57 protein-coding genes and 3 pseudogenes (1 of these 60 running past the window's edge) are annotated in these 57,671 nt (G+C 39.2%); 22 read left to right on the forward strand and 38 right to left on the reverse strand.

Features of this window, described 5'->3' with window-relative positions:
- Nucleotides 1–164, forward strand: a pseudogene (locus PSF31_RS16200) (isocitrate/isopropylmalate family dehydrogenase); the annotation flags it as partial.
- 123 nt (nt 165–287) lie between these two features.
- Here PSF31_RS16200 and PSF31_RS16205 read toward each other — a convergent pair.
- Nucleotides 288–440: pseudogene (locus PSF31_RS16205) on the reverse strand (integrase); the annotation flags it as partial.
- 194 nt (nt 441–634) lie between these two features.
- Between PSF31_RS16205 and PSF31_RS16210 the strand changes: the two are divergent.
- Entirely contained in the window at nt 635–985 is a 351-nt protein-coding gene (locus PSF31_RS16210; RefSeq protein ID WP_004253374.1) for a hypothetical protein, read from the forward strand.
- 18 nt (nt 986–1,003) lie between these two features.
- Nucleotides 1,004–1,735 carry a hypothetical protein gene (locus PSF31_RS16215; RefSeq protein ID WP_094960453.1) on the forward strand — a complete coding sequence of 244 codons (732 nt, stop codon included), beginning with the start codon at nt 1,004–1,006 and terminating at the stop codon, nt 1,733–1,735.
- 69 nt (nt 1,736–1,804) lie between these two features.
- Here PSF31_RS16215 and PSF31_RS16220 read toward each other — a convergent pair whose 3' ends face one another.
- Complete coding sequence (locus tag PSF31_RS16220) at nt 1,805–2,047, reverse strand: Rap1a/Tai family immunity protein (RefSeq protein ID WP_036957627.1); 243 nt, start codon at nt 2,045–2,047, stop codon at nt 1,805–1,807.
- Nucleotides 2,048–2,324: 277 nt separating this feature from the next.
- Here PSF31_RS16220 and PSF31_RS16225 point away from each other — a divergent pair, with 277 nt between their 5' ends.
- Entirely contained in the window at nt 2,325–2,684 is a 360-nt protein-coding gene (locus tag PSF31_RS16225; protein WP_096863874.1) for a hypothetical protein, read from the forward strand.
- A gap of 34 nt (nt 2,685–2,718) precedes the next feature.
- Here PSF31_RS16225 and PSF31_RS16230 read toward each other — a convergent pair whose 3' ends face one another.
- Nucleotides 2,719–3,045, reverse strand: a complete 327-nt coding sequence (locus PSF31_RS16230; RefSeq protein WP_096863875.1) for a hypothetical protein — start codon at nt 3,043–3,045, stop codon at nt 2,719–2,721.
- Nucleotides 3,046–3,171: 126 nt separating this feature from the next.
- Between PSF31_RS16230 and PSF31_RS16235 the strand changes: the two genes are divergently transcribed.
- Nucleotides 3,172–3,738 carry a hypothetical protein gene (locus PSF31_RS16235; protein ID WP_096863876.1) on the forward strand — a complete coding sequence of 189 codons (567 nt, stop codon included), beginning with the start codon at nt 3,172–3,174 and terminating at the stop codon, nt 3,736–3,738.
- Between the two features lie 48 nt (nt 3,739–3,786).
- Here PSF31_RS16235 and PSF31_RS16240 read toward each other — a convergent pair whose 3' ends face one another.
- Nucleotides 3,787–3,915 carry a hypothetical protein gene (locus PSF31_RS16240; RefSeq protein WP_257474425.1) on the reverse strand — a complete coding sequence of 43 codons (129 nt, stop codon included), beginning with the start codon at nt 3,913–3,915 and terminating at the stop codon, nt 3,787–3,789.
- Here PSF31_RS16240 and PSF31_RS16245 point away from each other — a divergent pair.
- Nucleotides 3,885–4,250 (forward strand): DUF4113 domain-containing protein, encoded by a 366-nt coding sequence (locus PSF31_RS16245; RefSeq protein ID WP_336298888.1) that lies wholly within the window; start codon nt 3,885–3,887, stop codon nt 4,248–4,250. The two genes, PSF31_RS16240 and PSF31_RS16245, sit on opposite strands and share 31 nt — an antisense overlap.
- Before the next feature lie 265 nt (nt 4,251–4,515).
- Here the strand turns inward: PSF31_RS16245 and PSF31_RS16250 are convergent, their stop codons facing one another.
- The 5 genes from PSF31_RS16250 to PSF31_RS16270 form a co-directional block, all read right to left on the reverse strand.
- The gene (locus PSF31_RS16250; protein WP_096863877.1) at nt 4,516–5,262 is read right to left on the reverse strand and encodes an SAM-dependent methyltransferase; all 747 of its coding nucleotides are present in this window, start codon (nt 5,260–5,262) and stop codon (nt 4,516–4,518) included.
- A 28-nt stretch (nt 5,263–5,290) separates the two neighbouring features.
- Nucleotides 5,291–5,458 carry a hypothetical protein gene (locus PSF31_RS16255; RefSeq protein WP_176489290.1) on the reverse strand — a complete coding sequence of 56 codons (168 nt, stop codon included), beginning with the start codon at nt 5,456–5,458 and terminating at the stop codon, nt 5,291–5,293.
- Between the two features lie 227 nt (nt 5,459–5,685).
- Nucleotides 5,686–5,943: a YjhX family toxin gene (locus tag PSF31_RS16260; protein WP_071585852.1), complete on the reverse strand. Its 258-nt coding sequence runs from the start codon at nt 5,941–5,943 to the stop codon at nt 5,686–5,688.
- Nucleotides 5,944–6,422: 479 nt separating this feature from the next.
- The gene (locus PSF31_RS16265; protein WP_096863878.1) at nt 6,423–6,653 is read right to left on the reverse strand and encodes a helix-turn-helix domain-containing protein; all 231 of its coding nucleotides are present in this window, start codon (nt 6,651–6,653) and stop codon (nt 6,423–6,425) included.
- 55 nt (nt 6,654–6,708) lie between these two features.
- Complete coding sequence (locus PSF31_RS16270; protein ID WP_004253408.1) at nt 6,709–7,032, reverse strand: helix-turn-helix domain-containing protein; 324 nt, start codon at nt 7,030–7,032, stop codon at nt 6,709–6,711.
- Between the two features lie 805 nt (nt 7,033–7,837).
- Here PSF31_RS16270 and PSF31_RS16275 point away from each other — a divergent pair.
- Nucleotides 7,838–8,212, forward strand: coding sequence for an MmcQ/YjbR family DNA-binding protein (locus PSF31_RS16275; protein WP_004253412.1), 375 nt, complete (start codon nt 7,838–7,840; stop codon nt 8,210–8,212).
- 47 nt (nt 8,213–8,259) lie between these two features.
- Here PSF31_RS16275 and tam read toward each other — a convergent pair whose 3' ends face one another.
- From tam to PSF31_RS16290, 3 genes are all read right to left on the reverse strand, one after another.
- Nucleotides 8,260–9,018 (reverse strand): trans-aconitate 2-methyltransferase, encoded by a 759-nt coding sequence (gene tam / locus PSF31_RS16280; RefSeq protein ID WP_004253415.1) that lies wholly within the window; start codon nt 9,016–9,018, stop codon nt 8,260–8,262.
- Between the two features lie 67 nt (nt 9,019–9,085).
- On the reverse strand, nt 9,086–9,973 hold the full coding sequence (locus PSF31_RS16285) for a PhzF family phenazine biosynthesis protein (RefSeq protein ID WP_096863879.1): 888 nt from the start codon (nt 9,971–9,973) through the stop codon (nt 9,086–9,088).
- A 330-nt stretch (nt 9,974–10,303) separates the two neighbouring features.
- Complete coding sequence (locus PSF31_RS16290; RefSeq protein WP_094960461.1) at nt 10,304–10,513, reverse strand: hypothetical protein; 210 nt, start codon at nt 10,511–10,513, stop codon at nt 10,304–10,306.
- Between the two features lie 830 nt (nt 10,514–11,343).
- Between PSF31_RS16290 and PSF31_RS16295 the strand changes: the two genes are divergently transcribed.
- Nucleotides 11,344–11,733: a nuclear transport factor 2 family protein gene (locus tag PSF31_RS16295; RefSeq protein ID WP_096863880.1), complete on the forward strand. Its 390-nt coding sequence runs from the start codon at nt 11,344–11,346 to the stop codon at nt 11,731–11,733.
- Nucleotides 11,734–11,824: 91 nt separating this feature from the next.
- Here the strand turns inward: PSF31_RS16295 and PSF31_RS16300 are convergent, their stop codons facing one another.
- Nucleotides 11,825–12,667 (reverse strand): MBL fold metallo-hydrolase, encoded by an 843-nt coding sequence (locus PSF31_RS16300; RefSeq protein ID WP_096863881.1) that lies wholly within the window; start codon nt 12,665–12,667, stop codon nt 11,825–11,827.
- A 207-nt stretch (nt 12,668–12,874) separates the two neighbouring features.
- Nucleotides 12,875–14,527: a methyl-accepting chemotaxis protein gene (locus tag PSF31_RS16305; RefSeq protein ID WP_164561041.1), complete on the reverse strand. Its 1,653-nt coding sequence runs from the start codon at nt 14,525–14,527 to the stop codon at nt 12,875–12,877.
- Between the two features lie 357 nt (nt 14,528–14,884).
- On the opposite strand from PSF31_RS16305, the gene PSF31_RS16310 reads away from it, so the two are divergent.
- Nucleotides 14,885–15,223, forward strand: a complete 339-nt coding sequence (locus PSF31_RS16310; RefSeq protein ID WP_004253427.1) for a GlpM family protein — start codon at nt 14,885–14,887, stop codon at nt 15,221–15,223.
- 211 nt (nt 15,224–15,434) lie between these two features.
- Nucleotides 15,435–15,773: a hypothetical protein gene (locus PSF31_RS16315; RefSeq protein ID WP_226616956.1), complete on the forward strand. Its 339-nt coding sequence runs from the start codon at nt 15,435–15,437 to the stop codon at nt 15,771–15,773.
- A gap of 46 nt (nt 15,774–15,819) precedes the next feature.
- Here PSF31_RS16315 and PSF31_RS16320 read toward each other — a convergent pair whose 3' ends face one another.
- Nucleotides 15,820–16,602 (reverse strand): class I SAM-dependent methyltransferase, encoded by a 783-nt coding sequence (locus PSF31_RS16320; protein ID WP_096863883.1) that lies wholly within the window; start codon nt 16,600–16,602, stop codon nt 15,820–15,822.
- An 85-nt stretch (nt 16,603–16,687) separates the two neighbouring features.
- Nucleotides 16,688–17,179, reverse strand: a complete 492-nt coding sequence (locus PSF31_RS16325; protein ID WP_096863884.1) for an N-acetyltransferase — start codon at nt 17,177–17,179, stop codon at nt 16,688–16,690.
- Between the two features lie 134 nt (nt 17,180–17,313).
- On the opposite strand from PSF31_RS16325, the gene PSF31_RS16330 reads away from it, so the two are divergent.
- On the forward strand, nt 17,314–17,658 hold the full coding sequence (locus tag PSF31_RS16330; RefSeq protein WP_004253438.1) for a DMT family protein: 345 nt from the start codon (nt 17,314–17,316) through the stop codon (nt 17,656–17,658).
- 43 nt (nt 17,659–17,701) lie between these two features.
- On the opposite strand, the gene PSF31_RS16335 is transcribed toward PSF31_RS16330, so the two are convergent.
- Nucleotides 17,702–18,853 (reverse strand): pyridoxal phosphate-dependent aminotransferase, encoded by a 1,152-nt coding sequence (locus tag PSF31_RS16335; protein WP_096863885.1) that lies wholly within the window; start codon nt 18,851–18,853, stop codon nt 17,702–17,704.
- A 279-nt stretch (nt 18,854–19,132) separates the two neighbouring features.
- On the opposite strand from PSF31_RS16335, the gene PSF31_RS16340 reads away from it, so the two are divergent.
- Entirely contained in the window at nt 19,133–19,636 is a 504-nt protein-coding gene (locus tag PSF31_RS16340) for a DUF1543 domain-containing protein (protein ID WP_004253444.1), read from the forward strand.
- A gap of 40 nt (nt 19,637–19,676) precedes the next feature.
- On the opposite strand, the gene PSF31_RS16345 is transcribed toward PSF31_RS16340, so the two are convergent.
- Both PSF31_RS16345 and PSF31_RS16350 read right to left on the reverse strand, forming a co-directional pair.
- Nucleotides 19,677–20,015: a hypothetical protein gene (locus PSF31_RS16345; protein WP_004253447.1), complete on the reverse strand. Its 339-nt coding sequence runs from the start codon at nt 20,013–20,015 to the stop codon at nt 19,677–19,679.
- 189 nt (nt 20,016–20,204) lie between these two features.
- Nucleotides 20,205–20,429: a hypothetical protein gene (locus PSF31_RS16350; RefSeq protein ID WP_094960468.1), complete on the reverse strand. Its 225-nt coding sequence runs from the start codon at nt 20,427–20,429 to the stop codon at nt 20,205–20,207.
- A 286-nt stretch (nt 20,430–20,715) separates the two neighbouring features.
- Between PSF31_RS16350 and PSF31_RS16355 the strand changes: the two genes are divergently transcribed.
- Complete coding sequence (locus tag PSF31_RS16355; protein WP_004253456.1) at nt 20,716–21,093, forward strand: hypothetical protein; 378 nt, start codon at nt 20,716–20,718, stop codon at nt 21,091–21,093.
- Between the two features lie 59 nt (nt 21,094–21,152).
- Here PSF31_RS16355 and PSF31_RS16360 read toward each other — a convergent pair whose 3' ends face one another.
- Complete coding sequence (locus PSF31_RS16360; protein WP_036957640.1) at nt 21,153–21,524, reverse strand: hypothetical protein; 372 nt, start codon at nt 21,522–21,524, stop codon at nt 21,153–21,155.
- Between the two features lie 373 nt (nt 21,525–21,897).
- Nucleotides 21,898–22,146 (reverse strand): DinI-like family protein, encoded by a 249-nt coding sequence (locus PSF31_RS16365; protein ID WP_004253462.1) that lies wholly within the window; start codon nt 22,144–22,146, stop codon nt 21,898–21,900.
- A 581-nt stretch (nt 22,147–22,727) separates the two neighbouring features.
- Here PSF31_RS16365 and PSF31_RS16370 point away from each other — a divergent pair.
- Nucleotides 22,728–24,188 carry an alanine/glycine:cation symporter family protein gene (locus tag PSF31_RS16370; RefSeq protein WP_096863886.1) on the forward strand — a complete coding sequence of 487 codons (1,461 nt, stop codon included), beginning with the start codon at nt 22,728–22,730 and terminating at the stop codon, nt 24,186–24,188.
- A gap of 188 nt (nt 24,189–24,376) precedes the next feature.
- On the forward strand, nt 24,377–25,276 hold the full coding sequence (yddG, locus tag PSF31_RS16375) for an aromatic amino acid DMT transporter YddG (protein WP_096863887.1): 900 nt from the start codon (nt 24,377–24,379) through the stop codon (nt 25,274–25,276).
- Between the two features lie 67 nt (nt 25,277–25,343).
- On the opposite strand, the gene yidA is transcribed toward yddG, so the two are convergent.
- Nucleotides 25,344–26,156 carry a sugar-phosphatase gene (gene yidA, locus PSF31_RS16380; protein ID WP_096863888.1) on the reverse strand — a complete coding sequence of 271 codons (813 nt, stop codon included), beginning with the start codon at nt 26,154–26,156 and terminating at the stop codon, nt 25,344–25,346.
- Between the two features lie 226 nt (nt 26,157–26,382).
- The gene (locus PSF31_RS16385; RefSeq protein ID WP_004253477.1) at nt 26,383–26,766 is read right to left on the reverse strand and encodes a helix-turn-helix domain-containing protein; all 384 of its coding nucleotides are present in this window, start codon (nt 26,764–26,766) and stop codon (nt 26,383–26,385) included.
- Nucleotides 26,767–27,099: 333 nt separating this feature from the next.
- Between PSF31_RS16385 and mgrB the strand changes: the two genes are divergently transcribed.
- Together mgrB and PSF31_RS16395 are read left to right on the forward strand one after the other, a co-directional pair.
- Nucleotides 27,100–27,246: a PhoP/PhoQ regulator MgrB gene (mgrB, locus tag PSF31_RS16390; protein WP_004253482.1), complete on the forward strand. Its 147-nt coding sequence runs from the start codon at nt 27,100–27,102 to the stop codon at nt 27,244–27,246.
- 230 nt (nt 27,247–27,476) lie between these two features.
- Entirely contained in the window at nt 27,477–28,853 is a 1,377-nt protein-coding gene (locus tag PSF31_RS16395) for an amino acid permease (RefSeq protein ID WP_036957645.1), read from the forward strand.
- A 75-nt stretch (nt 28,854–28,928) separates the two neighbouring features.
- Here the strand turns inward: PSF31_RS16395 and pagP are convergent, their stop codons facing one another.
- Nucleotides 28,929–29,504 carry a lipid IV(A) palmitoyltransferase PagP gene (gene pagP / locus PSF31_RS16400; RefSeq protein WP_004253487.1) on the reverse strand — a complete coding sequence of 192 codons (576 nt, stop codon included), beginning with the start codon at nt 29,502–29,504 and terminating at the stop codon, nt 28,929–28,931.
- A 671-nt stretch (nt 29,505–30,175) separates the two neighbouring features.
- Here pagP and PSF31_RS16405 point away from each other — a divergent pair.
- The 3 genes from PSF31_RS16405 (at nt 30,176) to thiD (ending at nt 33,559) form a co-directional block, all read left to right on the forward strand.
- Nucleotides 30,176–31,732 (forward strand): YjjI family glycine radical enzyme, encoded by a 1,557-nt coding sequence (locus PSF31_RS16405; protein ID WP_096863890.1) that lies wholly within the window; start codon nt 30,176–30,178, stop codon nt 31,730–31,732.
- The gene (locus PSF31_RS16410) at nt 31,704–32,570 is read left to right on the forward strand and encodes a YjjW family glycine radical enzyme activase (protein WP_036957647.1); all 867 of its coding nucleotides are present in this window, start codon (nt 31,704–31,706) and stop codon (nt 32,568–32,570) included. The genes PSF31_RS16405 and PSF31_RS16410 overlap by 29 nt, the downstream gene beginning before the upstream one ends.
- A 191-nt stretch (nt 32,571–32,761) precedes the next feature.
- Nucleotides 32,762–33,559, forward strand: coding sequence for a bifunctional hydroxymethylpyrimidine kinase/phosphomethylpyrimidine kinase (thiD, locus tag PSF31_RS16415; protein ID WP_272683211.1), 798 nt, complete (start codon nt 32,762–32,764; stop codon nt 33,557–33,559).
- A gap of 46 nt (nt 33,560–33,605) precedes the next feature.
- On the opposite strand, the gene yegS is transcribed toward thiD, so the two are convergent.
- The 14 genes and pseudogenes from yegS to purM form a co-directional block, all read right to left on the reverse strand.
- Complete coding sequence (yegS, locus tag PSF31_RS16420; RefSeq protein ID WP_096863891.1) at nt 33,606–34,505, reverse strand: lipid kinase YegS; 900 nt, start codon at nt 34,503–34,505, stop codon at nt 33,606–33,608.
- A gap of 462 nt (nt 34,506–34,967) precedes the next feature.
- On the reverse strand, nt 34,968–36,353 hold the full coding sequence (gene trhP / locus PSF31_RS16425) for a prephenate-dependent tRNA uridine(34) hydroxylase TrhP (protein ID WP_004253511.1): 1,386 nt from the start codon (nt 36,351–36,353) through the stop codon (nt 34,968–34,970).
- A 128-nt stretch (nt 36,354–36,481) separates the two neighbouring features.
- Nucleotides 36,482–37,189, reverse strand: a complete 708-nt coding sequence (baeR, locus tag PSF31_RS16430) for a two-component system response regulator BaeR (RefSeq protein WP_172767103.1) — start codon at nt 37,187–37,189, stop codon at nt 36,482–36,484.
- 2 nt (nt 37,190–37,191) lie between these two features.
- A complete protein-coding gene (gene baeS, locus PSF31_RS16435) occupies nt 37,192–38,580 on the reverse strand; it encodes a two-component system sensor histidine kinase BaeS (RefSeq protein ID WP_094960476.1) in 1,389 nt (462 codons plus the stop codon).
- Nucleotides 38,570–41,671 carry a multidrug efflux RND transporter permease subunit MdtC gene (gene mdtC / locus PSF31_RS16440; RefSeq protein WP_096863892.1) on the reverse strand — a complete coding sequence of 1,034 codons (3,102 nt, stop codon included), beginning with the start codon at nt 41,669–41,671 and terminating at the stop codon, nt 38,570–38,572. The genes baeS and mdtC overlap by 11 nt, the downstream gene beginning before the upstream one ends.
- A complete protein-coding gene (locus PSF31_RS16445) occupies nt 41,671–44,793 on the reverse strand; it encodes an MdtB/MuxB family multidrug efflux RND transporter permease subunit (RefSeq protein WP_096863893.1) in 3,123 nt (1,040 codons plus the stop codon). Before PSF31_RS16445 ends, mdtC begins: the two co-directional genes overlap by 1 nt.
- The gene (locus PSF31_RS16450) at nt 44,793–46,037 is read right to left on the reverse strand and encodes an MdtA/MuxA family multidrug efflux RND transporter periplasmic adaptor subunit (RefSeq protein WP_094960479.1); all 1,245 of its coding nucleotides are present in this window, start codon (nt 46,035–46,037) and stop codon (nt 44,793–44,795) included. Before PSF31_RS16450 ends, PSF31_RS16445 begins: the two co-directional genes overlap by 1 nt.
- 248 nt (nt 46,038–46,285) lie before the next feature.
- The gene (locus tag PSF31_RS16455; protein WP_004253528.1) at nt 46,286–47,638 is read right to left on the reverse strand and encodes an MFS transporter; all 1,353 of its coding nucleotides are present in this window, start codon (nt 47,636–47,638) and stop codon (nt 46,286–46,288) included.
- A 585-nt stretch (nt 47,639–48,223) separates the two neighbouring features.
- Nucleotides 48,224–49,510, reverse strand: a pseudogene (gene mgtE, locus PSF31_RS16460) (magnesium transporter); the annotation flags it as partial.
- A 360-nt stretch (nt 49,511–49,870) separates the two neighbouring features.
- Nucleotides 49,871–51,400 (reverse strand): exopolyphosphatase, encoded by a 1,530-nt coding sequence (locus tag PSF31_RS16465; protein ID WP_004253535.1) that lies wholly within the window; start codon nt 51,398–51,400, stop codon nt 49,871–49,873.
- A gap of 4 nt (nt 51,401–51,404) precedes the next feature.
- Nucleotides 51,405–53,474 carry a polyphosphate kinase 1 gene (gene ppk1, locus PSF31_RS16470; protein WP_096863894.1) on the reverse strand — a complete coding sequence of 690 codons (2,070 nt, stop codon included), beginning with the start codon at nt 53,472–53,474 and terminating at the stop codon, nt 51,405–51,407.
- 54 nt (nt 53,475–53,528) lie between these two features.
- Nucleotides 53,529–54,116 (reverse strand): spermidine N1-acetyltransferase, encoded by a 588-nt coding sequence (gene speG, locus PSF31_RS16475; RefSeq protein WP_004253538.1) that lies wholly within the window; start codon nt 54,114–54,116, stop codon nt 53,529–53,531.
- Between the two features lie 237 nt (nt 54,117–54,353).
- Complete coding sequence (gene purN / locus PSF31_RS16480; protein ID WP_096863895.1) at nt 54,354–54,992, reverse strand: phosphoribosylglycinamide formyltransferase; 639 nt, start codon at nt 54,990–54,992, stop codon at nt 54,354–54,356.
- Nucleotides 54,992–56,032: a phosphoribosylformylglycinamidine cyclo-ligase gene (purM, locus tag PSF31_RS16485; RefSeq protein WP_004911381.1), complete on the reverse strand. Its 1,041-nt coding sequence runs from the start codon at nt 56,030–56,032 to the stop codon at nt 54,992–54,994. Before purM ends, purN begins: the two co-directional genes overlap by 1 nt.
- Before the next feature lie 354 nt (nt 56,033–56,386).
- On the opposite strand from purM, the gene upp reads away from it, so the two are divergent.
- Together upp and uraA are read left to right on the forward strand one after the other, a co-directional pair.
- On the forward strand, nt 56,387–57,013 hold the full coding sequence (upp, locus tag PSF31_RS16490; RefSeq protein WP_004253541.1) for a uracil phosphoribosyltransferase: 627 nt from the start codon (nt 56,387–56,389) through the stop codon (nt 57,011–57,013).
- Between the two features lie 98 nt (nt 57,014–57,111).
- On the forward strand, nt 57,112–57,671 hold the 5' portion of the coding sequence (uraA, locus tag PSF31_RS16495; protein WP_004253542.1) for a uracil permease. Its footprint extends 736 nt past the window's final position; the window shows 560 of its 1,296 coding nt (coding positions 1–560); the start codon lies at nt 57,112–57,114; its stop codon lies off the right edge, out of view.

Below are 57,671 nucleotides of genomic sequence, written 5' to 3' on the forward strand. Positions count from 1 at the left end.
TGCTGCGCCATATGGGCTGGACTGAAGCGGCTGACCTAATCGTTAAAGGTATGGAAGGCGCAATCGCGGCTAAGACTGTAACTTACGATTTCGAACGTCAGTTAGAAGGTGCTAAATTACTGAAATGTAGCGAATTCGGTGACGCAATCATTAAACACATGTAATTTATTACGTGGTGTGATTAATAACGGGAGCCTAAAAGCTCCCGTTTATTTTTTTGTTCAATTAAAATTTTCCCTAAAACCCCAAAAAAATCCCTCCCCAAAACGGCTCAAAAAATAGGCTATTTAGATCGCGATAATTTGCCATTCTTTACCTCGGTCATCATTATATTTATCAGTCATTTTCTGTGACTTATGGCCAAGAAGTTTCTGAATATTGATACCTTGTTCTCGATAGAGTCTTTCCGATAAAGAACGTTGTTCATGAAATGAAGGTGCGGATCTTTCTGGCCATGTTAAACCACCATGTTCAAGACGCTTATAGACTCTTATAAACGCTTATAAATGTCTATATGACATACAACTGGGGTTGTTAAGTTAGCTTAAACACTTTAATATGATCGCAGCTATCTTAAGCATATTGCTTAATTACCCGTCAAAATGTCATTAATCTAAACTAACAAGGGGGCTATATGAGAACTGAACATACCAGATCTGTACAAACAATTAGCCATGCAACAGAACTTGTTAATACATTTTTTGATGATAATACTGAAAAGTTTTTCTCTGTTCGTCGCCTTAGTATGAGAAAGGATCCGAATAGACAGTTGTTTATTGTTACTATCGAAAATGATAACAAAAGCGATGAATATGAAATTGTTCCTTTTGCTGAGTTATCATATCGCCAAAAAAAGATTAATATAGTCGTTGACCCTAGCACGCAATATCCAGAACTAAATCAAAGCATAACTGATGTGATTGAAAAAATTAAATCTTCAATTCTTGGTTACATGTCAAATTATCAGAAGTTGTCTGTCCATTAATAAGATAGTGAGAATGGAATGGCTCCAAACTTTACCAGTAGTTACTCAAAGGATCTGAATAGAAAGCCAGAATGTGAAAGAGAAGATGAGATAGAGTCTTTCCATTATCTTACTGTTGAGGGCGATTTACTAAAAATCACGGAATACGCTCTTACTGGCAGCGAGTTTCATTATTACTCTAAAATTGTCGCATTAGGTTGTACTACTGAAGGTTTTTATGCAGACCATGCTGAGTTTTTGAGAAGTCACCGATTTTCTGATGAACATATCATTGGTGAGCTGCTTGAGTTAGGAATGCACGCGGAAGAAGATGATACTTTAATTGGGCGTGTTGCTTATAATGACTTCACTTTTTTTGATGGTTCAGCGATAAAGACAGGCAAGCAAATTAGGGGCGTGGCTATTCTTGATGATTATCAGGCTGGTGGCGTAGCTCGTAATGTTTATAAGTGCTTGTTACTGAAACATGAATATATAGTATGTGATAACTTACAAACTATAGGTGGTGGTTCGTTGTGGGTGTCTGGCATGACCAGTATTGGTGAAGTAAGGATCTATGATACCATCCAAAAAAAATTCATTGATGTGCTATCAAAGGCTGGCTGTGGGTACAACGGTATAATCCCGTGGAGTGCAGAAGGCTTATCTCAAGCGGATATCGCTAAATGGGAGCCTAGGAAGTTATCAATGGACTCATGTCACCATATAGTAAACATTATCAGCAAAGATAGAATTTACAATATTGACTAATGTATTAACAGCTAAACCCACTTCGTTGGGTTTTTTATTGCCTAAGTAGAGGGGCCTCACCCAGAGACCTTATTTCTTCGGGCATGGCCATGCACTAATAAATGAATCCACTACCTGATGACTTGCTTGCTTGTTACGAGCTTCAGGTGAATTCTTTAGGTGTTTGGCCGCAACATCCATAGCTTGGTTCAAAGTAACACTACGTGGTGGGCAGAAAAGAATGCCTGAACCAAGGTCAAATGTTCCCGCAATATAGCCCGAGTACATACCCGATTTAACAACATCGTTAGCATCTAACAGAGTGTCATTCATTAGACGCTCCCTTGCTTGACTATATTCATGCACAGAATTCCCATCCCAAAGGTAATTTTGAGCAAAAAGTGGCATAGGGATTAGTAGGAGAAGTAAAAGTTTTTTCATTAGAAGTCTCAGAGAATAATTAATATTTTAGTGTTTTGGTAGGGCGCAAAATATCATATTTTCTTATACTTTAAAAATGACAAGTCTAGCTGCCTAATTCAGCGGTTTTTATTGCCTGAACTCTGCATCTATCCTAGAATTTACGTACTTAACTTAAATATGGTGATGTATGAAAAAGGGATTGGTGGTATTGCTTTTAGGTCTAGCTTCGTTTAGCTCATTTGTCAGCATTGCGAGTGTTGGCGCTAATGAACGGCCTGAAATTACAGAAGATGATATAGTGCCAGATATGGCGGCAAGTATTAATCGACAGAAAGCACTTCTATGTGGTGCGTTTGAAAAACATTGCAACATACGTACTTGTAAGCGTTTAGTTGATAACATGGTTGCTTTGGCTTATTCCCAAGGCGAAGCTAGCATGGGCTGTAAGTTAAAAGCAGATGACCCGAAGTATAAGGAAATACCAAATATTGAAGAATACTGCGATAAAGCTAAGAGTCTAATTAGCAACCTAAGCCCTAATGATTAACCTGCTTCGGCAGTTTTTTTGTTATGAGCATCGATTAAGGATATATCCAAGACTCGGGTTTATCATAAATACCACATTCATCATCCATTACTTTAGCATGTAGTTTTTTAGCGATTTCTAGCATTTTTATATAGAGGGCAGTATCAGGCCATTTGGTATAAATCCTACCTTCGTACCAGTCAAGCCAAGGTTCTTCGTAGGTGCTATTACCGAACCATAAAGCGTTAAACTCACCGTTAATAGCATTTATTTTTAGCTCTGGGTCTTGTTCAACAAGAGCTAGCCACTCATCGCTACTGATTGGACTGCTTTCACTATCAAACCAGCATTCAGCGCGAGTAATATGAAATTCTACACCCATACAGTCATCCTTATTAAATTAGTGAAAATAAAATATCATTTAAATGCATAATCTGAAAGTGTGCTTTGCTTCAATTCGTACTCCCGCTAAGCTAACATTACTGAAACTAACAGGTGGGATGGATAGATGAAAGGATACGTAGCAGCTAGCTTGCTAATGATGATGTGCTTTGGTTCTAGTGCTGAAAGTAACAAAGATACTGCTCCATTCGGGTTTAAATGGCAAGCATCGGTAGATGAGGTCAAAGAAAGTATTTCTGGCAATTACATCATTGTTAGTGAGGAAGTTAGTTGTCCAATAAGCCAGTTAAGACTAATTAAGGCTGATGAAGAATACACAGGCAGTTGGGTGTATGAATTAGGGTTCTTTACTCCAAGATCAGGCGATAAGTTCATAGGATTGAACGAGGTTAGCTATAGCAAATCATCAAAAGATAAAAAAACTATTGATGAGGATTTTAAAAATGTACGGGCTGAGCTCACAAGGCGCTATAAAGAAAAAGACAACGAGAACAACACATCAGATGAAATGTCATTCACCTATAATAGTCCTTATGTGACTGGTTTACTTGCATACGAGGATGGCTATGCAGGTTGGCAGGTAACCGCGATTGTACTAAACACACCGACTTTAGATAGAAAAGAGTGGGCCGAGGTGTACGATAAAGCAAAATCTGAGTGCTTTAAGCAGTAAGATAAATAGTTAGTGTTAATTTCTGTCTAGCCCGTCCTTGGGCTAATTTCATTGCATTACCCAGCGATCATTGACCCAACTGGCAGGGCTGTCTTCAATATTTACAACCCAATCAGTTGAAGGTAGCAACGAAGTTAACTGTGAAAGTGCGTCAAGCCAATACTCAATTGATTCCATCAGTATACCCCAGCAGTGATACCAGGGATATTATCAATGCAGCAATGCGTGGGTTAAATACTATTTGGCGTGACGGTTACCGGTATTATAAAGCAGGCATCATACTATCTGATTTTACTGATTCAGATGTTACTCAGTTTGATATGTTTTCAACACAAAAGCCATTTCGTAATAGCGATGAGCTAATGAAAACATTAGACTCCATTAATAAGAGCGGGCAGGGTAAAGTGTGGTTTGCTAGTAAGGGCGGCGATAGCGGATACAAAATGAAAAGAGAAATGTTATCGCCTGCTTACACAACAAATTTTGATGAATTGCCAGTGGTTAAAAGCTAAGAAATGGGCTGAGCGTTTTAAATGTATTACTGAATAAATAAAAGAAAGCAGGGAGAAGAGCTGTGAAACACAAACAATATGGACTTTGCTTTTTGGCCTGACACAACTGGGACACAGAGCCAAATTGAATATAATTTTCTGCTCTGCCTTAACAACAGACATAGCTTGTATCCTTTGTAATCCAGTTTATAGGGAGCAGAACAATACATTTGTTCAATGCAAAGAAGAAGCCCCGGTATTTCCAAAAAATACCGGGAGTCTGTTGTTACCTGGCGATGAGCGCAAACACACCCCAGCCAATGTATTCCCGCGTGTAAGTCACGTGACGTTTCGGCGAGACCGTTAGCTCGGCCCTGACTTCTGCGGCGAAGTCGTCGTCAGGGTTAGCTTCCAACCAGCGGCGCATGGTCAGCCATTTCGCGGCCTCATACCGGTCCCAGCCTTCTTGGTCTGCCAGTACCATTTCCACCACGTCATAGCCGAGGCCGTCGAAAGCGCGGATAAGTTCAGGTAACGTCAGGAAATCAGCTATTGCGTTAACGCCACAGGCCTGAGCTATCTCTTCCGCTGCTGGTAGCTGACGCCAGTAGGGTTCGCCGATAAGCATGAATCCGCCCGGCTTCAAGCTCTGAGCCAGCAGCCCGACGGTCCCAGCAAACCCACCAGCAATCCATGTCGCCCCGATGCAGGCGACAACGTCGAATTTCTCCTCTGCAACATACCCAGTGGCGTCGTTATGTATGAACTGAACCCGGCTGCTGACGCCGAGTTCTTCCGCGCGGCGTTTAGCCTGTTCGCTGAACAACTGGCTCATGTCGATACCGACACCGGTAATGGCGTGATCCCGGGCCCAGGTACAAAGCATTTCCCCCGAGCCACTGCCGAGGTCAAGAATGCGAGTATCCGGCTTCATGCGTAGTACACGGCCCAGCGTGGCGTACTTCTCTTCGGTGAACGGGTTGTGGATGCGATGTTCGCTTTCACTTATGGTAAAAATACGTGGGATATCCAATGCTGAATTCCTTTTATTGTGTTGAGTATTAAGAGGAAGTTCCTCTAAGTTTTTTGGCTTTTTCAGCCAGCAGAGCAAATAGCTTCCCTTCAAATGTCTCGCTGACTGGCCAGTCGTGGCTTTCAGGAGGAGGAAGCAGGGTAAATCCGACATTATCGAGCAGGCTGAAGTACTCGTCATTGCGCAAGGCCGTCATCTGGCTGCCGAAACGGGTGGTATGACCGTTTGCTTCAGTTATTCCCTGACGTTTAACTTCTTCGAAAGTATGGACTTCAGTGAGCAGGCGGCCACCAGGCTCCAGCCGTAGTGCTCAGCGCTGATGATGGCGCACGCATCCGCTGTGCTGAACACATTCCGTTCCCCAAACGTCATCATGATGAAATCGAGCGACCTATAAGGGTATTGATATCCATTATGCTCTCCTTAGCGGTTATCAAGCTGTGCACGAACATTATTCAGCCCGGTGGTGTTGATGCGGTACGGCTGACCGTTGACGGACTTGATAAGCTTTTTGGCTTTGAGTTTTTTGAAAGTGGAGAGGGTGCAGTCGGTGAGCAACAGCCCTTCACGGGTGTAGCATTCAACGGCGGTGATGCGACCAGACGCATCGCGGACGTGCGCGATACGACCACCTTTAGCGAGAACGTGTAAGGTACGTTGTTCCTGACGGGATAAATTCATACTGGAAAACCTGTTTAATCATCATGTGCAAAATTCGCAAACACACTGCGGTGTTCGCATTCGATTTCGGCGCATTGATAATCAGTTCGGCCTGAAAAGGTCGATAAACTGATTATCGGATGATTACATTCTCCAGCATCAAAGCCTCGGGTTGAGTTGAAAGGTATTTACAGAGTTAATGCTAACACATAATTTAAATATGGGTATGTACAGTACAATAAAGTGTGATTTACTTCATCAAATTCCTTTTTTAACTTTGGCATGCTCCCCCGTTCATTCACATAGAATGCTGTTAGCAATGTCTGTTCCTCGAACAGAGCAGCACCATGAGTTCTGTTTATGGTTAGTTTAGTGCCAGAAGATGAATCCTAAGTTTTACTCAACTTAATGGCTTAGTTTCAAGTCTAAGAATAAAGAAAATTATGGGAGGAAGGTTAAAAGGCTAGCAGGAGCAAGCCTTCTAACGCGGGAGATATTGTTTAATTTCTCAGATAAACATTTAAAAATACGTTTATATGTATATTAAATATTTTAGATATGATTATTAGATGATCTGCATAAATTGAAGTATTTCCACTTTCATATTCGTTATAATGGCTGTCTGTAATATTTAGACTATCTGCCATTTCATGAGTTGATATTTTTTTATTTACTCTAATGTTTCTTATATATTCACCAAGGTTCTTATTTCTTTGTGTGGTTTTTTTCATTATTATCTTTCTATCTATTATATTGGTGTTAGCGCAGTATTTTATTTAAATTTATTTACAGATAAAGGTATTGATTTCTACGTGGCAATGAATTTGAATATAAACGCAATCCTAAATTAATAATTTCGCCATCACTCTCTAATTCTTTTAATAAAGAAACAAAGAAGGATTCGACACTAATATTTAATTTTATTAAAAATAGTAAAATTAGGCTGAATGATATAGTATTAATACCATTTTCGTAGCGTGAAACCTGCTGTTGGCTGACATGAAGTAATTTGCTTATGTCTTCTCCTGTCAGGTCATTTTCAATGCGTTTTTGTCGTAAATAATTTCCAATTAAGATGTTTACTTTGCTATTTAAAATAGCACGATCCATATTAACCTCTATAGTGAGTAAGAATTTTCTGAGATAAAAATTAGTCAAATAATAATATTAAGTACAATCGTTTATAACGCTTGATGGAATATTTTTCATCGGTATAAACGATTGATACGAAAAAATCAATCGTTTGATTTTATTTTTGTTTAGGCTTAATTTCATGATAAATAACAATTAATTTGATATTTCTTGTTTTTAAAATATTACAAGACAAATGAAGTGGCAATTGCGAATACACGCAATAAGAGTATTTGCGGTTTCATTTTTTATGGTATCTTGAATATTAACTTCAATGATTAAATTATGCTTATTGTTTAGTATTTTATTTATTTTGTATTTACATTCGATTTTTCTTATTTAATTTATACATATAATAATATTATTATTTACAACGCTGTATCATTTTTGAAATAAAATATTATCAATTGAAATATTTTGTTACAATATAACTGGTTTAATAGTGATAAAACAATCTAGAAAATTTTCTTATGTGTTGATTTTATCGTAAATAATAATGTGCTTATATTAAATCTAGCCGCAATTATTTAGAGTATCGGCAGTGATTTTATATACTTGAGGAGATTAACTATGGAGGTTAAATTTTCACTTTATGTTTCATTATGAAACTATTTTTTGAGGGATACAATGGTGGAATTCATACAGCTATACTGTTTTTTAGTGATATATAACGTATAACTATATGCAGATACTGTGTAACCCGAAGTCACGCTTTTTGAAAAAAAAGGTAGTGAACTAGAAGAAATGCAATAGTGAGGATGGCTGATATGGCTGAAGCTCATTAATGAACTGGAGTGATAACATGAACCGAAGTGAATTGGTTGATTATATTCAGCATAATTATGGCGTGGATCCTGAGACCCCTTGGGGGAAGTTCCCTGAGTATATTGTTTTTAGGAGAAGAAATAACGCAAAATGGTTTGCAGTTATTATGCGCATTTCATCAAATAAATTAGATACAAATAAAAATGAAGAGATGGTTAATATCGTCAACCTTAAAGCTCCCCCTGAACTCATTGGCTCATTGCGGTTAAAAGACGATATTTATCCGGCATATCATATGAATAAAGAGCATTGGATTACGATAAAGCTGCCAGGGAGCCTTACCGATAGTGAACTCAAAGAGTTAGTCGAAGATAGTTATAAGTTAACAGCATAACAGTTTATTATATTGCACCCCATCCTTAGGGAAAGTTTCTATACTAGCTAGTTAAGTTTTTTAGCAATGATAAATAATCGAGGAAATGGCATTAAAACATAGCCATTATCTTGTTTTGGGTAAGTTTCTGTTAATAATTCATGATAACGTGCGAGAAATTGCTCTTTTTGCTTTTTATTTAAGTTTTCAAGGTAAGGCCTCAACCCTGTTGCTCTTAACCAATCAATGATTGAATCAATAGATGGCATGACGTGGTAATAAGTTGTTTGCCATATATCAACAGAGCAGGTAGCTGCTGAAAGCAAATCATAATATTCAGTTATTGATAAAAGTGCTGTTCTATATATCGCAGAAATGGATTGCTCATTGGCTACTTTGCGCATTAAAGCATGTGTGGGTTCATTCCAATTATTTGGCATCTGAATGGCTAAAATACCGCCACTTTGTAGTTGGTTAACTAGGTGAGGAAATAATACCTTGTGATCAGGTAACCATTGTAAGGATGCATTGGCAAATATAAGGTCCTGCTTGGTTTCAGGAACCCAGGTTGTGATGTTCGCTTCTGTAAACTGGCAATCAGGAAGATTCTTTCTCGCTTCAACTAACATAGCGGGAGAATTATCAACTCCCATTATTCTTGCTAATGGATACATTTCACGAAGTATCTGAGTTGAATTACCGGGCCCACAACCTAAATCAGTTAAATTACATGCGTTAGAGACATGAATATGACTGAGTAAGTCGTATGATGGACGAGTTCTTTCCCGCTTAAATTGTAGGTACAAGTCTGGGTTCCAATCTTGCATGTGTGAGCCTCATTGTATTATTAGATAATTAAATCATAACCTATGGCTGAGCATATTGTATTTCTGGCTAAATATGAATTATTTGCGTACCCATCAGAACAGCTTGACCACCAACTTCTACCTGAATAATATTTTTTGTTTGCGAGTTAATTGTTACTTGAATTAATGACGGGCATCCCATTGCTCGACCTTGTTCAAACAGAAAATGAGTTTCATTTGGTAAAACATAATTGACCAAATAGCAGCCAAGGGCTCCGCTAGCACTGCCTGTTGCTGATTCTTCATTTATTCCGTAGAGCGGTGCGAAATTTCGACAATGTGCTGTGGTCGAAGAGTTATGGTTTAGCTCAAATACATGAAAACCGATAGCTTTGAATTCACGACTTAGCCTTGCTATTGCCTCATAATTAGGCTGTAGCAAATCTAAATGACCAGTTTTAACTGGAATAATAATGTCGGGTAACCCTGTTGAAACTATCATGATAGGTAAGCCTGTTTCAGCAATAACTTCGTTAGTTATGCCAAGGGCTGTTGCTACTTCATTGATACTGGGCCCATTGCGTAAGGTTGGTAGTGTTTGCTCCATAACGATGTTATTTGGGCTAACAGACACGCTCAGGATACCTGCTTTGGTTTTTTGAGTGTAAAGCCCATCAGGAAGTTGCTTAAGTGAAGCTAAAGTAGAAAACACAGCTAATGTGGCATGACCACAAAAATCAACTTCACCTTCAGCAGTATAGAAATCTACTATAAAATCAGTTTCTTCGCCGTTATAGACAAATGCAGTTTCTGAAAAACCGACCTGCCGCGCAATAGCAATTTTTTGTGAAGTGCTGAGTTTTGGCGGGTTGAGGACAACACCTGCCGGGTTACCACCAGAATTATTTTGTGTGAAAGAATTGACAAGGTATACCAGGATAGCTTGCTCAACTGAATCGGTATTTTTATTTTGCATGGGGATCTTATTGATTGGTTAAAATTTAACAAGAAGTATAGACAATATATTAGCATTAACTCATTGTATAATAGAATAAATATAAAAAATCTATTGAGATAACATGATAGCGATGCAGAACTCAATATTATAAAGAGTTAAGTTGAAGTTGATTGAATATTTGATATAAGTTAGGTGATTTATTTTGATGCAGGTGAAAATAATTGAAATATATGCTGCATAAAATTATGCGGAAGAAATATACAAAACTCTTCAATACCTAGATGAATAGTAAAAAATTTTATTTATATGGCAATAAAACTTATTATTACCTAAGCTAGGTAATAAGTCTCAACCATTAGAGCAATGTTCAAAGCTATGTTTAAGTTGTTTAATAGCATATTTTTCTATGTCTCTTAAACTCATATTCATGGTATCCAATCCTTTGATATCCATTTTAAGTGTATGAGTGGAGTTGTCGTCACCGATCAAAGTTATATGCAAGCCTGTAACTTTTGTATTTTCTTCTAATATATTTACTTGAGTTAGATTAAATCGCATAAAAGTACCTTTTATGTAAATTATAATTATTAATTAATTTACTCTAATTGCATGTTTATTTCCTTTACAAATAGTTAAAAATTGTAACTGTCATTGTTCTTAAAATTATCATAATAAATATATAAATTTCTCACGATTTATTACTTAAGTTTAAGTTATGGAGACGTGATCACCTATAGTATCCATGATAGATGCCTATTCCGTTGAATAATCGTCCGATTTATCCAATAAGATCTAGTGGGTAGCAAAATGAGGAAAATATCACAGGTTATTGAAGGGCGTTGTTTCTAAGGTATGCCATCATTTAGCAAAAAAAGCCCCTGCAAGCAGGGGTATCTAATGGAAATGTATATTTATAGTTATTGTTATAAGGTGCCTGTTGTTTAGATAGGCTATCAGATAATACCAGTGATTAAGGATTAATCCAAATCAGAGTAAGCATAAAATTAAAATAAATGTTTTACAGGGGGGGCTTGCGTTTGAAATTACTAAGCAACTAATTGTTTTTTAATATTAATTTCTTTTTTTAGAACCTAATTCCAAGTGAGTGTAACTACATGATATCTAATGCTTATGATTAACTTATTGAGAATAATACATAAATCAAACTAAAGTTGGCGAGATGAATGTAAGGTTTTGACTGAATACAAAAACATAATAAGAGTAAAAACGAGTATTATTTTATAGATTATCTCACGGACAAATGGGAAATTATTGAAGTATAGTATAGGAACATAATTAAAAAGATAATTAAATCGGTTTTGACTTGAAATATAAAATATTACTCCCATAACAGTTATAAATAATCTTTTTAATGTAAGGGATAAAAGATGACTAATGCACAGTGGGTAATACAAGCATTAAATGCGGTATTGGGTGAGAATATTGGTTCATTGCCTGTGGCTAAACAGTATTTTTCGGATAAATATATTCAAGTTGTTGATGGAAAACAAATTGATTTTAATGAATTTATTGCACATTTGCAGGTATTGAAAGAAGCCACTGAGTCGATTGTTATTACTATTAAATCTATCGCAGAGGGGGATGGATGTGTTCATACTCAACATCTGGCAAAAGCCACTAAAAAAGATGGTTCAGTAAGTGAATTTGAGGTATTTGCTTGTTTTCAAATAGAAGATGGAAAAATTACCCGTTGCGAAGAATTAACAAGAATGGTTAAAGGTAATAATACTGATGAAGATTTAGGCTCAAGAACCTAAATCTTTATTGCTTGTACAATACTGAATACTACTATTGTGGGTAAAACCTATATTAAAACAAGGTTTTACCTTACTTCTATTCTATCTTATATTAACTTGGGTAAATTAACTGTAATCCAGTACCAACTTCTTGTACTGGTGCATATTTTGCCAAATGTATTTTTGCGTGGAGATCTGTACAGTGGCATGGATGTATAAATTTTATATCCTGCTGGCTAAAGTAATCACCTGTTTTTCCCAAAATTTCTTTTGATGCTTGTTGTAAATGAAACCCACCTATGACAGTGACAATATTATTTATGCCAGTTACATGCTTTGCATATTCAGTGATATTGCAAATTCCAGAATGAGAGCAACCCGTTATTACAATTAGGCCTTCAGACGTTTTAATTGCAAGTGCTGAGTCATCAAACACATAGTCATCAACGATATTATGATTGAAGTCGAGTGTAGTACCAATTGGCTCTTTTCCCTCAAAACTATTGAGTCTAGGAATTTGGCCTAAAAAAATTATATTTTCAGAAAGATAGTATGGTTTTGTCGCTTCTATACAATGAAAATAAGAAGCTAAAATGTCTTTAGATGTATTTGTCCCGATGACTTTAGATTGAAATTTTTTGGGAATTAGCGCATCCGGATGGTATATCAGGTGTTTAGTTTCAGGTGCTTCAATGTTACGGCGGTCAAAGTGTTGAATTAGGTGACCTAAGCCCCATGTATGATCATTGTGGCCGTGAGAAAGCACCAGGTCAGTAATATCGGCAAGATCAATATGTAAAATATTCGCATTATCAATAAATATATCTGAATAACCTGTATCGAATAATATTTTTTTATCATCAGCTTCGATATAGTAGCAAACACCGGGTTCACCACAAAAATAGCTATCAATCAGGGTATTATTATCTACAAGAACAGTAATTTTTATTGTCATCATGAGCTCATGTTTAATAGAAGTAATCGTAATCTGTTGTATCAGATAAACAGTAACAAATTACTAAATGGCAATAAAATATAATTATAAAAATTGAGGAAATGAGAGGAGTACGAGAAAATTATAAAAAAGGTCGGAGGCGACTATCGACAGCCAACCTCCTAAATAAATTGCGATATAAGCTTATACATTGCTAGGCAAATTTTTTTACTTCTTCACTTCTTGTTGAATTTCATCATCTGTTTCATGGGGATTGTTTGGCTCTGTATGAAAAATAGACATAATATCTTCTAATAGATCTGATTGAGCTTCTAAAGCTTTTAAGGATGATTGCAACTCACGAGTCATAGCTGCATTTGCTTGAGTGGTGTTATCTAATTCATTGATTGCTAGATGTATTTGACTTACCCCATGGGTTTGTTCATTTGAGGCAAGCGCAACACTTTGGATCATTTCATTGATATTAGATGTGTCTTGTGCAATTGAAACGATATTGTCATTTGCATCCGCTGCTAATTGGAAACAGTGGTTAATCTTATCATTTGAATTATTAATCAATAGCTTGATTTCTTTGGATGCTTGAGTACAACTAATTGATAATTCGCGCACTTCATTTGCGACGACCGCAAACCCTTTGCCATGTTCACCCACTCTGGCAGCTTCTACAGCGGCATTCAATGCTAATAAATTAGTTTGAAAAGCAATATTATCAATGGTTGAAGTGATTTTACTGATTTCTTTTGAAAAATCGACGATATCATCCATGTTTTCTACAACATCAGAAATAAGTTCATTGCTTTTTTCAATGGTTACACTTGTCTCTGACATCAATTGGCACGATTGGTTGGTGTGAGCTGTATTTAATTTAAACGATGAATCGAGTTCTTCGACACTGGCTGCGGTTTCGACAATTGCCGCGGCTTGTTGATCTGCTCGAATAGAGAGGTCGTGATTCATCTGGGTGATATCTCCGAGCTCAACTTTTATATGATGAGTGTTGTCATAGATATTTTTAACGATATCAATCAGCTTACTTTGCATATTAGATACATGCTGTTTAAGTAATTTAATTTCATATAAACCTTTGTTATCAAAGGTATGATATAGAACGCCATGGCTAACTTTCTCAATACCATCAATAACTTGGTTTAGTGGGCGAATAAAGAAAAGCTGTAGAATAAATCGAATAAATAGAGTCACGAGGATAACGATTGAGATAGTAACGATTAAGCCAATCAAACTTTGCTTATACAATTGCTCACTTGCAAGAGCAATATCATGATAATTACTATTTAACTGTTGATGATAATTAACGTAGTTTTTCTCAAATGTATCTTGAAACCCTTGAGTAGGTTGGTTTAAAAAGTCATATGTTTTTCCTTGAACTAAAAATACAGAAAGTTCATTCAATGCAGCATATAACTCTTTATATGATTTTTCTAGTTCAGCAAATTCATCACCGTTTTTATAAATTGAGGTGGATGTGAATGCATCCCAATAGTTTCCTGTTTCTGTTATTTTTTTATGATAAAACTCGATGAGGCTATCTATGTCAGTGTTTGATGTTTTCATCTTATTGATAACCAATAAATGACGAGAGCTAGCGCGATTCAATGTGTTTCGTGCTTGTAATAAAGATTGCCACGTATTATTCAGTTGTGTTTGTTCATTATAAATAGTGTCGAGTTTGGATAATGTCTCTTGATATTGCTTTAAAGAACTAAAGAAAAACCAACAGGTTGAAAGAAGAAGGACGATAAGCAGGCCTGAAATAAACCAGACTAGAGTTGTCGTTTTAAAACCAGAAAAAGAGAATTTAGCTGAACTAAAATTAATTTTTTTTAAATTACCAGACATCATTGATTATTTCCTTTCATACCATCGAGTAGTATGTTTGCACGCATACTAAGTACGACTTCTAAACATAACGTGATTAACCATGAGCAAATCGAAGTTGTCCAATAGCTAAAAAGTTATATGTAGTCACGCGGAAGCATCAGGCGTAGGGACTAAATGAATGTATCGGCACTAACTCTGGATACTTTATATCCAACAATTTGACTTAGCTCATAAAATTGAAAGTAATTAAGGGGTTTTACTGATCGAGAGAGAATGGGAGGAAATAATTGTTGTACATTGCTACTTAGAATACAGTTAATTTACGAATTATTTGTGATAATAATAGTCAACCTTTAAAACTTTGGCTTTGAGTGCGGTATGCTTTCTTTATTCTTTAAATGCCTTTTAGGCGCTTTAGCTGTATTGATTATTGCACTATTTTCGCGTAGTAAAATTTACTATATTGCAGGTTTAGTTCCATTATTTCCTACATTTGCATTAATTGCACATGTTATCGTTGTACAAGAACAAGGCACAGAAGCACTAAGAAAAACGGCATTGTTTGGGCTGTGGTCACTCATCCCTTATGCAATGTATTTATTAACGGTATATTTGCTAGCAACGAAAATGACGGCTTGGGGAAGTTTAAGTATTGCAACTGTTATTTGGATAATAACAGCAGCAATATTGGTTTATATATGGCAACTCACTCAATAAATAACATAGGGAGAAATAATTAACTGTAAATAATGATAAAACTAAACTATCACGATAAGCTGATAGCTTAAGCCTTATGGGTTATAGTCGCAAAAATCTAAGTATTAACTATAATGATAAGCAGTGTTTTCCATTGAGTTGTACAGTTAAAATGTTATTAAGAACCTTGGTATTATTATTAGTTGCTGGTTGCGCGTATATTGCAGGAATTATGACTGAAATTAAACTTGATCCTGAGTTAGATACTGAAGGTCGAGTGAAAAGTTCTGTCGAAGATTTTCTTGCTTACCCCTCAGCTGCAAATTATAAAAATGTTCAATACTATGTATTGACCAAAAGTGAAGAGGGGGATGAAACTGGCTATTATTGTGGCGAAGTCTTTGGTTTTGAAAATGAATTACCCCATGGCTATAAAAGGTTTATCGTTAGACTCCATAAAAATAGAGCTGGCAAGGTAATGATATCCATTCCTTTTGTAGAAAAAACAGATGATATTATTCCCGCAGAGCAATTTGAATCTGTGTGGGACAGGTATTGTAAAAGAAGCTAATTTAATATAGCTCGTTGAGTGACAAACAAAACGAGCACCAATAATATTAATTTGTTTTAACTGCCATCGTTGCTAGGAATGTGGGCAGATAATTATCAACGACAAATCGTGGATTAGGTTGCCAGTCTTCTTTAAAGCCAGTGATATAAAAGCCTACCTTTATTTGCCCCCCAATAAGATCTGTTAATGAGTGACCGAACACAAAAGCTTCTCGCCTTGCTTGCTTTTGCGCTATTTGCTCTATTGATAGGGTAGATAGCTCGGAGTACGGCATAGTATGACTTGGTTTTATTAAACCTTGCTCATCATATCGCTTATCACGTTCTCCAATGAAAACAACTGGATTAAAAAAACTGGATAACAGTCGTCCATTTGGTTTTAAAACACGGTAGCATTCTTGCCAGACTGGGTTAACATCTGGAATATACAGGTTAGAAATAGGGTGAAATATAATATCAAATGATTCATTCGCAAACATGTGTAATGAGCGCATATCACCTTGAACAATCTCTAATATTAAATTATCCCTTTCTGCCACCATTTTGTCTTGCTCAAGCTGTTTTTGAGAAAAGTCAAAAACAGTCACATTCGCCCCTGCGGCCGCGAGTACTGGAGCTTGCTGTCCCCCAGCAGAGGCTAAGCAGAGAATTTTTTTATCTTTTACATCACCTAACCAAGCGTCATCAACAGGAGTTGGAGTTAGATGAACCTGCCACTTTCCTTTTTTAGCTTCATTGATAGTTTTGGAATCAACGGGGGTTGACCAAGCAAGTTGCGATTCTGCTTGTTTATCCCATGCTTTTTGGTTGGCACTCATAAAATCTGTCATAAAAAGACCCTCTGCATACAATAATTTGTCACAGTGTAGCAAAAAATGAGCAAATTGAAATAAAAATGTACCAATTAGTACACAATTAATTTCCTACCATTAAATGATATGAGGTGCCATTAAATTCAAAATTAGTGACATTACTCATTCCTATCTTCTTATGTGCAAAAAGGGACCTAAGATTATCTGCATTGATAAATGCAATAGGCTTTCCTTGGTTATACGAACAAACGCTATCAAAAAGGCTCTTTAGAATATTTTTTCCTCTATAATTTCTATCAATACAAACAGGGCCATAGAACCAATTATTCTGTATAATTTCCGTATGCTGTTTAATGATCAAATGTGCTATAGCGGGTAGGGATGAAGAATGAGGATCAAAGCTAAATACGACTGCGATAATTTTATTTCCATCTCTGGCTATAACAGTAGTTAGACTCCCTGAAAACATAGCCTTGACTTTAGCTTGAGGATATTCACCGAGTAACCCACCTTGTTGGGATTCAGAATTAGATTGCAATAATTGAGCCACAGCAGGACAATCTGATTGTGTCATTAATTCATATTTAATATTCATTATTCCCTCGTAATGATTGCTAAATACGTTTAAATTTATGATATGAAGAGTAGCGGGATTTGTGGGAGCACATTGTAATGTGTTACTTCTAACCCCATAATATCGGTTATTTATTCTTTGTCTATTGAATCAGTATGTTAACTAAACTTTATCCAGTATTTTTACTTGTTATTTCAAATGTATTTATGATGTTTGCTTGGTATGGGCATTTAAAATTTACAACAAAGCCACTGTATGTTGTTATTTTCTTTAGCTGGTTAATTGCATTGGTTGAATACTGTTTTGCGGTGCCAGCTAATCGGTTAGGGCATCAGTACTACAGTGCAGCTGAATTAAAAACAATGCAAGAGGTGATAACACTCTGTGTTTTTGTTCTTTTTTCAGTGTTGTATTTAGGTGAAAGTTTTACCATTAATCATTTAATAGGTTTTATTCTCATTTTTGCGGGGGCCTTTTTTATATTTAAGGGGCCATTTTAACAAAAAGAGCAGTTTGAGCTGCTCTTTTTGGATTTGACTTAATTTATACCCATCCTTTTTCATGGAATTGTTTCAGTATTACAACAAATTGCTGCATTTCCTCGGGGGTTCCTAGCGTTAATCTATTCCAGCCAACCGCTGGTGGAAATTCACGACCTACCATGACATGAGCATCAGCCATACGTTGTTGATAGGTTTTTACGTCCCCTTTAACTTTATGGAAAATAAAATTAGCCTGTGATGGAGCATATTCCAGCCCGATTTCGTTTAATGCTTTTTCTACGATTTTTCTCGATATATCGTTGGATTTTAGGCTGTATTGAATAAATGATTTATCCTTTAGTGATGCAATCGCAGCAACCGCACCTGCTGTATTAGTATTATCAATAGATAAAAACGTATCTACAGCAGTAATAATTTCGGGAGTTGCGACCCCATAGCCGACTCTTAAGCCTGCTAAGGCAAAAATTTTAGAGAAGGTACGTGTGACAATCAGGTTGTTTTGACCTTTTTTGACTAATTCAATAGCACTTGTAAAGTTCGGGTCTTCAACAAATTCAGCGTAAGCTTCATCAACGATAAAAAATGTGTTGTCAGAGTCTTTACTCAGCCACTTATCAAGCTGGCTATAAGGCGTGATCATTGCCGTCGGATTATTTGGGTTACAAATATAGACCATTGATAAACCATCAAAGTCATTAGCGGCTTGTTCCATTTTTGCTAAGTCAAATGATAAATCGGTTTTTAAAGGAATTTTCGTTATCGTCACCCCTAATGGTAGGGAGTATAGCTCTGCATAATTGAATGTTGGGTCAGGTGTGACGAGCTGAATATTGATACCGCGTTTCTTCGCTTTATTTGCCAACATCGCGACAGTGGCTTGAATGGTTTCAGATGAACCATTGCCTATACTAATGTTCTTGTCGGATAAACTGTAGAGCTCACCAATATTCTGCTGTAATTCAGCACGAGCATCATCAGGGTAGCGGAATGCATTAGGTAATGCCTTAATGATAGCTTCTTTGGCCTTTTCGGACATCCCTAATGAGTTTTCATTGAAATTCAATAGTAATGGGTGTTTTTCACTCGGTAAGACAATGTTACTATTTTGTGCAACCGCATGATTAAACAATGAATTAAGCGCAAGCCCACCAGCCACTAATGAGCTGGATTTAAGAAATGAACGACGATCCATAGTTATTCCCTGAAATTATTATTTTTGAATGTATTAGATTACTCATAATTATCTCAAAGTAAATAATTATATAGATAAAATGACTTTTTATTCACTTGGTTGTTTGGGTTAACTATTTCAAATCATTGCCTAGGAAATTCAATATTATCTATTTAATTGATATTAAAAGATAAAATTTTTTAGCTCGGGAGTTACTAGAATAATAAGTAATTGTGCTATGAATTAAATTCGTTATATAATAATTTATATGATGATTATTTGGCTATAATAGGAACAATAATGAAGCTATACATGTTTTATGTGGGTGGTAACGCAGGTAAATCTAATATTGAAGTGCATGATGTTCAGTTTGTGGCAGCAGAGCAACCTACAGATGCTTGGCCGACATTAAGAGAAAATTGGTTTGGTGATAAAGACAAGATCCATATTGATGGCTATGCAGTGATTAATTGGGCAGATGGGTTTGAAATAGAATTACGAAAAGAACCCTCAACAAGTGAATATCGCCTTTATTTTGTTAATGTAGGTGGATATATTCCAAGCAACCTTGCGGAATTACACGAGTTTGATTTATTCGTTGCTAAAACTGCACATGAGGCTAAACAAAAAGCACTTCAGGCGCTATTAACAAATAGTCAGCAACAACATAAAGATAATTTGAAAGATGTGGATGATTGCTTATTACTACAACAAGTTGGTGATTTTTATATACATCTAACTGAAAATAAAAATGGAAATCACTTTATTCCTCAGTGGCAAGGTTACCAGCCAATCGGAATATAAAATAATACCAAGGGTAGTGTTATTCTACCCTTGGTAAAAATTACTGACCTTGTACAGGGGTATTAGGCGTAATTTCTACAACTGCAACTTTAACCATATATTGTTTACCATTTTCTCCTTTAGGAGCATCTGCAGCAATTTTTTTCAGTGTTTCATCTGGCTGAGCTGTTTGAATTGATGTTGAATATTGCATCATACCACGGTGACGATTTGCATAATTAGAGTGACGATAATTATCACAAGGTCTATCATTATATTGGTGTTGATTTTGGTACCCACCACGGTGCCATGAACCATTCCCATCCCCTGGGTAAGCAAATGTTGAAAAACTGATAGCGATTAAACTTGCACTAAGAATTAATGGCTTTAATATATTCATGTGATATCTCCTTTAGAATATTTATTAATTATCATTCTGCCATTCTAATTATGTAATTCAATTACATTTACTTATCTAAATGAATAAACCATAATTCAATCACTTTATATTCATTATTTTTTCACAATGAAAATAGTTTGTTAATGAAATGAGAGTGAGGTTAAATTATAATTCTCTGTTGGTTTTGTTTTATTGTTTTTCATTGAAAAACTTAGCGAGTTTACTGATTGATATAATTGATGCAACGGCAATATCTTTATTATAATCATCACATAATACTAACAGTCTATCGATGGCGGCTTCTTGTTCAATTGAACAAATATAATCACCTAATGCATTTATTGCAGCTATTTTAACATCATTGTTATTGCCATGAGTTAAGTTAACGAGATTTTTAACGATCTTTTCTTTCATAAAAATAGATTAAATTAGCCTAATAGTATAGAGGTTAGTATAAAACTAGCTAACAAAATAAAAAATGTTTTTTTTATTAATGTTAAGTTAATAGATATAAATTGAATCAATAGTGATAGGAAGGTTTTAGAATAGTTTTCAATATTAAAGTTCGAGTTTTATGAGAAAATAGCAATTGGTTAGGGGGAATATCAAATAGTAGAGCCAAAAGCTCAAATTGTTTATTCAAACTGATATAATCCATTTATACTAGTTCGATTTATCATAAAGTAGAAAGGGTGATGCGTTGAAGCGTATAAAAACAAAATTACTGATTGTACTGCTATTGGCTTTAGGAGTATTTGCATACCATTCTTATACGAGTATTGGTGATTCAGATGTTAAAAATGAAGCACAAAGCTTGGTGGAAAAGAAATTCGGCAACTCATCAGCAGTTGAGTTTAGTGATGTTGAAATAGTACAAAAAAATGAGTTTAAGGAAGGGGAGAGTTATCGAGTTTGTGGCTTATACCATTTATCTTCCCAAGAAGACGCTCTGCCATTTGTTGCGAATGTGATTGTTAAGGAAGGGAGTTTCTCTGAGCATGGGCAGCTGATTATTAGTGAAACACCGGAGTTAAAATTTTCCATTGAACAGTTGTGTGTTAAAAAACAAGCTAATTGATAAAAAAGCGCTCAAAGTAAAAGTTGAGCGCTTTTTTGTTTTCTAGAAAAATTAAATGATTAAGATTTATTCAAAAGAAGTTCAGTTTGAATTTTACAAGCTGAAACAGAATCATTTAATGATTTATTGAAGTCAGCTTCATTAGCAAATTTAGATTTATTGCTACGTACGGTATCAATCGCTGAAGTTAGATTTTTGCGGAGGTCTGACTCAACAGTGGCTAATTGCTTGAGATCGACATTTTCACTTTTCAGTTTAGCAATGGTTTCTTGGGTTAATTCACTGCTAGTTTTGTCAGTGCTGTATGCTTCACTTAGTGCTTGACCTGTGATTTCACAATAATCGTTGGCTATCTCACTAATATTTAATGGGGCATTATCAGCCATAACAAGGGCTGGGGCCAGGCAAAAAGCCAGTAATAAACGCTTCATAGTCATACCTCTATTTTGCACACAATGAATAATAACTCTATCTGGTATTAGAGAAATACTATAGCAGATTAGACCTAAAACGGGGGATGTCGAATGGGTTTTAGCATGATTTCATAAAAAAGAGCCAGTATAAATACTGGCCGCTATAATTAGCAAAAGCAATGTAAATGAAAATTACGTTATATACATTACCATACAACGGTGTGAGGTAAAGCGATTTCCACTTATTTTGGTGAAAGTTAAGATTAAGTATGATCTTGATCAGAGTTTGGATAAATATTGGAAGAGCGTTATTGAAATATAGGAGAGTTAAAACAACCAGCTAGCGATCATGCAGACCACTGCTGGTTCTATTCATAACCTTACAGAGAGCTTATTGTTTTAACCAATGACCATGTTTTAATACATCTTCGACAAGTTCATGTAAAACAATATGTGCTTCGTTATCATCATGAAAGCCTTTAGTTTGAAAGGTTGTTGGGCCATTATCATGAGTAATCAATAGATAACTACCAGGGTAGACTTCTAAAACGCGAGCTTTCAGTTCTGCAATGAAGGATTCATATGATTTTTCAGGGAGCTGAGAAAGTGGGTCATCAGATAACTTAATATTAATTTCCATGCGTTAACCTCTTGTTTATAAATTTAATTAAGCTCAGTTTATTGTTAAGTGAAAGCATAAGCAATAATCTAATTATGATGATTGCAATTTGATTTATTTTGGTGCTGTGAATTAACGTTATTCATTGAGTCAATATTCCAAATAGCAAGTGAGTTAAATATAGTTAATATGATAAATGTTTTAGTTAGAGGATAAGCTAATTAAAATTGATGATGTGAAATAAATAATAGGCTTTTATTTGTTTAAGTGACTATTTGATTAAAATAAATACTATAATTCAATCATTTGATTGGTTTTTTGTTAAATAATAAATGATTTTATCATGCTTATATTTTTCAATATGTTACATGTCTTTTTTTGTAAATGTCTAACTTGTTTTTATTAAAACGTAATGTAGTTAATGATTGTTCAAGCGAAAATCAATTTACATTAAAGATAAAAAAATATAATTTCTGATAATCATATTAAGATGATTTGGCTTTTGTAAGCTGAACTCCTTTTTCTGGAGTTATATTTTAAATGTGAGGTTTTGATTTTCGATTAATTATTTATTAATCGTTCTAATAAAAAAGGAGTGTAATTTGATAGAATTTATAAACTCATTAACTAATTTTATTTGGGGTTCTTTACTTATTTATTTATTACTGGGTGCCGGCCTGTATTTTACTCTTCGGTCAGGGTTTATTCAAATTAGGCATTTTGGCCATATGTTTAGTGTCTTAAAAAATAGTAAACAGTCCGATAGTGCGGGTATCTCATCTTTTCAGGCATTATGTACAAGTTTAGCCGCTAGGGTCGGCACAGGAAATTTAACCGGAGTTGCAATTGCGCTAACAGCAGGTGGGCCAGGCGCTATTTTTTGGATGTGGGTCGTCGCTGTACTCGGAATGGTTACGTCTTTTATTGAGTGTACTCTCGCACAGTTATACAAAACCAAAGATGATAAAGGAAACTATCGAGGTGGGCCTTCATATTATATGCAAAAAGGCTTAAACCAACGCTGGATGGGCGTATTATTTTCCATTTTCCTGATTATTGCCTTTGGTTTAGTATTTAATGCAGTACAAGCTAATTCTATTGCTCAAGCAACCGCAGTCGCCTTTGATTTCAATCCAATTTATGTTGGCATTGGCTTAGTTTTATTAAGCGGAGTTATTATTTTTGGTGGATTGAAATCCATTGCGAAAGTTGCTGAATTAGTTGTTCCAGTTATGGCGTTAGCTTATTTGCTATTAGCTTTTTGGGTTGTTGGGCACCATATTGAACGATTACCTGAAGTTTTTATGCTGATAATCCGAAATGCATTTGGTTTGCAAGAGGCAGCCGGTGGGGCTGTCGGTTATGGTGTTGCCCAGGCAATGACACAAGGAATTCAACGGGGGTTATTCTCTAACGAAGCCGGGATGGGGTCTGCACCAAATGCAGCGGCATCTGCGGCACCTTATCCACCACATCCTGCGTCACAAGGGTATGTACAGATGCTTGGTGTATTTATGGATACCATCGTTATTTGCAGTGCGACCGCCATTATTATTTTATCATCTGGCGTTCTAGAAAGTGGAATGGATAACATTAATGGGATTGAATTGACACAGCTTGCTCTTTCTTCTGCTGTCGGTAGCTGGGGAAGTACGTTCATTGCAATTGCTATCTTCTTTTTTGCATTTACATCAATCATTGCTAATTATGCTTATGCCGAAAGTAATATGATTTTTCTCGAGAATAATCATACAGCTGGGTTATTTATTTTCCGTTTAGCTGCGTTGGGTATGGTGATGTTTGGTGCGCTCGCTGAAATGCCATTTATTTGGAAACTCGCAGACTTATCGATGGGCTTAATGGCGATAACTAATCTAATTGCGATCCTTTTATTATCGGGTATCGCTTTCAAACTTGCTAAAGATTATAACCAGCAGTTAGTTGCAGGCAAAATACCGACTTTTGATATCAATCAACACCCTGAATTAAAGAAACAGTTTGAGGAAGGGATATGGGAAAAAGAAGAAGTTGATAAGTGGGTTGAGAAAGAAACATCTCGCTAATACAAAACATTTTAAGCATAAAATTCTTAGGTGATAGCCTGAGAATTTTTTTTATGAAATATTATCAATGCGTAATAAGAATAAGCGCTTGCATTATAATTATTTGAGCTATAAGGTTTTTTAAGGTGATAAAATAAATGTATTATTACAATAAATATCAATTTCGAAACTAAATAGCTGAGAAAATTATGAAATTGAATCAGTATGCCGCAACGCTGTATGGGGTTATATCAATCTTGTTGTGGAGCACAATGGTAGGGCTGATCCGTAGTGTAAGTGAAAACTTTGGGCCTGTGGGTGGTGCTGCATTAGTGTATACAGTCGGTTCGCTTGTATTGGTACTCGTTATGGGGATACCAAAAATAACGAAATATCCTAAACGCTATTTGTTTTGGGGAACGGTGTTATTTGTTAGCTATGAAATCTGTTTTGTTTTGGCGTTAGGATTAGCTAATAACCGGCAACAAGCTATTGAACTTGGTATGGTGAATTATTTGTGGCCAAGTTTTACTATCGCACTTGCTGTGTTTTTTAACCGCCAGCGTTTCACTTTATTATTAGGATTAGGGTTGGTTTTAGCTTTTATGGGGTTGATCTGGGTAATTTCAGGCAATCAGCCATTGTCGGTGCAAACTATTTTGGCAAATATACAAAGTAATCCCCTTTGTTATTTTTTAGCTTTTATTGGAGCCATTGTTTGGTCATTTTATAGTAATGTTACCAAGCGTATTTCTGGTGGTCACAATGGCATGGTATTATTTTTCATCATGACTTCTATTGGGTTATGGATTTTGTATTTTTTTAGTACGCCAACAGCGTTTATTATCAATAGCGAAAGCCTGTTGTTATTACTCGTTGCCTCTATTGCGACTGGTGGGGCGAATGCATTATGGACATTTGCGGTTATCAAGGGCAATGTGGCTTTTCTAGGGACGCTTTCTTATTTCACTCCAGTTATATCGACAGCATTCGCGTCTATGTTGTTAAGTACCGCATTAACGTTAAGTTTTTGGCAGGGTGTGTTAATGGTGACAATGGGGTCGGTGATTTGCTTTTTAGCGACTAGGCAAAAACCAATACACGGTTAAAAATGGCAGCGCATACTGGTGTAAGCGCTGCAACGGAAAATATACTGAAGTGAAATTTTTTGCGGGCTTATACATTAATAAACTTATTAATGGCGACAGCAACACCATCTTCATCATTGGTTGTGGTGACAAATTTAACCATTTGGCGAATTGGCTCTAAAGCATTACCCATTGCGACAGAAACACTGGCGTATTGCAGCATTTGGATATCATTGTTTTGGTCTCCAATACTCATGACTTTATCCGGTGTAATGCCTAGTTTTTCACAGATACATTCTAACGCAGCGCCTTTACTTGAGGTTTTATTTGATACCTCAAGGAAATATGGGCTTGTTCGAGTTAAAGAGTAATTATCAAAGACATTCTCTGGAATATAGCTGATACCCATATCTAATTTTTCTGGATGGTCAATTATCATAAACTTAGTAAATTCCAGAGAAGAGTCCATTTCATTAACGGGGCAATAGATAAGCGGAGTGTGGGTTAGATAAGCATCTGCCACCGTATAGTGACTAATATGGCTGTTTGCCGTGAACATGCTGTTATCCGCAAGAGCATGCATGTGGACCCCGACATTTCTAGCCAGTTCCTCAAAATATTGGAAGTCAGCGAAATCTAACAAATTTTCTGCCAGATGACTGCCATCATTGGCTTGGTGAATGACACTACCATTATTACTAATACAGTAGTTATCCGCTGTATTTAAATCTAATTCCCGCAGGTAGGGGGATATACCCGAAAATGGCCTACCTGAGGCTAAAATAATATGGACACCTTTTTGCTTGGCTTGTGTGATGGCCTCTTTTACTACGGGAGATATTTGGTGTTGGGAGTTAAGTAATGTGCCATCTAAATCAATGGCGACCAGTTTGATTGACATCCAATGCCTCCTAAAATTCGTGCTTTCTGCCAATACCTTACTCCAATTATTCGGAATGTAAATTATACAAATAGTTATAATTTTTACGCGTACTAGAATAATGAGTATTTGATGTGAAATTGAACAGAATATAACGCAGGAACCCTGTTCAATAGTCAAAGGTTGAAATGACAATGTTTTATAGCATTAGCGTGTGAATCAATAGATTAATGCGGCTAAAATATTCTCACTCATAATTATGAATCAAATGAAGCGGTTGCTTAACATCTAATTGGATTTGGTCATTCTGTCTAAAATCAAATGGCGTAATGCCATATTCCTTACGAAACATATAGGTAAAGTGGGACTGTGACCCAAAACCAAAATCCAGTGCGATATCGAAAATAGACTGGTTGCTGTTGCGCAGTAAGTTAACCGCACCAGCAAGACGGCGTTGGCGGATGTATTTACCCAGTGAAATCCCTGTGACTTCTTTAAAGATTTTTTGCATATGCCAAAGTGAATAGCCTGAATAAGCCGCGAGCTCTTCTAAGTGGATCACGCGCCCTAAGTGTTCTTCTATCCATTTACTCAAAGCATAAACAAGTGCTAAGTGGTTATCTTGTGGCATCTCAAATGTTTTCTAGTTTTACGGTAGCAGAAGTATACACAACTTCATTTCATCATGACAAAGGCTGCTTGTGCGGTATTTCCTATTTTTAGGATAAAAAAAGCACAATCAGAATAAGTTAATGGCCAATAGCACCTAAAATGAGCGAAATTTTTGTAAAAAGAGGTCAATTGCATATTTTCCTCAAATTTAAGGCTCGAAATTAGAGTACCATTTATTTTATAAACGCATTACGTGCAATGCCATAAGTGAAATCAATCATAAAATAGCAGTACCTTAGTATTGTAATCATTTGAAAAATAAAATCATCATAGAAATATGAAGGAATCATCGGTGTTTGGTCGTAAATTAATTATTGTTATAAGTGCAATCTTGGCCTGTATTTTTCTCTATCTTTTAGCGATGGATAGCCTGTGCGACCAAGGTGGAGAGGACTTTATTTTTGGTATTTGTCGTGTAACTGACTTGTTACCATTTTGAATTTGCTTTTTAATGCACAATCCATGATATTGAGTTGGGGTAACTATCCTGCGGTATCATTTTGTTATGTGATGAAAAAAAATAACTAATAGCACCAGCTTCTGGTTCGTAGAATAGGGTAAAAACAGCGCCAGAAGAATGTAGTGTTAATAAGAAAATTCAAATAAACTTGTGTCATTATCATTAGTTTGGGCGATAAAAAGCAAGTAAGAGGACGAAAGGGTAAAGTTATGGCGCAACAGCAACAGACGCTAAAGCGGGGATTAAAAAATAGGCATATCCAATTGATTGCTTTGGGAGGCGCTGTTGGTACAGGGTTATTCCTCGGAATAGCAACAACCATACAAATGGCAGGGCCATCAGTTTTACTTGGCTATGCATTGTGTGGGTTTATTGCTTTTCTTATCATGCGCCAGTTGGGAGAAATGATTGTTCAGGAACCTGTCGCGGGTTCATTTAGCCATTTTGCATTTAAGTATTGGGGTGGTTTTGCGGGCTTCCTCTCAGGGTGGAATTACTGGGTTATGTTTATCCTTGTTGGGATGACAGAACTGACGGCCGCAGGTAAATATATGCAACACTGGTGGCCTGAGCTCCCGATATGGGTTTCTGCCGCGGTGTTTTTTATTGCGGTAAATGCCGTTAACTTGGTTAATGTTCGCTCTTATGGGGAAACTGAATTCTGGTTTGCATTGATTAAAGTTATTGCTGTCGTAGCTATGATTATTTTTGGTTGCTACTTACTACTTAGCGGTCATGGTGGCTCACAAGCGAAAGTGAGTAACTTATGGGAGTATGGCGGTTTCTTTGCTAATGGTTTTAATGGGCTAATAATGGCTTTGGCTATTATTATGTTTTCATTTGGGGGCTTAGAGCTAGTCGGTATTACGGCCGCAGAGGCAGAAGACCCAGATAAAAGCATTCCAAAAGCGATAAACCAAGTTGTGTACCGTATCTTGATTTTTTATATTGGTTCGTTAGCTGTATTGTTAGCGTTGTACCCTTGGGTTGACCTTGATGGCAAAACAAGCCCATTTGTATTAATTTTCCACGAATTAGGGGATTTACTGGTTGCTAATTCGTTGAACGTTGTCATTTTGATCGCTGCGTTGTCTGTTTATAACAGCGGGGCTTATGCGACAAGCCGTATGTTGTATGGTTTGGCACAACAAAGTAATGCACCTAAATTTCTTGCAAAAGTGAATAAAGGTGGCGTTCCAGTCATGGCATTATTAGTTTCAGGTATTGCGACTTCTGGCGGGATTTTAATTAACTTTGTGATGGAAGGTAAGGCTTTCGAATTATTAATGTCATTGGTTGTGACGACGTTAGTTCTGAACTGGATTATGATTTGTGTTTCAAATTTGAAGTTCAGAGCGGCAATGAACAAACAAGGTGTTGAAACGAAATTTAAAAGCATTTGGTATCCATTTGGGAACTATCTATGCTTAGCATTTTTGCTGTTAATTTTAGGGATTATCCTGACAATGGACGGCTTACGTATCTCGGTATTAATTATGCCATTATGGATAGCGGTTCTATGGGTTGGGTACCAGTTCTCAGGGGCTAAAAAGCAAGATTTAGCTAAAAGCCAACAGCTGAGCTAAATTTGATTTTCTGATAATAAAAAGGTCGGTGGGAATATCCCACCGGCCTTTTTATACAGTAATGAAGTACTTAAATTACCATTGCCAACGTAACCAAGCGAATAATACGTTACCGTTATTATAAGTTCCCGGAATATAAGTGGCTTGTAGCGAAAGTTTGTCATATTCCACTGATACCAGAGGAAGCGGTGCTGGGATCGGAATATAGTACATATCCTTGCGGGCAGTAACACTGAGAGTGAAGCCAGCTCCCATGCGAAAACCATCAATGTCCCCGGGGATCCACATTTTTTGGAATGCATAACCACCAATTGGTTCCCAATCATTATGTGAATCTTTAAATGCCATTGCATAGATAGCATGCCAGTCATTGTCTTCATCATAACGATATTTACCAAAGCCCAGACCCCAAGGGCGCTCGTTATATTCATCTGTTTTTTTCTTGTCGTACATTGCACGGTTGTGCCAAGTCACAGCGGGAACGTATAGCTCATATTTGTCTGAGTCCCATGTGGTACTGACATTACTTTTAAATGTATCCCATAAATTTGCTGATTGCTCTTGTGCAACGGCAGGCGATGATATGCAGATTGAGGCGCTCATGAGTAGCGATGCACCTACGGCCAACTGTATGTTTTTATAAACTCTCATTGTAAATCCAGTTCTGTATCGCAGATATAAAAATGATGATTAGCTCGCTAATGATTATCAGATTAGCATTATTATTATAATTTTGAGCGAAATTATTTTAATTAAGATGTACAGAATATAACAGTATTTATTACATAGTTAAGGATAATAATTGGCTGGTCATGGTAGAACCGTTTAATTTTGCCTGTTTTTAAGTAGGATAACCGATAGATAAATTGGATGTTAACTTATCAGATTGGTTATTGAATAGGCTAATCCTCCTAAAAATAACCAATAATAATAGATAAGGTATTTCATTTTCTTATTAATAAAGCCGTTATTTGATAAGAAAAAATGAAAGAGAATTTTTTAATCAAGAATAAGAGAAAACATTGTGTCACTCATTATTGTTGTATTTAACGTTTTGTAATAAAAAGATATTTTTAACAATTTAGGTGATTACGACTAGTAATGTTGATAGAGCAGACATTTATGAAAAATAGCGTGCAAACAAATCTAAAAAGTATGATGCACGTCAAATAATGACTTGTCTCAATGGGATGAAATGAGTGTTATAGGCGGCAGGTATAAGCTGTTGCATGTCAACACGGGTAGGAGCGAGTACTTAAAGGTTTATAGCATATACATTGCTGTGCGTAACCTTGGCTTCTAACTAACAAAGGAACATCACCATGATGAAACGCCAAGAACCACTGACTGAATATCAAGCAAAATGCTTGGCTATCGCTACAGACAAAATATTATCACCAAAACAAAAAGCCAATTTTTTAGCGATAGAGGCCGATAGCAATATTCCTTACCTTGCGATGAGCCAACCCCTAGCGGATGCGTTAAATGAACGTGTTATTTGTGATATGTATGAAGGAAATGCACCGTATAAGCCACGTTATGTATTGCCCGATTATGTAAAATACCTCAAACAAGGTTCAGAATACTTAGAGTTAGCCCCTGCTGAGGACTTTGATGATGCCCTTAATCATCTGATGATTTTGTACCACCACGTCCCTTCGGTAACCAATTTCCCTGTGTTTTTAGGGTATTTAGATAAAGTCCTCATGCCATACGTGGGTGAGTTGACAGAAGAACAACTGTATCCAAAACTAAAAAGATTCTGGGTGCAGTTAGACCGAACTCTACCTGATGCTTTTATGCATGCCAATATTGGGCCAGATGACAACGTTATTTGCCGTTTGATTTTACGTATTGATGCAGAACTAAAACAAGTCGCACCTAACCTGACATTTGTCTATCATCCACAACGCACACCAGAGTCACTTTTCTTACAAGCGATTGAAAATATTTGTGAATGTAGTAAGCCACATATTGCAAATGATATTGTTCATAGTGCGGCATTCGATAAACAAGGTTACGGTATTGTCAGTTGTTATAATGCATTACCTGTTGCGGGGGGCGGAAGCACTTTAGTTCGTATTAATTTGCGCGAAGTTGCGTTACGTAGTCAAAATTCAGCTGATTTTTTAAATGTGCAATTGAAAAAGTATTGTGAGTTACAAATGGAACTCATTGAAACACGTAGCGCATTTTTATATGAGGAATCTAATTTCTTCCAAACCAGTTTTCTTGTTCAAGAGGGGTTAATTGAGCCAGAACGCTTTGCACCGATGTTTGGTATTTATGGTTTAGCAGAGGCCGTGAATATCTTGATGGAAAAAGATGGCGTGAAAGGCCAGTACCAAGCGAATTCACCAGCTTTACCATTGTCTTATCAAATTAGTGAACAATTGGCAGACTTTGTAGAAACAACACCGGTTAAATATGGCTATAAAAACCGAGCTATGCTTCATGCGCAATCTGGGATTAGCTCAGACATAGGAACGACGCCGGGGGCTCGTATTCCATATGGTGAAGAGCCTGATCCTGTGTCGCATATTCAAGCCGTTGCACCTCATCACAAACACTATTTATCTGGGATCAGTGACATTTTAACCATCGATGAAACGATTAAACAAAACCCGCAAGCATTAATGCAATTGTGCAAAGGGGCGTTTAGTTGTGGGATGCGCGAATTTACCGCAAACGTGGCAAGTAATGATTTAGTCCGTGTCACTGGCTATATGGTGCGTTTGTCAGATATCGAAAAATACAAAGAACAAGGTTCTAGAAGCAATACTACCTGGTTAGGTGAAGAAGCGACTAAGAACTGTAAAATTACAGCCCGTCAGCAGCGAGTCATCAGCAATGAGCAATCGATGCGCTACGCTGAATAAGGTTATTCCTTTTTCCTGCGTAGATGGGCCGGGCAATCGGCATGTTATCTTTTTGCAAGGTTGCAATTTACGTTGTTTGAATTGCCATAATCCATATACCATGGCGCTCTGTGACCATTGTGGGGACTGTGTTTTAACCTGTCCTCACAATGGGTTATCATTTGTTGATGGTAAGGTTATATGGGATAGTGATGCCTGCCAGCTCTGTGACACTTGTTTACAAACGTGCACTAAGAATTCAAGCCCAATGACAGTGTCGTTAAGTGTTAATGATGCTATCAATGACTTGAAAAAAAATGTTGTCTTTCTGAATGGTATAACCATTAGTGGCGGGGAAGCAACAACACAATTACCTTTTATTATTGAATTATTTAAAGCGATTAAAGACACACCTGAACTGAAACATTTAACCTGCTTTATTGACAGTAATGGCCATCTTGCTTCTGCGGGGTGGAGTAAGGTAATTGAGTATACTGATGGCGTAATGATTGACTTAAAATCATGGAGCGATGAGTGTGCCTTAAGATTAACTGGGAAAGATAACCAACGTGTATTTCAATCAATTCAATTTCTGGCACAAGCGGGGAAATTGTATGAATTGCGTTTATTATATATTCCTCAGCAAACAGATTATCTAGAACATATTGATAAACTGGCTGATTTCTTAAATCAACTTCCTGCAAACACACGAATAAAAGTTAATGCTTTTCAGCAACATGGCGTAAAAAATGAAGCGGCTAACTGGCCTGCGGCAACCCAAACGGAAGTAGAGACATTTGCCCAGCTATTAAAACAGCGAGGTGTCGGTAATATTCATTTGCCTAATGTGTACTTATAAGTCACGTTAATTTTTCCTGTGTAATATATTTCCCCTTTTTATCTAAGTCATTAAAATTCATTCACTAACCGCTGGTATTTGTTAAATGATATGAGACAATCAAGGCGGTTTTATTGTTTGATTTAAAATGATTTCAGTAAACCTCGCTTATCAATCTATTCAAATGCTTTAGCCGAAAAGGGGAATCACTCATGAGGATCAATGCGTTAACCATAGCCGGAACAGACCCATCGGGTGGGGCGGGTATTCAGGCGGATTTAAAAACTTTCTCTGCGTTAGAGGCTTATGGTACGAGTGTGATGACGGCATTGGTGGCTCAAAATACCCGAGGCGTGCAATCCGTCCAAGACTTACCCCCTGAATTTGTGGCGGCACAATTAGACTCTGTTCTCAGTGATGTGCGAATTGATAGCGCAAAAATCGGCATGTTATTTAATCAAAGTAATATCGCAGTTGTGGCGAAGGCGCTGAAGCAATATCCAATTCCGTATGTGGTATTGGATACTGTAATGGTGGCTAAAAGTGGCGACCCGTTACTATTACCCGATGCGGTTGATGCACTGCGCCAACAATTATTGCCCCTCGTTTCTATAATTACACCGAATCTCCCTGAAGCCGCGGTATTACTAGACGAAAAAGTTGCACAAACAGAAAGCCAAATGTTGACTCAGGGGTATAAATTATTTGAAAAAGGTTGCCAAGCGGTGTTGATGAAAGGCGGGCACCTAAGTGATGCTGAAAGCCCTGATTGGTTAATCACACCTGAAGGTGAATGGCGCTTTACCTCTATTCGCGTAAATACTAAAAATACCCATGGTACTGGGTGTACTTTGTCAGCGGCTTTGGCTGCTCTGCGCCCTCGTTGCTCTGATTGGCAAGAAGCGGTTACGCAGGCTAAAGCCTATTTACAAGCTGCGTTAGAGCAAGCGGACAGTTTAGAAGTTGGCAAGGGGATTGGCCCAGTACACCACTTCCATGCATGGTGGTAGCCTGTAATGATTGAAAGCCCGAAAACTTGGGCTTTCTCGTTATATTTTAAGCTAATAAGTTACATTGAGGCGGCAACCGGCACTGAATAGCATTCGGCTGCACTGCGAACGTAAAGGTATCTCCCGATAATGGCTCACCATCAAGGTTTAAGATCATATCGTGAGGAGATGAGATTTTTACCCATGATAATTGCTTTTCGACCAAGTGCTCGTTTTTATCGTCTGAAAATAGGTTCGCTAAAAATGCGGGTATGACATCCCTTGCAGGAATAATCAGTAAATTTAATGCGCCATCATTAATTAGTGCTTGCGGTGTCAGTTGTTGCCCTCCGCCCGCTTGGCGGCCGTTTCCGACAGCGATGACCAACGTTTCACCTTCCCAACTAAAGTTTTCACCCTCAATGCGGCAAATATCCGTTTTCAGCGTATCAGGGCGCAATAAGCCATTTATCACGTAAGCGGCACCGCCCAATGCTGATTTCAGTGCTTCAGGCGTTTCGGTGGTAATACGCGTCCCAAAGCCGCCAGTCGCCATATTGAGAAAATAATATTGTTTATTGACTTGCGCAATATCAATGGGAACTGCTTTACCTTTTAATGAGAGAGCAAGGGCGGCTTCAATATCCAGTGGAATATTCGCGCTGGTGGCAAAATCATTTGCCGTTCCCATCGGGAGAATTCCTAAAGTAGGGCGAGAGTCACTCGGGAACTTCATCAAGGTACTGGCAACCGCATTCACTGTGCCGTCACCTCCTGCGGCAATGATGGTATCAACGCCGTGTTTTATTGCCTGAGAAATAAAATAATAAGTATCATCCAATTCCCACGGAATACGGACTTGAATTTGATGGCCTTCATTACGTAAGTGAGTAATGGCCTTTCGCAGCTCAGCGTGATTGGCTTGTTTACCATTAAGGATAATCATGGCTGACTGATATTGATTCATATATACCCATCCATTCGGCTTAACATATGGCAAATATTCGTTAAAATGAGTATAAATGGATTTATAAGATATTGATGAGCTTATTTTAGATTTTTTACAGTAATAGCGTTAACAAGAGAAATGAAATAGAAATTGCAGATAAAAGAAATGGCTAGCTCAAGGGAGATTGAGCCAGCCAAGGAGGTGGTTCCTAGTCTTATTTTATGACTTTCTAGTTCTTCGTTTTCAAGAGTGACTATACGATATTGAATAGCCAATTGATGTGATCTGTTGCATAAAATTGGATATTCAGTGCACTTTTCAATGTAAATGTCAATAACGCGAATGATTCTCATATAAGAAAAAGCATATAAAGTGAAATAATATCATATTATAGATAAAAAAAAGCCAAAATATCAAAACGTTAAACGATGAGATTTTGGCTTTTAGCGAACAAACTATTTAAAAAACACGGAGTGGCGGTTAGCCTGCAATTTGCTTTTCTGCCTGAGTTTGGTGAGGTGCGCGGGTCGTTGTTCCTGCTAAGTTACGGATCAACAAACCAAAATTAACATCGACATCCTCAGGGATTGGCAGGTAAACCACATGGCCGTTACCGGGTGCAACATCAATCGCTTCACCTTTGCGGTTTGCTAATGAGTCCAAAGTAAAGACAATATTACCCGCCGGGGTCATCATCTCTAAGCTATCCCCAACACTAAATTTATTTTTTACATCAACCTCAGCCATACCATTGACACGTTTACCTGTGAATTCACCCACAAATTGCTGAGTTTCAGAAACAGAATAGCCATATTCATAGGTTTGGTAGGCATCGTGAGTGTGGCGACGCAAGAAACCTTCAGTGTAACCACGGTGTGCTAACCCTTCTAAAGTAGATAACAACGTTGGGTCAAAGGGTTTTCCTGCGACAGCATCGTCAATCGCACGTCTATAGACTTGTGCAGTACGAGCACAGTAATAAAACGATTTTGTGCGGCCTTCAATTTTTAATGAGTGAACACCCATTTTTGTTAGGTTTTCAACGTGTTCGATTGCACGTAAATCTTTAGAGTTCATGATATAAGTGCCATGTTCGTCTTCAAAGGCCGTCATATATTCGCCTGGACGTTTAGCTTCTTCTATCATAAAGACTTTATCTGTTGGCGCGCCCGCACCTAGGGTTGGTGCCACATTTTGTACAGGGATAGGTTCATGCACATGGACAATATTACCCACATCATCTTCTTTACCTTCTTGTACGTTATATTCCCAGCGGCAAGCATTGGTGCAAGTCCCTTGATTTGGGTCGCGTTTATTAATATAACCGGAAAGTAAACAACGGCCGGAATAGGCCATACAAAGGGCACCATGGACAAAGACTTCAAGCTCGATTTCCGGTACTTGTTGACGAATTTCAGCAATTTCTTCGAGGGATAATTCGCGAGATAAGATCACTCGTGTTAAGCCCATTTGTTTCCAGAACTTCACCGATGCCCAGTTAACTGCATTGGCCTGCACAGATAAATGAATATCCATCTCAGGAAACGCTTCACGAACCATCATAATAAGGCCAGGGTCAGACATGATCAGAGCATCTGGGCCCATTTCAATGACGGGGGTTAAATCACGAATAAAGGTTTTTAATTTTGCATTATGAGGGGCAATATTCACCACCACATAAAACTTTTTACCCAACTCATGGGCTTCCTGAATGCCTTTAGCTAAGTTTTCGTGATTAAATTCGTTATTTCGTACGCGTAAGCTGTAACGAGGCTGTCCTGCATAAACGGCGTCTGCGCCATACGCGAAGGCGTAGCGCATATTTTTTAATGAACCGGCAGGGGACAAAAGCTCTGGTGTAAACATGGTTATTCTCTATCTGATGTCAAGTCAGCACTCACTCATACGAGAGAGTGTTTTTAAGGGATGAGGATTTTACTCCTATTTGATAAAAAAACCAAATATCCCACAAGAATAGTATGTCTATTGATTGCTTAATATTCATCCCAACGGTAGCCGAGGCCATATATTGAACGAATAAAGGTTTTTTCGTTATCGAGGGACTCTAATTTACGGCGTAAATTTTTGACGTGACTATCAATTGTACGGTCCGTTACTACGCGGTGGTCGTCATATAAGATATCCAGTAACTGGTCGCGAGAAAACACCATACCTGCATTATCAGACATAAACTTGAGTAGCCGAAATTCAGCGGGCGTGAGTTCAAGTAACTGTGAGCCATAGCGTACTTGAAATGCATTTTCATCAATAATAAGCTTGGTTTGATTATTGCTATTAGTTTGGCTATTGCTAGTTGTCATATTTGGCTGGCAACGGCGTAAAATCGTTTTGACTCTAGCCACGACTTCTCGCGGGCTAAAAGGCTTACAAATATAGTCGTCAGCCCCAATTTCTAACCCTAATAAACGGTCAATTTCTTCGGTTTTTGCTGTCACCATAATAATGGGAACATCACTGAATTTTCGTAGTTCACGACATACTGAAATGCCGTCCATACCGGGTAACATTAAATCTAATAAAATGAGTGCAGGTTGATGTTGTTTAACATAGTCGATTACTTGGTCACCCCGTGCAATTAATGCGGGTTGATAATTTGCAGCTTGTAAGTAATCGAACAGCAGTTGGCCTAGCTTGGGTTCATCTTCCACAACCAAAATAGGGGTATTACTCTGTTCAGTCATGATCATAAACCTTTGTCTTTTAATTGAATCGGTAAATTAATGGTAATTTTGACACCACCTAATGGTGACGGTGCTGCGGAAATTGTCCCATGGTGAGCCTCAACAATATTATAGCAAATGGCCAACCCTAAACCTGAACCGCCACTGGCGCGATTACGAGAACCTTCGGCACGGTAAAAACGTTCAAATAAATGTTGGCATTGCTCAGCAGTCAGCCCCGGGGCGCTATCTTGCCAAATTATACTGAGCTGGTTGTGGTCTTGTGTGACTTGAATGGCAATTTTACCTTGTGGGTCCGTATAGCGTAAGCTGTTTTCCATTAAGTTATAGAATAACTGAGTGATGCGGTCAGGGTCTGCAAACACGTTGCCTTGTGCAATAAATTGCCGTTCAACTGAAAGTTGTTGGTCTTCTAACCGCCAGCGAGCTTGGCCTATCGCCATTTCAATTAAAGGAATGATATCGGTAAGTTGCATACGGTAGACCAATGAGCCTCTATCCGATAACGAGAGTTGGTGGAGGTCATTAACCAGCTTAATTAAAGTTTGGGTTTCATTCAGTAGGGAATTGATTGTTTCGGGAGTGGCTTGCCGGACGCCATCTTGCACCGCTTCTAATTCGCCTCGCAGAACTGACAACGGCGTGCGGAGCTCATGGGAAATATCCGCCATATAATCACGCCGCATTTGTTCGTTTTTTTCAAGGGTAGAGGCCAGATGGTTAAAATCTTTAGCCAGTTGCCCAAGTTCATCGCGGCCAGACTCAGGAACCCGCGTAGCAAAATCACCATTGGCGAGCCGGTTAGTGCCTTCGAGTAACCGCTTGATGGGTTTCAAAAAACTACGGGCAAGGAACAATGTGGCAATCAGAGCCACAAATAAAGACAGCCCAGCGATGATCCAACTGGTATACATTTGTTTGGTATCAAAACGGCGGTCAAGGGCGCTGCTGATTCCCGTTTCATAGCTGGCAACGAGCCAACCGACGGTTTCGCCATTGCTAGTAACAATAGGCTCACGGAGAACTTTGCTCGGTAGGGGCGTGTCTTGCCCGAAAATTAGCCGGTCTTGTGTATCATAAACCCAAAAAATGGTTCGCCAGCGCTGTCGCATCGGGCCACGATGCTGTTGATGTTCTACAGAGCGCAGAATGCGAAAGAAAATGCGATCATTACCAATCAAAAACCGCCAATTGCCCATTTCTTCATATTGTTCCGCAAGGGCGGAAGAAACCTGCTCAACGCGTTGTTGGTCATTTTCTTTAATATAGTCAATAAAGCCATGTTGAAAACTCATGCGCACGCCTTGGTGCATAATTAGCACTAGCAATAAGCATGTCGCAAAAATAGCTAAAAAAAGCCGAGTACTAACGCTATTTAACCTAAGCTTCATGGTTATTCTCCACAATCTTATGCGTTAATGACTTTTTGCGCTGCCAACGTTGCCTTAAGCTATCAAAACTTAAATACACAACAGGAGTGGTAAATAAAGTCAGCAATTGGCTCATTATTAAGCCACCGACAATGGTGATCCCGAGAGGTTGACGTAGTTCTGCTCCATCACCACTACCTAACATTAACGGTAACGCACCAAAAATGGCGGCGAGTGTCGTCATTAAAATAGGGCGAAAACGTAATAAACTGGCACGGAAAATGGCTTCTTGAGCGGTTAAACCCGCTGTTCTTTGTGCTTGAATAGCAAAATCCACCATAATAATGGCGTTCTTCTTGACGATCCCAATTAATAGCATGATGCCGATTAAAGCGATTAAACTAAATGGTGTGTCAAATAACTCAAGGGCTAATAATGCACCGACACCAGCAGAAGGCAAAGTTGATAAAATTGTCAGTGGGTGAATATAACTTTCATATAGAATCCCAAGGACTAAATAGACAGTCACAATAGCGGCTAAAATCAAAAATAATTGTGATTGCAAAGTTTCTTGGAATATTTGTGCCGTTCCTGCAAAAGACCCTCGCACTGTAGATGGCACGCCAAGCGCAGTCATGGTTTTTTCTATTTCGACGATGGCATCATTTAAGGTATAACCGTCAGCGACATTAAATGCGATAGTGGATGAAGCTGATAGCCCCTGGTGGTTCACGCTTAATGGCGCATTCGCCGGCTGCCAACGAGCAAAATAAGACAGCGGGATAGCATCGCCATCTTTATTGATAACAAACATTTTGTCGAGGGAACTGACATCTTGCGTATATTCAGGGGCAACTTCCATCACCACTTTATATTGGTTCATCGCTTCATAAATAGTGGAAACTTGGCGTTGACCAAATGCATTGTTAAGCAAACTGTTAGCTTCACGGACATCGATACCTAGCTGGGCCATTAAGTCCCTATCGTAGGTGATCGCCATTTCTGCGCCTTTGTCTTCCTTATCTGAGTTCACATCTGTCAGCTGTGGCAATTCACCGAGTGCTTTACGAATGGCGGGTTCCCAGTCACGCAATGCAGAAAGCTCATCCGCAAGCAGTGTAAACTGATAGCTGGCATTGGCTTGTCGACCTCCCACTCGAATATCTTGTACTGGCATCATAAACAGGTTAGCCCCTGGCTCATTGGCTAATTTCATGCGTAACCGATTAATGACTTCAGCTGAACTTTCAGTACGTTCACCCAGTGGTTTTAATGAGATATACATAAAACCGCTGTTTACTCGGCTACCACCAGTAAAACCAGTGACATTATCCGTTGCTGGGTCGGCTTTAACTTGCTGCATAAAACGGGTCATTTTTTCTTTCATTGATTGGAATGAAATACTTTGGTCTGCGCGAACAAAGCCCAGCACACGGCCGGTATCTTGTTCAGGAAAGAAAGTTTTCGGAACGGTAATATACAGATAAACGTTTAAGCCGATTGTGGCAAATAGCACCGCGAGAACACTACGGCGATGTTCGAGTACCCATTTTAAAGCGACGCCATAACTTTCTTGCAAGCGCAGCAACACACGTCCAAACCCGCGATGTTTGGCTTTGACGTTGCGAGGGCGTTTCTTCAGTAAGTAGGCACACATCATAGGGGTGAGCGTTAATGAGATCACCAAAGAAATACCAATAGCGGTTGCAAGGGTAATGGCAAATTCGCGGAATAAACGGCCGACCAGTCCATCCATAAGCAGTAGCGGAATAAAAACAGCCACTAAGGAAATACTCATGGAAACGACGGTAAAGCCGACTTCATGCACGCCTTTAACCGCCGCAATAAACGGTTTTTTACCATTTTCGATATGACGCGAGATATTTTCTAATACGACAATGGCATCATCAACCACAAAGCCCGTCGCAACCGTTAATGCCATCAATGACAAGTTATTTAAACTAAAGCCACATAAATACATGGCCGTAAAAGTCCCAATCAATGAGACAGGGACAGCAACGGCAGGGATCAAAGTAGCGCGACCTGAACGTAAGAACAGCAGCACCACGAGGATCACCAAGGCAACGGCAATCAGTAGAGCACGTTCCACTTCGGCTAGAGACGCGCGGATGGTCGGTGTTCTGTCTTGTGCCACTTTTAAATCAATAGCGGCAGGGATCATGTCATTGAATTCAGGCAATTCAGCACGAATACGGTTCACTGTTTCAATAATATTGGCGCCAGCTTCACGACGAATGACAATCAAAATAGCCGGTTTACCGTCTGCCATACCGGCAGCGCGTATGTTTTCAATGGAATCTTTAACATTGGCGACATCGCTGAGCTTTACAGCATTGCCTTGGCTGTAATGAACAATAATTGGCCGATAATCGGCTGCTTTTTTTAACTCATCATTAGTCTGTACTTGATAACGTTTTTCGTCATCATTGATATAGCCTTGCGGTTGGCGAACGTTAGCACTACTAATGGCTGAGCGCACGGCATCAAGGGAAACCCCTTGGTTAAATAGGGCGGTTGGGTTGAGTTCAACCCGTACGGCAGGGAGCGATCCGCCACCAACTGAAACTTCACTAACCCCTTCAATTTGCGCAATTCGCTGGGCTAAACGGGTAGATGCAATATCATAAATTTCGCCAGTACCCATGGTCTCTGAGGTCATGGTTAAAATCATAATTGGCGCATCAGACGGGTTAGACTTGTAATAACGTGGACGGCTTGGCATACCGCTGGGCAGCAGGTTTTGCGCCGCATTAATCGCAGCTTGCACTTCCCGAGCCGCGTTATTAATGTCTTTGTCGAGATTAAACTCAAGGGTAATAGTGGTTCGCCCAAGCGCACTGCTTGAGGTCATTTCGCTGATCCCAGCAATACTGCCTAAAGAGCGTTCAAGAGGTGTCGCAACGGAGGACGCCATGGTTTCGGGTGACGCCCCAGGAAGTGACGCTGTCACGTTGATCACAGGGTAATCTACTTGAGGCAACGGAGAAACCGGTAAAAATAGAAAGCTCAGGGCACCACACAAAGTAATCGCAACGCTAATCAGCGTCGTTGCTACCGGGCGGCTAATAAATAGAGCAAAGAAGCGCTTCATTATGACACCTGTGCCTTCTTCGCTTGGCGACGGTCTTTAAAATAATGAGAAAGACGGTCGAACAATAAGTAAATAACCGGTGTGGTAAATAAGGTGAGGATTTGGCTCATAATTAAGCCACCAACCATACAAATTCCTAATGGTTGGCGTAATTCTGCACCGACACCTGTACTTAGCATTAATGGCAAGGCTCCTAGTAATGCCGCCATGGTGGTCATTAAAATTGGGCGAAAACGCAGTAGGCAAGCTTGGTAGATGGCATCATAAGGGGACATTCCCTGTTCACGCTCTGCAGCAAGGGCAAAGTCAATCATCATAATGGCGTTCTTTTTCACGATACCAATTAATAAGATGATGCCGATGACTGCAATAACATCAAGGTCTTTCCCTGCCATCATTAAAGCAAGTAATGCGCCAACCCCCGCAGTCGGTAAGGTGGATAAAATCGTAATCGGGTGGATAAAGCTCTCATATAAAATGCCTAATACGATATACATCGCCACAATTGCGGCTGCAATTAACCAGATAGTGCTGCTTAGTGCAGCTTCAAAGGCTAAAGTCGCCCCTTGAAATTGTGTGGTAATGGATTTTGGCATAGCAATTTGTGACTCGGCCAATTTCACGGCATTGACGGCTGACTCAAGCGAAGCGCCATTCGCCACATTAAACGAGAATGTCACCGCGGGAAATTGGTCGAGGTGATTAATGGCTAATGGCCCATTACCTTCTTGAATATTTACCAAAGTGCTTAGTGGCACAATGGCTCCATCAGTGCCTTTTAGACGAATATCATTCAGCGCATCCATACCATCACGTGTCTGTGTGTCATGTTCTAATATCACACGATATTGATTTGACTGTGTGTATATGGTCGAAACCATTCGCTGCCCAAATGCATTATATAAAGCGTTATCAATGGCTGACATTGTGATACCAAAACGGCTTGCGGTATCACGGTTAACATTCACATAAGCAACTAACCCTTTATTTTGCCAGTCACTACTGACATCGGTGAGTTCAGGTTGTTGCTCTAGGGCATCTAACAAGCGTGGAACCCAAGTGGTTAATTCCTCTAGTGAACCGGCCTGTAACGTAAATTGATACTGTGTGCGTGCAACTTGCGTATCGATGGTGAGATCTTGCATAGGCTGCAGATATAAATTCACCCCAGCAATGTTATCCACGGATTGCTGTAGACGATCAATAATCGCCACCACTCTATCTTCACGCTCATCAAGGGGCTTTAAGGTAATTTGGAGACGCGCATTGTTTAATGTTGGGTTGCTACCATCAACCCCCACATAAGTGGTGACATTATCAACCGCAGGGTCTGCCAATAATTTTGACGCGACTTCCTGTTGCTTTTGCGCCATGGCCGCAAAAGAAATAGATTGACGGCTTTCAATTGAACCCTGAATAATTCCACTGTCTTGCAACGGGAAAAACCCTTTTGGGATCCACATATACAGCAAAACAGTCAGCACCATGGTGCCTAGCGCCACAGAAAGCGTTAACCATTGGTGATTAAGAATACGTTTTAACCAAATTGCGTATCCAGCAACCATGCGGTCAAAGAAACGCTCACACGCTAGTTCAAAACGGTTATGTTTATGTTGCGACTCTGGTTTTAATAAACGCGCACACATCATTGGCGTTAACGTCAAAGAGACGACAGCGGAGATCAAAATAGCCACGGCTAGGGTAATGGCAAATTCGCGGAATAACCGGCCGACAATATCCCCCATAAATAACAGCGGGATTAATACTGCAACTAAAGAAAAGGTGAGGGAGATAATGGTAAACCCGATTTCACCCGCCCCTTTGAGTGCAGCGACCAGAGGCTTATCGCCTTTTTCTAAGTAGCGGGAAATATTTTCAATCACCACTATTGCATCATCGACCACAAAACCTGTGGCGATGGTTAATGCCATTAGGGTGAGGTTATTGACAGAAAAACCACAAAAATACATGACTGCAAAGGTACCAACGAGCGACAGCGGCACGGCAATGCCCGGTATTAAGGTGGCAATTCCATTGCGTAAAAACAAATAAATCACCATCACCACGAGGGCGATGGCTAGCATTAACTCAAACTGTACATCATTAACGGACGCTCGAATAGTACTGGTTCTATCGGTTAAAATATCGACATTAACCGATTTAGGTAAGCTTTCAATTAATTCAGGTAACAGCGTACGAATGGTATCTGTGGTTTCAATGACGTTAGCACCGGGCTGCCGCTGCACATTGATCACAATCGCCTGTTCATTATTTGCCCATGCCCCTAAATAGGCATTTTCGGCACCTTGTGCAATCGTTGCAATGTCGCCTAAACGTACAGGCGCACCATTTTGGAAGGCCACAATAAGCTGACGATAGTCGTCAAGTGACTTCATTTGGTCGTTAGCAGAAAGCGTCACTGCTCGCGTTGGCCCATCGAAACTCCCTTTTGCGGAGTTGACGTTAGCATTGTTGATGGCTAGGCGGATGGTTTCGCTATCCAGCCCTTTGGCTGCCATGGCTTGTGGGTTTAAATTCACGCGAACAGCAGGGCGTTGACCACCGGCTAAGGTGACTAAACCCACTCCATTAACTTGGGATATTTTCTGGGCAATTCGCGTTTCAATAATATCCTGTACCTGCGTTAATGGCATCGCATCAGAGGTGACCGCTAAGGTGAGTACAGGCGGGTCAGCAGGGTTTACCTTATTATAAATCGGAGGATAGGGTAAATCCGAAGGCAGTAAGCTACTGGCGGAATTAATCGCTGCTTGGACTTCTTGTTCGGCAACCTCTAGAGGCAACGTTAATTGGAACATCAGTGTTATAACTGATGCTCCTCCTGAACTTTGCGATGACATCTGTTTAAGACCCGACATTTGCCCAAACTGGGTTTCCAAAGGCGCAGTCACTGCAGAGGTCATCACATCGGGGCTGGCTCCCGGGTAAAGGGTAACAACTTGAATCGTCGGATAATCGACTTCGGGCAGGGCTGAAACAGGTAAGAAGCGATAGCCGATGATCCCTGCAAGTAATATAGCCACCATGAATAATGTGGTAGCCACAGGGCGCAAAATAAATAAACGAGAAGGCCCACCGCCTTTTAACATTTCAGGCTGCATTACGCTTTCTCCGCGCTATTGGCTTTACCTTTGCGGGGCTCTTTTTTGGCGATGCTTTCAGCGGTAACGACTTCGACAGTTGTGCCATCGGTGAGTTTATCAACACCATCGGTGATGACTTTGGTATTTGCTGCGAGCCCACTTTCAATAACGACTTGTTGGCTATCTTGCATCCCCACGGTCACATTGTGTTTGCTGACTTTATTATCATCACTCAATACCCAAACATAGTGACCTTCATTGCCCATTTGCAGTGCAGCGGTTGGGATCACCACGGCATTTTGCAGCGTTTCAACTTGCATTTTTACGTTAACAAATTGATTAGGAAAAAGTTTTTCTTCTTCATTGGTAAAGCGCGCTTTTATTTTAAGAGTGCCGGTCGCAGCATCAATTTGGTTATCAGTACTGAGTAGCTCACCGCTTGCGATTAGCGCGATATTGTTTCTGTCCCAAGCTTCAATCAATACTTTTTCACCGGAAGATTGTGCTTGCTGGATCGCGGGAATATCACCTTCAGGTAAAGCAAACAAGACATCTGCGGGTTGAGTTTGTGTGATAACAACAAGAGGGGTTGAGGTTCCTGAAGAGATAAAGTTTCCGACATCAACTTGTTTTAAACCAACCCGCCCTGAGATGGGGGCAGTAATTTTACTGTAGGTTAATTGCAGTTTGGCATTATCAACAGCCGCTTGGTCGACTTTAATACTGCCTTGTGCCTGTAATACCGCCGCTTTTTGGTTATCTAGCTCTTGTTGTGAAATCACTTTAGTGCCAGCAAGCTTTTGATAACGCGCTAAATCTAATTGCGCATTAGCTAACGTTGCTTTGTCTTTAGCTAATTGCCCCTCAGCTTGTGATAGCTGAACTTCAAATGGGCGAGGGTCAATCTGTGCCAATAAATCTCCCTTATTGACATATTGCCCTTCGGTAAAATACAGCTGCATTAACTGGCCTTCAACACGGCTGGTTACAGTGACAACATTTGCCGCTTGCACCGTGCCTAAGCCTGATAAAAATCGCGGAACGACTTTTTGTTCAGCAACGGCAAACTGCACAGGGGCTAACACACGTGGTGGGCGGCCCATCGCGCTTCGCTGTGAGTTTGGTTTTGCTACGGTACCAGTAGATTGTGTATCTGATTGTTTTTCTTGATGATAAAAGTACCAAGAAACGCCAGCTACCGCAATAATGGCAATAAAAATGGCAGAGCGAATAAAAGGTTTACGTTGTTTTTGTTTATTCATTTTGGGTAATTCGCTTAACTCAAAAAAAGTGGATGAGATCCGTCAGGCTGTATACTAAAAAACTAACAAAAAAGAGTCAGTTAGACATATTAGTAGTTTAACGTGATAGGTACAAAGAAAAATGGAGGAAATATGAATAAGTGTCAATTTCTGTACTTGTATACTTCAGTGCTTGTAAAGGGGGAGAGCGGGGGAATAATTTTGTATCAATTAAGATTGCCCCCTGAGTAAATAGGGGGCAATCGATTTTATAAACTAGAAGCTTTTAATACCGCAGATTTTTCGTTTGAAGACTCTGAATTGACAGTCCAACCTTTCCAAGATAGAGGAATGAAGGCTACAGCAACCGCTAATAATGAGACGCCAGCGACATAATAGGCAGGTGCCATGTGAGATTGCTGCAACCAAGCACCAGTTAATATTGGTGTTAAACCACCAAAAATTGCATAAGCCACATTGTAAGCGAATGACAGACCAGAATAGCGAATTTCAGGTGGAAATGCGCGTGTACTGATAATAGGAGTGGTTGCAATCGCACCAACAAAGAAGCCCATCAAGCCATAGTTAAAAATCAACGTACTCGCCGCAATATCACTGGATAATGACGAATAGAAGTAAATTGCCGTTACGGCTAATCCACCCCATGATAAAGTCATTGAGGTACGTGTTCCGGTTTTATCGCCTAACCAGCCCCAGAAGATACAGCCTAATGTTAAGGTCAATGTCGCCGCACAGTTGGCTTGCAATGCCACATTCCTATCAATGTTATAGATCCCTTTTAACACCACATCTGGTGTCATCAAAATGGTGACAACGATAGCGGTTGATAATGACCACGTCAGTGCCGCAGTGATCATACAAGCTTGTTTATGAGACTTAATGACGGTTTTGACGGGTAATTCTTGTGACAAGGCCTTTTTGGCTGCCAGTTCTTTAAATATCGGGGTTTCTTGTAAAAAACGACGTAAATACACAGAGATAAACCCAAAAACACCACCAAGAATAAAGGGAATACGCCATGCAAAATCATGAATTTCAGTTGTGGTATAAGAGCGCTCAATAATAATTGCGACGATAGAGCCTAATAAAATACCACCGGTGATCCCAGAAGTCAGTGTACCGACACCTAAGCCATAACGTTGTTTTGGTGTATGTTCTGCAATAAATACCCATGCACCTGGCATTTCACCACCAATCGCGGCACCTTGCATAATACGCATTAACAGCAGTAATAATGGAGCAGCAGCACCAATAGTTTCAAAAGTAGGTAAGAAACCAATAACAAATGTTGGGAATGCCATTAAGAAAATACTGAGGGTAAACATTTTCTTGCGGCCAATTTTATCCCCGAAATGAGCCATGATAATGCCACCAAGAGGGCGAGCAAGGTAACCGGCTGCAAATAGACCCAGTGTTGCCATTAGCGCGAGAAATTCGTTATCCCCTGGGAAAAATAGTTGGGAAATAATTTTTGCGTAAAAAACAAAGATAACGAAGTCATAAAACTCAAGAGTTCCCCCTAAAGAGGATAAGCCTAATGTTTTATAGTCTTCTTTGCCCAAAGGTCTCGCAGAGGGCTGGCTGGCGGTTTGCGGTGTCATTATAGTTTCCTTCTAACTACCTGTAATACTAAATTGCATAAATTCAAAATAATAAGCATTGACTCATAATAATGAGCTAATCATTTTTATTGGTGCAGATAAGAGGTATAAAACGTTGGATGGGTATAACTTAGTTTAATACACAGTATCTTTCTTGCATGAGTATATTTATAGCAGGAAATTCTATATTCTGTAAACCTCAACCCTAAAAACAAGAATGACATTCCAATTAGTTTTGATTTGTTAGCGTATTGATTTGGTGTGATGATAAATAACCTTATATGATGTTAATAATATGAATTTTGCAGAATATCGTATATTTAAATTAGTGAGTTATAGCGTTAATTATATTTAATTTAATAAATTCTTACTGAATTATGGTAAGTAAATATTACCTAGATATTATTCGTTATAATTAACTTTATTAATCTAGATAAACTAAATAACTATAAAATCATTTAATTAATAGATAAATAAAAGGGTTGTTTGCGGGATTTTGGTTTTTTAGCTGGGCTTTGCTGTCGGAGGGAGTGTTTTGTAAATTGCACGCGCCTAATCTAAGAGTAGGACGCGTGCAAAGCGAATTTAAACGAGGAATAGAGTGGCTAAGCCAAGGAAAATAAAGAAACCGCCTGTATCTGTGATAGCGGTGATCATCACGCTAGAACCGATAGCAGGGTCCTTGCCCAGTTTTAGCATAATGAGTGGAATAACCACGCCCATAATAGCCGCCATTAGTAGGTTCAAGATCATCGCTAATGTCATGACTGCACCCATAGCGATATCGCCATAAAGGAAGTAAGTGACGACACCCATAATTCCTCCCCATACAACCCCATTAATAAAGGCGACACCAAGCTCCCTTAACATTAAGAAAGAGAAACTATTGTTTTGTATCTGGTGCAGGGCAATGGCACGAACAATCATGGTAATGGTTTGGTTTCCCGTATTACCGCCAATTCCTGCCACAATAGGCATTAATGTGGCAAGGGCGACTAATTGGGAAATCGTATCTTCAAAAACCCCAATAACACGAGAAGCCACAAAAGCGGTACATAGGTTAATGGCTAGCCATGTCCAACGGGTTTTAACGGCTTGGCCGACAGGGGCGAAAACGTCTTCTTCAGGGCTTAACCCCCCCATACGACGAATACTGTTATCGTTTTCTTCACTAATGTTATCAACGATATCTTCAACCGTCAGGCGGCCCATTAGTAGGCCGTTGTTATCAACAACAGCCGCAGAAATTAAGTCATAACGTTCGAACGCACTCGCTGCGTCTTCGCCTTTTTCATCAGGCAAGAAGGTCACTGTGTCAGTCTTCATGACATCGGCCACTATTTTTTCAGGGGATTGCGTTAAAATAGTGGTTAGAGGTAATTCACCTTGTAAATAATTACTGTTATCGACAACGAAAATTTTGTCGGTCGCTTCTGGGATCTTGCCCCGTTGGCGTAAATAACGTTGAACCGTTTTTAGCGTCACATTTGGGCGTACGGTGACGAATTCAAAATCCATCATTTGGCCGACGCTATCTTTCGCATATTGTAAAACTTCGCGAATACGGCTTCGCAGGCTAGGTTCTAAATAGGTGAGGAGCCGACGCATGGTGTCACGAGGTAAATGCTCAGCAATATAGGCTTGTTCGTCAACATGCAAGTTGGCAACGGCGCGCAGTAGTTCTCTGTCAGACATATCCTTAATTAGGCTATCCCAAACAGAAACCGAGGCCTCAACTAACACTTCACCACGTTCGTTATTATCAACAAGACGCCATAACGCGAGACGCTCATCATAAGGGAGCATTTCTAAGATATCGGCGATATCCGCAGTGTGTAAATCAAGTAGCAATTCTTTTACAAGACTAATTTTTTCACTAATTGCTTTGTCATCAATACTGACGTGTTGATCATTTTCAACAAGCGCATGGACGAACTCTTCGTCATCTAAAAATAGCGTCAGGATTTGCTGGCGAATATGTGCCAGTTTTTGAGAGTGCGGGTTGACTGTTGGCGCCGCATCGGTTGAGAAAGCAGATTGTGACATTTTAATCCTTAAAGCAATAGCAGCGCAAAAGCGCTTTTTATGAATTCGTCTGCGAGCGGACGAAATTTATTATCATTATTGTCGCCTATTTAAATAATATATCAAATAGTTGAGTCAAATAAGCGGTGATTTTCAAGTCATCAATGATGAATAATAAGAACAAATCACTACAATAATGGCCGCAAATTACTCATTTTCTGCGCAAATAGTTAACGACCAACCGGGAACATCTTCCCAATAGCCACTTTCCTTTTCTAAATCTAATAACATCAATGCATTTTGCACGAGATATTCAGATGGTAAATAGATAGTCCAGTGCCCATCATCCGTTTCTATCCGTAACGAAGAAGGGATTGTTGTAGATTGGCGTTGATTATTTAACAAAATGGCTAGCCGCAAAATTTGGATAAGCGGCATAAATTGTTTTCTTTTAAATAAATTAAATTTAGGGATATCGTCATACTTAATAGCCCTACGATGATTACGTACTAATGTTGCCAGTAATAGTTGCTGTTCTTGGTTGAAACCCGGTAAGTTAGTATTTTGCAAAATATAAGCAGAATGGCGGTGCATACCACTATGATTAATACTTAAGCCAACTTCATGGAGCATAACCGCCCATATTAAAATGGATTCTAACTGTGGATTGAGTTGTTTAGGGTTTTGCTGCCCCCATTGGAAATAGAGCTCTTCCATCGTTTTTAATACACGTTTCGCTTGCTCTCTATCAATATTATAATGCTCAGCAAGGCTTAATGCAGTACGTTGACGGATATCTTGGTGACGGAAGCGGCCTTCCATTTCATATAAAACACCTTCACGTAATGCACCGTCAGATAAACGTAACTCTTTAATTTCTAATGAATCAAAGACGGCAAGTAAAATGGCTAAACCTGGGACAAATACGTGTTTACGTTCATTAGAGAGGCCCAGTATATTTAGTGAGCTAAATGACTTATATTTTAATGCCATTTGCTTGATTTCGATAAGGCGTTCACGGGTGATAATACCGTCTTTATAGCCTAATTCTTGTATTACACTATGAGCAGCTTTGATGGTGCCCGAGGCACCCATCGCGACGTCCCAAGTTTGTTTCTTAAATAAAATCGCAGTGCTTTCTAATTTTAAGCAAGCCCCTAGGTAGGCGCGATTAAAAAATTCAGGGTTGATTTCTTCATTTGGGAAGTAAGTGCGAGCAAAGCTCACACAACCCATACGGCGGCTTTCAATCAAAAGCGGTTCAAACTTCTCACCAATGACTAACTCAGTTGAACCACCACCGATATCAAGTACTAATTTGCGGCCTTTTTCGGGTTGGGTGTGTTCAACGCCCATAAAAATCAATCGAGCCTCTTCTTGGCCTGAAATGATTTCAATAGGATAGGGCATGATTTCTTTTGCGCGTTGCAAAAATAGTTTCACATTCGTTGCGACACGTAATGAGTGTGTGCCAACAATACACACGTTCTCAGGGGAAAATCCTTGTAACCGTTCGGCAAACAACGCGAGGCAGGCAAGGCCCCGTTCCATGGCTTCTTCACTTAATTCATTGGTATCACTTAAGCCATCGGCAAGGTGAACACGTTTTTTCAAACGAGTGAGAACTTGCAATGCACCGTTGACAATACGAGCAATGACCATATGAAAACTATTGGAGCCTAAATCTATAGCCGCAATTTCTTGTGGTCTCGGTGTTGAGGCGTTGGTTATTGGCATATTTTTAAGCTCTTGTATCAGGTATTTCGATTGATTTTAAATAATCATACACAGCAAGCTGGGCTTGGATTTTTCGTTTATTTCCGCGGGGAACATAATGATTACTTAAATCTTTGTCAACATAACGTGCTTTTACGGTATCGCTAAATTGCAGCTCTAAAATATCCAATACCCGTTGTTTTAAATGCGGGTCGACTAAACTAACGGCAACTTCAATGCGGTAGTCAATATTGCGCGTCATCCAGTCAGCGGAGGAAATAAAGACTTTTTCGTCACCCGCATTGGTGAAAACATAGACACGGTCATGCTCAAGAAAACGGTCAACAATGCTGGTTACCTGAATATTTTCACTATAGCCGACTTGACCCGCCACTAAAGAGCACATTCCTCTGACTAATAAACGAATTTTGACACCTGCATTGGAGGCATCATACAGTTTGTCGGTCAATTCTTTATCGACTAGATTATTAATTTTTAATGTGATGCCACTGGGGCGTTCAGCGAGTGCATTTTCGATTTCTTGGTCAATTAAGGCCATTAAACGAATCCGTGTATTTTGTGGAGATACCATTAAATTATCGAAAGTCACTGGGCGATAGGGGTTTTCTATAAAACTAAATACCCGACGAACTTCGTTGGTGATCAGCTCATTTGCTGTGAGTAGCGAGTAATCGGTATAAAGCCGAGCGGTTTTTTCATTAAAATTACCCGTACCAATGTGAGCGTAGCGAACGATTTGCCCTTCTTCCATACGCGAGATAATAAACAATTTCGCGTGGATTTTAAGCCCTGGCGCGGAGAAAATAACATGCACGCCGGCTTCGGTTAACCGTTTTGCCCAATGAATATTGGCGGCTTCATCGAATCGAGCTTGTAACTCAACGACCACCGTGACTTTTTTTCCATTATGGGCAGCATGAATGACGGAATCGATAATGCGTGAGTCTTTCGCAACACGGTAAATATTAATTTTTATCGACAATACATTCGGGTCAAAAGACGCTTGGCGCAATAATTCTAAAGTATGTTCAAAGGTATAGTAGGGATAATATAACAGCACATCGCGTTCGCGAATGGCATCGAAACCGTTACGGAAATTATCAAACCAGCGGTGACGCAGCCTTGGTAATGGCTTGTTTAATAGGTTTTTATTTCCTTCATTAGGGAAATTAATAAAGTCTTTAAAATTGTGGTAGCGGCCACCGGCAATCACGGAGTCATCGCTGGATAGCCCCAGTTTTTCACGTAAAAGAGCAACCATTTCGTCAGGCATATCACGCTGATAGACAAAACGGACGGGCTCTGCGGTTAAACGCTGTTTTAATGTGGACGACATTATCTCGAGTAAGCTCGATTCCATCTCTGTTGCGATGTCATACTCTGCATCACGCGTCATTTTCATCGAATAAGCATTAAGCTTATCGTAATCAAAGAAGCCTTTGAAAATTTCATCCAGTGTATAGCGAAGGATATTATCAATTAGGATCATTGATTTGCGACGCTTTGGCATTTCCGGCGGTAAGTTAACAAACCGAGGCACTTTATCAGAGGGAATTTCCAATAGCGCATACTGAATGTGATTGCCATTGATGATTTCAACGGCAAGGTACGTGTAGTCATCTTTTAGAAACTCAACCAGATTGGTGTCAGGATTAATTAATATTGGCGTAATATGCTGGCGCAGGTTCTGCCGGAAATATTGACGTAACCAAATCTGTTGGCGAGGCGAAATTTGACGTTCGTTAATCAAGAATATTTGATTGCGCGCCATTTCTAATAGCAAATCATTATAGAGAATATCGAACTCTTGTTCTTGTTTGGCAACTCTTGACTGAATTCTCTTTAACAAGTGGCGAGCACCACTTGCCGAACCCCGTTCTTCATTAATTAAAATACGGCGTTTAACGTCGGCGAAGCGGACTTTATAAAACTCGTCTAAATTATTGGAATAAATACCCAAAAAACGCATTCGCTCAATAAGAGGGTTACGCTTGTCGGCTGCTTCTTGTAAAACACGCTCGTTAAAAGACAGCCAGCTTAACTCTTTTTCATGATAGAGACGTTCTTGGGACATTCTAACTCCATATTAGACTCTTGTTACTTTGTGGCTATGATACCAGCCAGTTAGCTAAATGTGTTGTTTAATTGCTTTATCTTGGGTAATAACACTTTCTGGATTAGCAGATTGCTGTTTCATCGTAAAATATTGCTGCTGAAAAATACACATACGGATAGCGGTGTGATAACGACCATTGACAAAGAACTCGTCGATCAGTTCGCCTTCAGTATGGAAGCCTAGTTTATTATAAATATGGATAGCTTTGACATTTTCTTTATCAACAATAAGATAAAGTTTATATAAGTTTAGTACAGAAAACGCGTAGTCCATTGCTAATTGCGCAGCGCGACTCGCATAGCCATGCCCTTGATGGCTCGGTGCAATGATAATCTGAAATTCAGAGCGTCGGTGAATATAATCAATCTCTACCAATTCGACTAGGCCCACTTTCTCACTGTCATTTTCAACGATAAAGCGGCGTTCAGACTGGTCATGAATATGTTTATCGTAAAGATCGCTTAATTCAACAAAAGCTTCGTAAGGTTCTTCAAACCAATAACGCATAACACTGGCATTATTATCAAGCTGGTGAATGAATGCTAAATCTTCACGTTCAAGTGGGCGCAACCTAAACGGATGAACTTGCCCGGTTGTCATAAAAATACCTCTATTTAGTTAGGAAAAATGTGTTGTTCTTCGATTACAAGGATAACATTTATTTACGATAAAATAATGACACAGCACAGAGAGATGATCACCTTGTTGAAAAATAATTCATTTTACTTAGGGGGACGCTGTTTAACTCAATACAGTTCTATGTTATTTCCATGTGAAATACGACGAAAAAAGGGTGGATATCCACCCTTAAGTTTATATTTTTCGCTGTCACGAAGGTTACTCGTTAGCATAACCTTGTTGCGGTAAAATTTGGTTATCTAACACAGCGTTACCTTTTTGCATTGTTAATCGGCCACTGATGAACCATTCAACAACTAATGGGTAAATCGCATGTTCTTGAGCTTTAACCCGCTCGATAATATCTTCTTCGCTATCTTGTTCAAAGATAGGTACTTTGGCTTGTAAAATAACCGGCCCGCCATCCAGCTCTTCGGTAACGAAATGCACCGATGTGCCATGTTCTTTATCCCCATTTTCCAGCGCCTTACGGTGTGTATGTAAACCGGGGTATTTAGGTAGCAAAGAAGGGTGGATATTGAGTAATTTTCCAGCAAAGTGGTTGACGAATTGGGCTGATAAGATACGCATAAAACCCGCTAATACGACTAAATCAGGCTGGAATTGGTCAACCTGCGCGAGTAGTGCAGCATCATATGCTTGGCGGTCAGTATATTGTTTCGCATCTAAATAACAGGCTGGGATCCCAGCCTGTTGTGCTCGAACAAGCCCATAAGCATTGGCTTGGTTGCTGATAACAGCAACAATTTGAGCGCCAATTGCCCCAGAGCGACAGCTATCAATTAATGATTGCAAATTACTGCCACTGCCAGAAATGAGGACAACTATTTTTTTCATTAGCGGATCACAACCTGCTCTTCACCCGCAGGTAATGCACCAATTGTACCGATTTGCCATGCGTTTTCACCAAGCTTGTTCAACAGAGCAAGTGCATTTTCGACTTCTTGCTGTGGCAGAGCAATAATAATCCCCACACCACAATTGAAGGTACGGTACATTTCATGGGTACTAACATCACCAGCTTGCTGTAGCCAATTAAAGACTGCGGGCCATTGCCAGCTGCTGCCGTCAATAATCGCTTGTGTGTTGTCAGGTAGTACGCGAGGAATATTTTCCCAGAAACCCCCACCGGTTATGTGTGCAATGGCGTGGATATCGCTATTTGCGATCAGCTCTAATACATTTTTAACGTAAATGCGTGTTGGCTCTAATAAATGGTCAGCTAAAGGTTTCCCATCTAATTGCGTTTCTTCTGGGTTGGTTTGACTGACTTCAAGGATTTTGCGAACCAGCGAATAGCCATTTGAATGAGGGCCGCTAGAAGCTAAAGCAATTAAGGCATCCCCAGCACTCACTTTGCTGCCATCGATGATTTCTGAGCGCTCAACAACACCCACACAGAAACCGGCTACATCGTAGTCTTCACCATGGTACATGCCAGGCATTTCAGCGGTTTCACCGCCAACTAATGCGCAACCAGATTGTTTACAGCCTTCTGCAATACCTGTAATCACGCTAGCAGCGGTATCGACATCCAGTTTACCTGTTGCATAATAATCAAGAAAGAATAGAGGCTCTGCGCCTTGGACGATCAGGTCATTGACACACATAGCCACAAGGTCAATTCCAATGGAGTCATGACGTTTTAAATCCATTGCTAAGCGTAATTTGGTACCGACACCGTCAGTGCCTGAAACTAAAACAGGTTCACGGTATTTTTGCGGTAGGGAACATAATGCACCGAATCCCCCAAGCCCCCCCATAACTTCTGGGCGGCGGGTTTCTTTTACGACACCTTTAATACGTTCAACCAAGGCGTTACCCGCATCAATATCAACACCGGCATCTTTATAGCTGAGAGAGGTTTTATCAGTCACTACGGCCCCCAAGGCAATTACATTTTTGAGAAAAATAACATCATTGACATTATTCTAACAGGCTAGGCAAACGTTTGCGATAGCTTTGTGTTGGAAATTTTTGGGTACCACAATCAAAGAATAGGAGAACGTTATAGAAGCCGTACAGCAAAATAATAAATGATTTTATTTAAATCAAATTTGCGGTTTAGCCAATTTCAACTTAACTGAGATAAGGTATAATTCTAAAAAAAATTGTGTTAATCGTTGTTGTTTTGACCAAAATCAAGCGTTATCTAGTGGCAACCAAAGCTAAAAGAGGTATAATCCGGCGATTTTTTTGTCCGCCGCCGTCTTAAATAGTAGGAGAAACCCATGAAGATCGTTGAGGTAAAACACCCTCTCGTTAAACATAAACTCGGCCTGATGCGAGATCATGATATAAGCACAAAACGCTTTCGTGAACTGGCCTCAGAGGTTGGTAGCCTACTGACTTATGAAGCAACTGCTGACCTTGAAACTGAAAAAGTGACTATCGATGGTTGGTGTGGTCCTGTAGAAATAGAACAAATTAAAGGTAAGAAAATCACTGTAGTACCAATTCTCCGTGCTGGTATTGGTATGATGAATGGTGTATTAGATAGTATTCCAAGTGCACGTATCAGTGTGGTGGGTGTTTATCGTGATGAAGAAACACTACAGCCAGTCCCTTATTTCCAAAAACTTGCATCTAACATTGAAGAACGTATGGCATTAGTGGTTGACCCAATGTTAGCGACGGGTGGCTCAATGATTGCTACCATTGATTTATTAAAAAATGCGGGTTGTACCTCGATTAAAATCTTAGTACTTGTTGCAGCGCCAGAAGGTTTAAAAGCGTTGGAAGCTGCGCATCCAGATGTTGAATTATATACCGCTTCAATTGATGAGTATTTAAATGAAGAGGGGTATATCGTTCCGGGTCTCGGTGACGCGGGCGACAAGATATTTGGTACTAAATAATGATAAGCCGACTGAGAAGTCGGCTTTTTTTTGATTAATTGTAGAGACTCACTGCTTATTCAGTGATTAGCCATTTCGCTAAAAGAGGATAAAGTCACATGACTCGTCGCACCATCAGTGTTGAAGAAAGACCACCATTATTACAAACTATCCCACTGAGCCTTCAACACCTGTTTGCTATGTTTGGCGCAACCGTTATCGTACCGATTCTGTTTGGTGTAAACCCCGCGACAATTTTGCTGTTTAATGGAATAGGAACGCTGCTGTACTTATTTATTTGTAAAGGGCAAATTCCGGCTTATTTAGGTTCAAGTTTTGCATTCATTTCCCCTGTGTTGATTTTATTACCATTAGGTTATGAATTGGCACTTGGCGGCTTTATCATTTGTGGCGTGTTGTTCTGTATAGTTGCGCTGATTGTTAAAGTTGCAGGAAGAGGGTGGATCAACGTTATGTTTCCCCCAGCGGCAATGGGGGCAATCGTAGCTGTAATTGGTTTAGAGCTTGCTCAAACCGCTGCAGGTATGGCAGGGCTATTGCCTAAAGATGGTGCAGTGGTAGATTCAAACACGTTAATTATTTCCCTGACCACATTATCAGTCACTATTCTCTGCGCGGTCGTTTTCCGTGGGTTTTTATCTATAATTCCAATTTTGAT

This window comes from Providencia sp. PROV156, from assembly GCF_028480905.1.
GTDB classification, from domain to species: Bacteria; Pseudomonadota; Gammaproteobacteria; order Enterobacterales; family Enterobacteriaceae; genus Providencia; species Providencia hangzhouensis.

Excerpts from the sequence above, each read along its gene's own strand:
- PSF31_RS16285 (WP_096863879.1), bottom strand. The coding sequence starts at position 9,973 with ATGCAAAATAAAAATACCGATTCAGTTGAGCAAGCTATCCTGGTATAC.
- PSF31_RS16365 (WP_004253462.1), bottom strand. The coding sequence starts at position 22,146 with ATGGAAATTAATATTAAGTTATCTGATGACCCACTTTCTCAGCTCCCT.
- PSF31_RS16275 (WP_004253412.1), top strand. The coding sequence starts at position 7,838 with ATGAACTGGAGTGATAACATGAACCGAAGTGAATTGGTTGATTATATT.
- PSF31_RS16270 (WP_004253408.1), bottom strand. The coding sequence starts at position 7,032 with ATGGATCGTGCTATTTTAAATAGCAAAGTAAACATCTTAATTGGAAAT.
- ppk1 (WP_096863894.1), bottom strand. The coding sequence starts at position 53,474 with ATGTCCCAAGAACGTCTCTATCATGAAAAAGAGTTAAGCTGGCTGTCT.
- PSF31_RS16345 (WP_004253447.1), bottom strand. The coding sequence starts at position 20,015 with ATGAATATATTAAAGCCATTAATTCTTAGTGCAAGTTTAATCGCTATC.
- PSF31_RS16350 (WP_094960468.1), bottom strand. The coding sequence starts at position 20,429 with ATGAAAGAAAAGATCGTTAAAAATCTCGTTAACTTAACTCATGGCAAT.
- PSF31_RS16295 (WP_096863880.1), top strand. The coding sequence starts at position 11,344 with ATGACTAATGCACAGTGGGTAATACAAGCATTAAATGCGGTATTGGGT.
- yegS (WP_096863891.1), bottom strand. The coding sequence starts at position 34,505 with ATGAATCAATATCAGTCAGCCATGATTATCCTTAATGGTAAACAAGCC.
- PSF31_RS16395 (WP_036957645.1), top strand. The coding sequence starts at position 27,477 with ATGGCGCAACAGCAACAGACGCTAAAGCGGGGATTAAAAAATAGGCAT.
- PSF31_RS16310 (WP_004253427.1), top strand. The coding sequence starts at position 14,885 with ATGCTTTCTTTATTCTTTAAATGCCTTTTAGGCGCTTTAGCTGTATTG.
- PSF31_RS16315 (WP_226616956.1), top strand. The coding sequence starts at position 15,435 with ATGACTGAAATTAAACTTGATCCTGAGTTAGATACTGAAGGTCGAGTG.
- PSF31_RS16465 (WP_004253535.1), bottom strand. The coding sequence starts at position 51,400 with ATGCCAATAACCAACGCCTCAACACCGAGACCACAAGAAATTGCGGCT.
- PSF31_RS16300 (WP_096863881.1), bottom strand. The coding sequence starts at position 12,667 with ATGACAATAAAAATTACTGTTCTTGTAGATAATAATACCCTGATTGAT.
- PSF31_RS16335 (WP_096863885.1), bottom strand. The coding sequence starts at position 18,853 with ATGGATCGTCGTTCATTTCTTAAATCCAGCTCATTAGTGGCTGGTGGG.
- yddG (WP_096863887.1), top strand. The coding sequence starts at position 24,377 with ATGAAATTGAATCAGTATGCCGCAACGCTGTATGGGGTTATATCAATC.
- PSF31_RS16330 (WP_004253438.1), top strand. The coding sequence starts at position 17,314 with ATGTTAACTAAACTTTATCCAGTATTTTTACTTGTTATTTCAAATGTA.
- PSF31_RS16410 (WP_036957647.1), top strand. The coding sequence starts at position 31,704 with ATGAGCAATCGATGCGCTACGCTGAATAAGGTTATTCCTTTTTCCTGC.
- PSF31_RS16210 (WP_004253374.1), top strand. The coding sequence starts at position 635 with ATGAGAACTGAACATACCAGATCTGTACAAACAATTAGCCATGCAACA.
- PSF31_RS16215 (WP_094960453.1), top strand. The coding sequence starts at position 1,004 with ATGGCTCCAAACTTTACCAGTAGTTACTCAAAGGATCTGAATAGAAAG.
- PSF31_RS16255 (WP_176489290.1), bottom strand. The coding sequence starts at position 5,458 with ATGACGGCCTTGCGCAATGACGAGTACTTCAGCCTGCTCGATAATGTC.
- PSF31_RS16220 (WP_036957627.1), bottom strand. The coding sequence starts at position 2,047 with ATGAATGACACTCTGTTAGATGCTAACGATGTTGTTAAATCGGGTATG.
- upp (WP_004253541.1), top strand. The coding sequence starts at position 56,387 with ATGAAGATCGTTGAGGTAAAACACCCTCTCGTTAAACATAAACTCGGC.
- PSF31_RS16230 (WP_096863875.1), bottom strand. The coding sequence starts at position 3,045 with ATGGGTGTAGAATTTCATATTACTCGCGCTGAATGCTGGTTTGATAGT.
- PSF31_RS16290 (WP_094960461.1), bottom strand. The coding sequence starts at position 10,513 with ATGCGATTTAATCTAACTCAAGTAAATATATTAGAAGAAAATACAAAA.
- PSF31_RS16225 (WP_096863874.1), top strand. The coding sequence starts at position 2,325 with ATGAAAAAGGGATTGGTGGTATTGCTTTTAGGTCTAGCTTCGTTTAGC.
- baeR (WP_172767103.1), bottom strand. The coding sequence starts at position 37,189 with ATGACTGAACAGAGTAATACCCCTATTTTGGTTGTGGAAGATGAACCC.
- trhP (WP_004253511.1), bottom strand. The coding sequence starts at position 36,353 with ATGTTTACACCAGAGCTTTTGTCCCCTGCCGGTTCATTAAAAAATATG.
- yidA (WP_096863888.1), bottom strand. The coding sequence starts at position 26,156 with ATGTCAATCAAACTGGTCGCCATTGATTTAGATGGCACATTACTTAAC.
- PSF31_RS16320 (WP_096863883.1), bottom strand. The coding sequence starts at position 16,602 with ATGACAGATTTTATGAGTGCCAACCAAAAAGCATGGGATAAACAAGCA.
- PSF31_RS16455 (WP_004253528.1), bottom strand. The coding sequence starts at position 47,638 with ATGACACCGCAAACCGCCAGCCAGCCCTCTGCGAGACCTTTGGGCAAA.
- PSF31_RS16305 (WP_164561041.1), bottom strand. The coding sequence starts at position 14,527 with ATGATGTCTGGTAATTTAAAAAAAATTAATTTTAGTTCAGCTAAATTC.
- PSF31_RS16235 (WP_096863876.1), top strand. The coding sequence starts at position 3,172 with ATGAAAGGATACGTAGCAGCTAGCTTGCTAATGATGATGTGCTTTGGT.
- PSF31_RS16445 (WP_096863893.1), bottom strand. The coding sequence starts at position 44,793 with ATGCAGCCTGAAATGTTAAAAGGCGGTGGGCCTTCTCGTTTATTTATT.
- pagP (WP_004253487.1), bottom strand. The coding sequence starts at position 29,504 with ATGAGAGTTTATAAAAACATACAGTTGGCCGTAGGTGCATCGCTACTC.
- mdtC (WP_096863892.1), bottom strand. The coding sequence starts at position 41,671 with ATGAAGCGCTTCTTTGCTCTATTTATTAGCCGCCCGGTAGCAACGACG.
- PSF31_RS16325 (WP_096863884.1), bottom strand. The coding sequence starts at position 17,179 with ATGAATATTAAATATGAATTAATGACACAATCAGATTGTCCTGCTGTG.
- baeS (WP_094960476.1), bottom strand. The coding sequence starts at position 38,580 with ATGAAGCTTAGGTTAAATAGCGTTAGTACTCGGCTTTTTTTAGCTATT.
- PSF31_RS16340 (WP_004253444.1), top strand. The coding sequence starts at position 19,133 with ATGAAGCTATACATGTTTTATGTGGGTGGTAACGCAGGTAAATCTAAT.
- PSF31_RS16240 (WP_257474425.1), bottom strand. The coding sequence starts at position 3,915 with ATGGAATCAATTGAGTATTGGCTTGACGCACTTTCACAGTTAACTTCG.
- PSF31_RS16360 (WP_036957640.1), bottom strand. The coding sequence starts at position 21,524 with ATGAAGCGTTTATTACTGGCTTTTTGCCTGGCCCCAGCCCTTGTTATG.
- purN (WP_096863895.1), bottom strand. The coding sequence starts at position 54,992 with ATGAAAAAAATAGTTGTCCTCATTTCTGGCAGTGGCAGTAATTTGCAA.
- tam (WP_004253415.1), bottom strand. The coding sequence starts at position 9,018 with ATGCAAGATTGGAACCCAGACTTGTACCTACAATTTAAGCGGGAAAGA.
- PSF31_RS16450 (WP_094960479.1), bottom strand. The coding sequence starts at position 46,037 with ATGAATAAACAAAAACAACGTAAACCTTTTATTCGCTCTGCCATTTTT.
- thiD (WP_272683211.1), top strand. The coding sequence starts at position 32,762 with ATGAGGATCAATGCGTTAACCATAGCCGGAACAGACCCATCGGGTGGG.
- PSF31_RS16385 (WP_004253477.1), bottom strand. The coding sequence starts at position 26,766 with ATGCCACAAGATAACCACTTAGCACTTGTTTATGCTTTGAGTAAATGG.
- PSF31_RS16405 (WP_096863890.1), top strand. The coding sequence starts at position 30,176 with ATGATGAAACGCCAAGAACCACTGACTGAATATCAAGCAAAATGCTTG.
- PSF31_RS16260 (WP_071585852.1), bottom strand. The coding sequence starts at position 5,943 with ATGAATTTATCCCGTCAGGAACAACGTACCTTACACGTTCTCGCTAAA.
- speG (WP_004253538.1), bottom strand. The coding sequence starts at position 54,116 with ATGACAACCGGGCAAGTTCATCCGTTTAGGTTGCGCCCACTTGAACGT.
- PSF31_RS16265 (WP_096863878.1), bottom strand. The coding sequence starts at position 6,653 with ATGAAAAAAACCACACAAAGAAATAAGAACCTTGGTGAATATATAAGA.